Raw genomic sequence first — 54450 nt, forward strand, 5'->3', positions numbered from 1 at the left:
GCTGTCGGAGCTCATGATCCGCAACCCGATCACCGTCCCGGTCGACTCCGACCAGGAGGAAGCAGCCAGGCGGATCGCGCGATACGACTTCATCGCCCTGCCGGTGGTGGACGGTGACGGACGCATCGTCGGCATCGTCACCGCCGACGACGCGATGGACGTCGCCGCAGCGGAGGCAACCGAGGACTTCCACAAGGCCGGTGGCTCACTGGGTAGTCTGACCGTCAGCATGAAGAATGCCAGCGTGGGCCTGCTCTACCGGCAGCGCGTGCACTGGCTGGTGATCCTGGTCTTCGCGAACCTGTTCTCAGGCGCGGGGATTGCCCATTTCGAGGACCTGATCGCCACCAACATGGCCCTGGTGTTCTTCCTGCCACTGCTGATCGCCAGCGGCGGCAACGCCGGCGCACAATCGGCCACGCTCATGGTGCGCGCACTTGCCACCGGGGACGTCGCGCTGCGCGACTGGAGCGCGATGCTGGGACGCGAGGTAGCCGTGGCGCTGCTGCTGGGCCTGACCATGGCCCTGGCGGTGAGCGCGATCGGGATTTTCCGCGGCGGCCCTCCGATCGCCCTCGTGGTGGCGATTGCGATGCTGCTGATCGTGATGGTCGGCAGCGTCATGGGGATGTCTTTGCCGTTCCTTCTCAGCCGTTTCCGCGCCGATCCGGCCTCGGCCAGCTCGCCATTGATCACCTCGCTGGCCGACGGCATCGGCATCCTGATCTACTTCGGGATCGCGACCTGGCTGCTGGGGATGCTTGGGAGCGGATGAAGTGACAGCGCGAATCCGGATACGCGTCGACGCACAGTTGACGCCGGCTTCGTCCGACACAGTGCCGGCGTACCATGGAGCTCCACACTGATTGGAACCCACCATGGCCGAATCCCTCACCCAGCAACTGTTCGCCCAGCTTCAGGGCGCTCCGATGCAGCAGATGTCCAACCAGCTCGGCGTGGATGAGCAGCAAACCAGCCAGGCGGTCGGCGCGGCGCTACCGCTGCTGATGGGCGCGCTGGGCAGGAACGCCAGCCAGCCCCAGGGCGCGCAGGCGCTGCTGGGCGCGCTGCAGAAGGACCACGCGGGCGGCGCAGGCAATATCGCCGGCCTGCTTGGCTCGGTGCTTGGCGGCGGCGGCGGGCGCCAGACCGATGGCGCCGGCATCCTCGGCCACATCCTTGGCGGCAACCAGTCGCGCGCCGAATCCGGGCTGGCCCAGGTGGCCGGACTGGACAGCAACAAGGCTGGCCAGCTCATGAAAATACTCGCCCCCGTGGTGATGGCCTTTCTGGCCAGGCAGACCACGCAGCAGGGCAACGCCAGCGCGCAGGGACTCGGCGCGCTGCTGGGTCAGGAACAGCAGCAGATCCAGCAGCAGGACAGCGGCGTGGCCGGCCTGCTCGGTGCGGTGCTTGACCAGGACGGCGACGGCAAGCTGGGCCTGGGCGACGCGCTCAAGATCGGTGGCAGCCTGTTCGGCAAGCGCTGATACACGTGATTTCGCGAAAACCGGCGCAGCGATAGCCGGGCGCTATCGCTGCGTTGCCTTCTATCGAATTCACCTTCTCGCGCCCCCGCGCTAAGGTGATCACCTCATCTACCGGGAGTGTCAGCCATGAGCAAGCCGTCGGACGAAAAGAAGTGTCCTGTCACCCATCTCACCACCCAGTTCGGCGCTCCGGTGCCCGACAACCAGAACAGCCTGACCGCCGGTCCGCGCGGGCCACTGCTGTCGCAGGACGTGTGGCTGCACGAGAAGCTGGGCAACTTCGTGCGCGAGGTGATTCCGGAGCGGCGCATGCACGCCAAGGGCTCGGGCGCCTTCGGCACGTTCACCGTCACCAATGACATCACCAAATATACCCGCGCGAAGATCTTTGAATCGGTTGGCAAGCAGACCGAGATGTTTGCCCGCTTCACCACCGTGGCTGGCGAGCGCGGCGCGGCCGACGCCGAGCGCGACATCCGTGGCTTCGCGCTGAAGTTCTACACCGAGGAAGGCAACTGGGACATGGTGGGCAACAACACCCCCGTGTTCTTCATCCGCGATCCGCGCAAGTTCCCGGACCTCAACAAGGCCGTGAAGCGCGACCCGCGCACCAACATGCGCTCGGCCACCAACAACTGGGACTGGTGGACGCTGCTGCCCGAGGCGCTGCACCAAGTGACCATCGTGATGAGCGACCGTGGCATCCCGGCCACCTACCGCCACATGCACGGCTTCGGCTCGCATACCTACAGCTTCTGGAACAACCAGGGCGAACGCTACTGGGTGAAGTTCCACTTCCGCACCCAGCAGGGCATCAAGAACCTGAGCGATGCCGAGGCGGCCGAGATCACGGGCAATGACCGCGAGAGCCACCAGCGCGACCTCTACGAGTCCATCGAACGCGGCGACTTCCCGAAGTGGAAGATGTACATTCAGGTCATGCCGGAGGTGGAAGCGGAGCAGGTGCCCTACCACCCCTTCGACCTGACCAAGGTGTGGCCGAAGGGCGACTACCCGCTGATCGAGGTGGGCGAATTCGAGCTCAACCGCAACTCCGAGAACTTCTTCGCCGACGTCGAGCAGGCCGCGTTCGCGCCCAGCAACCTGGTGCCGGGCATCGCGCCCTCGCCGGACAAGATGCTGCAGTCGCGCCTGTTCAACTACGCCGACGCGCAGCGCTACCGGCTGGGGGTGAACTACCACCAGATCCCGGTCAACGCCGCGCGCTGCCCGGTCAACAGCAACCACCGCGACGGCCAGGGCCGGATGGACGGCAACTACGGCAGCCTGCCCCACTACGAGCCCAACAGCTTCAACCAGTGGCAGGAGCAGCCCCAGTTCCGCGAGCCGCCATTGAAGATCAACGGCAACGTCGCCGACTGGTTCAACTTCCGCGAGGACGACGCCGACTACTACAAGCAGCCCGGCGACCTGTTCCGGCTGATGAGCCCGGAGCAGCAGCAGGTGCTGTTCGACAACACCGCCCGCGCGATGGGCGACGCGCCGGACTTCATCAAGCGCCGCCACGTGGACAACTGCACCAAGGCCGATCCGGCCTACGGAGCGGGGGTTGAAGCGGCGCTGCGAAAGCTCGGAGCGTTTGCGGGTGAGGAGTCGCCCAACAGCCACGACTGATCACGCCTGATGTCGAAAAGGCCGCGCCCCCCCCCCGGGGTCGCGGCCTTTTTTTGACCTACGAAGCGTCGATGTCGCCCAGGGCGCGGATCAGGCGTCGGGCACGCTTGTCAGGGCGCTGTTCCGGAGGGCGGTAGCCGGCACGTTCGGCGCGAAGCTGGGCCAGGCGTTCAATCCGGGTCCGGCACGATTCCTCGGACTCGACATACAGCGTCTGCGCAATCTTCGCCGGCCCCCGGGTGTCGGACAGGTCGGCCACCTGGATCTGGAAGACTTCCTCGCCCCGCTCGACCTGCAGCATGTCTCCCACGCGCACCGGGCGCGCGGGCTTGTTGGCACGCTGGCCGGCGATCTCCACCTTGCCGGTTTCGATCGCCTGCTTGGCTAGCGCCCGGGTCTTGAAGAACCGCGCCGCCCACAGCCAGATATCCAGGCGCACGGATTGCAGGGGCTCACTCACGGGAGCGGTATCGGGTTACGCGGCCGGTTCAGCGGCACCCGCACCTCGTTCGCCTCGCGCCAGGCGCGGGCGCACCGCTGGCTCACGTGCTGGCCACGCAGGGCTCGCGCCTCATTCCCCGGAGCTCCCGCGGCAATGGGCTGCTCGCGCGCTGCGCGGTATTCCCGTTCACACAGGAAATCGATGTTGTCAGCATCCTGCATCGCCATCTCATCTCCCGTCGCGCAACCTGCTGCAAGCAGCACGGCCAGCATCGGAATGGAAATTCGCGGGACAATCATCAGGCTCTCTCCTGCCCGCCGGGGGATCCGGCTGCGGGTCCATGGTAAGGGACCAACGCCAAAAGGCCCGCTTGCGCGGGCCTCTGGCTATTCCCGATCCGCCGTTTCCGGCGGTGGGAGCACTTACTCTGCGGCGGTTTCCGCGGCAGCGGCTTCAGCAGCTGCTGCATCGGCGCTGGCCTTCTCGGCAGCGGCCTTGGCAGCCTTGACGTCCTCGCGTGCGCGCTCGTTACGGGCGCGGGCACGGGCGGACAGGTCTTCCTTGATGCGTGCCTTGCGGCCTTCCAGGCCACGCAGGTAGTACAGCTTGCTGGCGCGGACGGCGCCGCGGCGCTTGACTTCAAGCGAGTCGATCAGGGCGCTGTGGCTCTGGAAGACGCGCTCCACGCCGAAGCCGTGGGAGATCTTGCGCACGGTGAACGAGGAGTTCAGGCCGGCATGCTTGCGGGCAATGACCACGCCTTCATAGGCCTGGATGCGCTCGCGGTTGCCTTCCTTGACCTTGACGTTGACCACGACGGTGTCGCCGGGGCCGAATTCGGGGAGCTGACCCTGGACCTGCGCGGTCTCGAAGTCCTGCAGGAGGGTGCTGATGGACGATTTGGTGTTCATGGCAATGGCCTGTTGGTGTAGTTGTAGGCGTGGTGCACGTGGACGCACGCTCTTGGCTTGGATTGCAAAACAAAACAGCCCGCTATTATAACCTGGATCTTGCTTGACAGATCAAGCCCGGTATTCAGGCGCTGCCGGATGCATCAGTCGCCACCCGGGCGGCGAGGAAACGACGGTCCGCGTCGTCGAGGCTGGCCGATTCAAGCAGGTCCGGACGTCGCTCCAGGGTGCGCAACAGCGCCTGCTGACGCCGCCATTTGTCAATTTCCGCATGATTTCCCGACAACAGCACTGGCGGCACCTCGCCGAGCTCATGCGTGACAGGCTTGGTGAAGTGCGGCCAATCCAGCAGGCCGCTCTCGAAGCTGTCCTGCTCGGCGGAGTCCGCATCGCTGAGCGCACCCGGCTGCAACCGGGCCACGACGTCCACTACGACCGCAGCGGCCAGCTCGCCACCGGACAACACGTAGTCGCCGATCGAGAGTTCTTCATCCACTTCGGCCCGCACCAGACGTTCATCGACGCCTTCATAGCGGCCACACAGCAGCATCAGGCGCTTGCGCCCGGCCAGCTCGCGCACGCCGGCCTGGTCCAGGCGGCGTCCCTGGGGGCTGAGGTAAACCAGTGAGACCGGCTCCGGATCCGCGGCGCGAGCGGCGGCGATCGCCGCACGCAGCGGGTCGATCATCATCACCATGCCCGGCCCGCCGCCAAACGGACGGTCGTCCACCCGGCGATAGTTGCCTTCGGCATAGTCGCGGGGATTCCAGCCATGCAGCGTCAGCAGCGCCCGCTCCACCGCCCGACCGGTCACGCCAAAGCCGGCGCAGGTCTGGATGAAGTCGGGAAACAGGCTGATGACGTCGACGCGCATGTTCAGAAGTCCGGGTCCCAATCGACCACCATGCGCCTGGCATCCATATCGATGCTGGTGACGAAATCCGGGCGCACGAACGGAATCATGCGTTCGCGCCCATCGGCGCCATCGCGCACCACCACCACGTCGTTGGCGCCGGTGGCAAACAGGTGCGAAACCACGCCAAGGGCCACGCCATCGACGGTTTCCACCGCCATGCCTTCAAGGTCGACCCAGTAGAACTCGCCTTCGGTAGGCGGCGGCAGCACCGAGCGCGGCACATGGACTTCGCTGTCGCGCAGGGCCTGTGCGGCATCCCTGTCGTCCACCCCGGGGATCCTGATCACCAGGCCTTTCGCGGTCTCTCGGCCACGCACGCCGGACAGTTCGCGCTCATTGCCCTGCGCATCGCGCAGGATCCAGGGCTGGTAACGGAGCACCTGCGTCAGCGGTTCGGTGTGCGACTCGAACTTGAGTTCTCCGCGCACGCCAAAAGCGCCGATCACCCTGCCCAGCAGGATTCGACGTTCGGAATCATTCATAGGGAAAGACGGCCGCGCACGTGGCGCGGCCGGAGGAGTCAGGCCGCGGCCTGCTCGGTCTGCGGAGCCTTTTTGGCTTCCTTGTACAGCGAGCGCACCTTGTCGCTCATCTGCGCACCCTGGCCAACCCAGTGCTCGACGCGGCCGGTGTCCAGCACCACGCGCTGTTCGGCGCCGGCGGCGACGGGGTTGTAGTAACCCAGGCGTTCGATGTTGCGGCCGTCGCGCGCGCTGCGCGAGTCGGTGACGATGATGTGGTAGAACGGACGCTTCTTGGCGCCGCCACGGGTCAGTCGGATCTTGACCATTTCGGGATTTTCCTGTGTTGCCCAGTCGCCAGGACGGCGAGGTAAGCGGGCAAGTGTAATCCATCCCCTGCCCGTGGGAAAGTGCCCGCAGCGAAAATTCCTGTGGTTCAGAGCAGGTCGCGGGGAACGGCCACAAGCAGGCGGCGCAGCGTAGCCCCTGTCAGGGCATCGCCGGGGAACACATGGGCATCGATGGCGGCGATATCGCCAATACCCGATGAGTTGAGCGCAAAGGCCGCGCTGAACCGGTCCAGCGAAGCCATGTTCACCGCTTCGCACCGCTGCGGCATTCCAGCCTGATCCAATGCCGCGCCCAGGAGCTGCCGGGTGACCCCGGTCAGCGCTGGAGCGTCGGGCCAGACCAGGGATTCGCCGTCCCAGAAGGCGACGTTCCAGAACGTGCCCTCGCTGATGCGGCCGTCGGGCGCCAGCAGCAGGGCGTCGTCGAACCCGGCCTCCCGCGCCTGCGCACGCGCTTCAAGCTGGAAATCAAGCGCCAGGTGCTTCACGGAAGGGACGGAACGCAGGCCCGGATGCGTGCGCACCCGCAGCGGCGAAGAAGGCGGCTCGCGCGGCGGCTCGATGTCCACTTCGATGCGATGCGGCGGCAGCACCCGGACCCTGACGGTGCAGTCGCCCGTCTCCAGCGAAGCGGCCGCAAGCGCCTCGCGGATACGCTTTTTCAACACAGGCCCGTCAACAGACCTGTCGGAGTTGGCGCCGTACAGATTGCGCGAAGCCGTCCGCAGCCGGGCCAGGTGCAGCTCCAGCCCCTGAACGCCACCAGCCCTGACCTGCATGGTGGTGAAGTGGCCGGCTTTGGCCGCCTCCCCGTCCATCAGCGGAACGGCATGCCCCCGCGCCCGCCCATCATGCCCTGCAGGCCGCGCATCATGCCCTTCATGCCGCCGCGGGCCATCTTGCCCATCATTTTTTCCATCTGCTGGTACTGCTTCATCATCCGGTTCACATCGGCCGGGGTCACCCCGGCACCGGCGGCGATGCGCTTGCGGCGCGAGCCGTTGAGCAGGGTCGGATTGCGCCGCTCCTTCTTCGTCATCGAATTGATGATGGCGATCATCTGCGGAACTTCCTTGCCCTGTTGCACCTGCTGCTTGACGTGGTCCGGGATGTTGCCCATGCCCGGCAGCTTGTCCATCAGGCCGGAAATGCCGCCCATGTTCTGCATCTGGCCGAGCTGTTCGCGCATGTCGTTGAGGTCGAACTTGCGACCCTTGGCGACTTTCTCCGCCAGTCGCGTAGCGGCGTCCTTGTCGACCTGCTGCTCGACCTGTTCGACCAGGCTGAGCACGTCGCCCATGTCGAGGATGCGGCTGGCCACGCGCTCGGGGTGGAACACGTCCAGGCCGTCGGTCTTCTCGCCGGTACCGATGAACTTGATTGGCTTGCCGGTGATGTAGCGAACGGACAGCGCCGCGCCGCCGCGGGCGTCACCGTCGGTCTTGGTCAGCACCACGCCGGTCAGCGGCAGCGCTTCGCTGAACGCCTTGGCCGTGTTGGCCGCGTCCTGACCGGTCATGGCGTCGACCACGAACAGGGTTTCGACCGGATCAACCGCGGCGTGCAGCACCTTGATCTCGGCCATCATGGCTTCGTCGATCGCCAGGCGGCCGGCGGTATCGACGATCAGCACGTCCACGTAGGATTTGCGCGCATCGTCGATGGCCGCGCGGACGATGGCTTCCGGCTTCTGCCCGGCATCGGACGGGAAGAACTGCACGTCCACCTGTTCGGCCAGGGTCTTGAGCTGCTCGATGGCGGCCGGACGGTACACGTCGGCGCTGACCACCATCACCTTCTTTTTGTGGCGTTCCTTGAGGTGTTTTGCGAGCTTGCCGACGGTGGTGGTCTTGCCCGCGCCCTGCAGGCCGGCCATCAGGATCACCGCCGGCGGCTGCACGCTCAGGTCCAGCCCGCTGGCCTGCGAGCCCATCACCGCGGTCAGCTCATCGCGCACCACCTTGATCAGGGCCTGGCCCGGGGTCAGCGACTTGAGCACCTCCTGGCCGACCGCACGCACCTTGATCCGCTCGATCAGGGCCTGCACCACCGGCAGGGCCACGTCGGCCTCCAGCAGGGCAATGCGGACCTCGCGGGTGGCCTCGCGGATGTTCTCCTCGGTCAGCCGGCCGCGCCCGCGCAGGCGCTCCATGGTGCCGGACAGGCGCTGGGTCAGGGATTCGAACATCGGGAATCAGCTCTCGGAACGGGCCGGAGATTATAGCCCGCCACCCTCGCCGTCCCATGCCTGCGCACCCCCGACCGGTCCGGCATGTGAGAAACTGCCCTGATGACATCCGTTCTCATTGCCGTAGCGCTGTACCTGCTCGCTGCCGGACTGCTGGTCCGCAGGGTGGCGCATGGACGCCAGCCGGGGACTTCCGGCTGGGGCCCGCCGGCAGTGGCCGCCGTGGTGATGCACGCCTTCTACCACGTGCTCACGTGGCGCGAAGTCGGCGGCGCGGACCTGCATTTCTTCTCGGCCATGTCCCTGGTGTGGCTGGGCATGGCGGCCCTGACCGTAATGGTGGGCCTGCGCGGACGGCTCGGCGCCTTGGGTGTGATCGTGTTTCCGCTGTCCGCAGTGGCGGTGACCCTCTATGCCAATACGCCCCATGTCGGCCACCCGGCGCTGGACTGGCGGCTGCAGCTGCATGCCTGGTTTGCGCTGCTGGCCTACGCCACCCTGGCGGTGGCGGCGCTGCTGGCCGTGCTGCTGTGGGCCCAGGAGCGCGGGCTGCGCCTGCGTGAATTCCGCAACTGGCTGCGCGCCCTGCCGCCGCTGACCGCGCTTGAGTTCCTGCTGTTTCGCACCATCACTGCGGGCTTCGTGTTGCTCAGCGCCACGCTGCTCACCGGCATCCTGTTCGTGCACGACTTTTTCGCCCAGCACCTGATCCACAAGAGCGTGCTGAGCATCCTGTCGTGGCTGGTATTCGGCGCACTGCTGCTCGGCCGCTGGCGCTACGGCTGGCGCGGTGCACGGGCGGTCAGCTGGACGCTGACCGCGATGGCGCTGCTGGTGCTGGCGTTTTTCGGCAGCAAGTTCGTGCTGGAGCTGGTACTCCAGCGCTGAAGCGCCTTACCAGCCGTTGACGCGCGGCCAGACGGCCTCGATCGCGGTACCACCGTTGACCACGTGGTAGCAGTCGTACGCGGCGGCGGTGATGCAGGCGTGGTTGGGCAGGATCAGCAGGCGGCGCCCAATGGGAAAGCCCGCGTGCTCAATGGCGTCGACGCTGCGGATGATGCCGTGCTCCTGGGAAACGCCGTGCACGTACAGGCCGTCCATGACGATGCCGCTTTCCGCATCCGCAACCAGGCCGTACCCGCAGTCTCCAGCCGCACCCAGGGCCTGGGTGCTGGTGTCCTTGCTCAGCGCCAGCGCGCCGGCGTCGATCACGATCTGGCCGCGCTCGGGGTGGTTGCCGATTACCGTGGCCAGCACGCCAAGGGCGATGTCATCGCGGCGGCAGCTGCCGATGCCGGCCTGGTACAGGTCGAAAAACACGTACACGCCTGCGCGCACTTCAGTCACGCCCTGCAGGTCACGGGCGTGCACCACTGAAGGCGTGGAACCCAGGCTGACACTGGGACAATCGTGCCCCGCTTCGCGCAGCCGGGTCGCGGCCGCCGTCACTGCCGTGCGCTCCTGCTCCGCCACGTCGGCGTGCTGGTCCGCGCTGCGCCCGGCGTAGGAGTGACCGCCGTGGGTGAACACACCGGCCAAACCGCTGCCGTTGGCGACCGCTGCCGCGATGTCATCGAGCTGCGGGGCGTCCGGCGCGATGCCCGAGCGCCCGTCACCACTGTCGATTTCAATCAGCGCCTGGAACCGCACGCCAAGGCGTTCGCCCGCCAGGCCGATCTCCCGGGCGGCTTCGAACGAGTCCACAGCCAGCAGGATGCGCACGCCGCGCTGCTGCAGCGCGGCCACCCTGTCCAGCTTCTGCGGTGCGATCGCCACGGCGTAGAAGATGTCGGTGAAGCCGGCTTCGGCGAAATACTCCGCCTCGCGCAACGTCGATACGGTCACCGGATCGGCAGGGTCGACCATCCGCGTGGCCACTTCGACACTTTTGCAGGTTTTCAGATGCGGTCGCAGGGTGACGCCAAGCTGCGCGGCGCGATCCCGCATGCTGCGGATGTTGGCTTCCATGCGTGCGCGATCGAGCACCAGCGCCGGCGTATCAAGCTGTTCGAGTGTGTCTGCCTGCATTTTTCCCACGCGTGTGCCTACGGAACAGCGAGCATAGCGCGCATCCGGGTTCGCTCCGGGCAGGGTCGATCACGCGACTTCCAACGCCTCAGACAGCCGCTCCACTGCGATCACCTCCAGACCCTTGAAGGCACCCGACTTCGGCGCATTGCCCTTCGGCACGATGGCGCGCTTGAAGCCGTGGGTCGCCGCCTCGCGCAGCCGCTCCTCGCCGTTGGGCACCGGGCGGATTTCCCCGGACAGCCCCACCTCGCCGAACGCGACGGTCTTGTCGGCCAGCGGCTGGTCGCGCAGCGAGGACAGCACCGCCAGCAGCACCGGCAGATCCACTGCGGTTTCCTGCACGCGGATGCCACCGACCACGTTGACGAATACGTCCTGGTCGCCCACCGACACGCCGCCGTGCCGGTGCAGCACCGCCAGCAGCATGGCCATGCGGTTCTGCTCCATGCCCACCGCCACCCGGCGCGGATTGGACAGCGGCGAGGAATCCACCAGCGCCTGCACCTCCACCAGCAGCGGCCGGGTGCCCTCGCGGGTCACCATCACGCAGCTGCCGGGCTGCTTCGACGCCCCGGACAGGAAGATCGCCGAAGGGTTGGACACCTCTTTCAGCCCCTTGTCCCCCATGGCGAACACGCCCAGCTCGTTGACTGCCCCGAAGCGGTTCTTGAACGCGCGCAGCAGCCGGAAGCGGCTGCCGCTCTCGCCTTCGAAGTACAGCACCGCGTCGACCATGTGCTCGAGCACGCGCGGCCCGGCGATCCCGCCCTCCTTGGTCACATGGCCGACCAGGAACACAACCGTGCCCGTCTCCTTGGCATAGCGCACCAGCCGCGCCGCGGATTCGCGCACCTGGCTGACCGAGCCCGGCGCTGCGGTGAGCGACTCCGTCCACAGGGTCTGCACCGAATCGGCCACCAGCAGCTTTGGCTTCAGCTCCACCGCGTGGCGCAGGATCGATTCAATCCCGGTCTCGGCAAGTGCCATCACCCCGTCCAGCTCCAGGTCCAGGCGCGCTCCGCGTCCGGCCACCTGGGCCAGCGACTCCTCACCGGTGACATACAGCGGCGGCAGCACCGGGGCCAGCCGGGTCACCGCCTGCAGCAACAGCGTTGACTTGCCAATGCCCGGATCGCCGCCCACCAGGATCACCGCCCCTTCCACCAGGCCCCCACCCAGCACCCGGTCCAACTCGCCGATGCCGGTGGATATCCGCGCATCCTCGCTGTGGCGCACGTCCTTGAGCGCAGTGACCTTGGGCGCATCCGCCTTGCCGGCCCAGCCCGCGCGGCGCGTGGCCGGCCCACTGGCGCCCTTGCCGGCGGCCGGCTCCACCACGAATTCGCTCAGCGTGTTCCAGGCGCTACATTCCCCGCACTGGCCCTGCCACTTGGAGTGGTCAGCGCCGCACTCGGTGCAGACATAGGCGATCTTGGCCTTGGAGGCGGAACGCACGGATTTGGCGGCAGGCTGGGACATGGACGACACCGGATTGGACTGGCAGTCACTCTAGCTGCCCCCGGTCGCACACGGGGAGACCCTGCAAGAACAAAAAACCCGCGCCGGTGAGGGCGCGGGCCTGAAAAATGGTGCCGTTGAGAGGAGTCGAACCTCCGACCTACTGATTACGAATCAGTTGCTCTACCAACTGAGCTACAACGGCGTTGGGGATGCGATTCTATCCCGTGTCCGCTCAGTCCACCAGCTGTACGCGCAGTTCCCTGGGCAGCGCGAACACCATGTTCTCCGGTTCGCCGTCCAGCTCGCGCACGCTGGTGGCGCCCAGCTCGCGCAGACGGTTGAGCACGCCCTGCACCAGCACGTCCGGAGCCGAGGCGCCGGCGGTGACCCCGATGTGGCTGCGCCCGTCCACCCAGCCCGGATCGATCTCGTCCGCGCCATCAATCAGGTACGACTCCACGCCGTCGCGCTCGGCCAGTTCGCGCAGGCGGTTGGAGTTGGAACTGTTGGGCGAGCCCACCACCAGCACCAGGTCACAGACCCGGGCCAGCTCGCGCACCGCATCCTGGCGGTTCTGGGTGGCGTAGCAGATGTCGTCCTTCTTCGGCCCCTGGATGGTCGGGAAGCGCACCTGCAGGGCTTCGATGATTCCGCGGGTATCGTCCACCGAGAGCGTGGTCTGGGTGGTGTAGGCCAGGTTATCGGGCTGGTTCGGCTCCAGCAGGGCCACGTCAGCCAGCTCCTCGACCAGGTAGATCTCACCGGTGCCGGCTTCACGCTGCCACTGGCCCATGGTGCCTTCCACTTCCGGATGGCCGGCGTGGCCGATCAGCACCACGTCACGGCCGGCGCGGCAGTTGCGCGCCACTTCGAAGTGGACTTTGGTGACCAGCGGGCAGGTGGCGTCGAACACCTTCAGACCCCGGCGGTCGGCCTCGGCGCGTACCGCCTGGGGCACCCCGTGGGCGCTGAAGATCACCGTGTTGCCGTCCGGCACCTCGTCAAGCTCCTCGACGAAGATCGCGCCGCGCTGCTTGAGGTCATCGACCACGTAGCGGTTGTGCACGACCTCGTGGCGCACGTAGATCGGCGCGCCCAGGGTCTCGATGGCGCGCTTGACGATCTCGATGGCGCGGTCGACGCCCGCGCAGAAGCCGCGGGGGTTGGCAAGGACAATATCCATGCGGCCAATTCTACCCTTCGCGGTTCCCGGTTACCTGACGGAAGCCGGGCGCTGTTACTTGGGATCGGGCTTTTTGGCGCCGATGATGCCGAACAGGGCGATGCCGATTGCACCGCCCACAATGGCCGCATCGGCCACGTTGAACGCCGGCCAGTAGTAGTCCTGCCAGTGCCACTGGATGAAATCCACCACGTGGCCGTGCAGCTGGCGGTCGATGACGTTGCCGATCGCGCCGCCGATCACCAGCGCGAACGGCAGCGCGGTCTTCCAGTCGCTGCGCGGGGTGCGGGCCATCCACCAGGCCAGCACGGCGCTGATGCCGAAGGCCAACACGGTGAAGAACCACTTCTGCCAGCCGCCCTGCCCCGCCAGGAAGCTGAACGCCGCCCCGGTGTTGTAGGTGCGGTACCAGTTCCAGAAACCCTCGATCACCGGCACCGCGGTGTATTCGGGCAGGCTGGTGAGCACCCACCACTTGGTCAGCTGGTCGATCACCAGCACCAGCACCGACACCAGCAGCCACGGCAGCGCATTGGGTTTGACGGCGGGCGTTGGCGTCAGAACCATTGGCGATCCTCGCCCGGGCCTTCGATATTGGACACGCAGCGGCCGCAGATCTGCGGGTGCTCTTCGTGGCTGCCGACGTCGGCGCGGTAGTGCCAGCAGCGTCCGCACTTGGGCTTGCCAGACGGTTTGGCAACAATGCCCGGCTCAGCCGCTCCCCCACCGCCCTCGATCGAAACGTCACCGCTGATCAGCAGGAAACGCAGTTCATCGGCCAGCGGCGCCAGCCAGTCGCCGGTGGCGTCATCGCAGCGCAGGGTGATCTCTGCCTGCAGCGCGGCGCCGATTTCCCCGCTGGCGCGCATCGGCTCGAGCACCCCCGCGACCCGCTCGCGCAGGTCCAGCAACCGGTCGAAATCCTGCGCCGACAGGGCGGCGTCGGCCGGCATCGGTGCCAGGCCTTCGTACCAAGTGGCGAACAGCACGTTTTCCGCACGCGGGCCGGTGTCGGTCTGCGCCGGCATGTGCTGCCACATTTCTTCGGCGGTGAAGGCCAGGATCGGCGCGATCCAGCGCACGAAGGCCTCGGTAATCCGGTACATGGCGCTCTGCGCGCTGCGCCGACCGCGCGAGTCTTCGCCCATGGTGTACAGGCGGTCCTTGGTCACGTCCAGGTACAGCGAGCCCAGGTCCACGCTGCAGAAGTTCGACAGCGTCTGCACGATTTCGGGGAAGTCGTAGCGCGCGTAGGCGGCGGTGATCTTCTCCTGCAGCAGGTGGGCGCGGTGCACGATCCAGCGGTCCAGCGCGACCATGTCGTCCAGCGGGCGCAGGTGGGCGGTGGGGTCGAAGCCGTTGAGGTTGCCCAGCAGGAAGCGCGCGGTGTTGCGGATCCGGCGATAGGCATCGGAACCGCGCTTGAGGATCTCGTCGGACACCGACATCTCGTGGCGGTAGTCGGCCGCGGCGATCCACAGGCGCAGCACATCCGCGCCCATCGCATCCATCACTTTCTGCGGGGCGATCACGTTGCCCAGCGACTTGGACATCTTGCGCCCGGCTGCGTCCACCGTGAAACCGTGGGTGAGCACCTGGCGGTACGGCGCCACCCCGTCCATGGCCACGCCGCTGAGCAGCGAGGACTGGAACCAGCCGCGGTGCTGGTCGGAGCCTTCCAGGTACAGGTCCGCCGGCTTGCGCAGGCCGTCTTCCGGACGCTGGGCCAGCACGCAGGCATGGCTGACGCCGGAATCGAACCACACGTCGAGGATGTCGGTGACCTTCTCGTAGCGGGCGCCCTCCTCCGCGCCCAGCAGTTCAACCGGATCCAGCGCGTACCAGGCGTCCACGCCCTCGCGCTCGACCCGTTCGGCCACCTTGCGCATCAGCTCGGCCGAATCCGGATGCGGCTCGCTGGTGTCGCGGTCCACGAACAGGGCAATCGGCACGCCCCAGTAGCGCTGGCGCGAGATGGTCCAGTCCGGGCGATCGCCCACCATGCCGGCGATGCGCGCGCGGCCCCAGTCGGGGACCCACTGCACGTTCTCGATTGCGGCCAGCGCGTCGCGGCGCAGATGGGCGTGGTCCATGGAAATGAACCACTGCGGGGTGGCCCGGAACGCCACCGGCGTCTTGTGCCGCCAGCAGTGCGGGTAGCTGTGCTTGAGGTCCTGGTGGACCAGCAGGCTGCCGCCCTCGCGCAGGGCCTCGACAATCAGCGGGTTGGCCTTCCAGATGTGCAGGCCGGCGATAACCGTGTCGGCAACAGGCGCGGTCGCGTCCAGGTACACGCCGCGGGCGTCCACCGGGTTGAGTTCGGCAGCAGCGTAGCGGCCGTTGATGCCGTACTGCTGGCCCACCGCGAAGTCTTCCTGGCCGTGGCCGGGGGCGGTGTGCACGGCGCCGGTACCATCCTCGGCCGAGACGTGATCGCCCAGGATCAGCGGAATATCGCGCTGCGCATAGAACGGATGCTGCAGCAGCATGTTTTCCAGCGCCTGGCCCTTGGCATGGCCAAGCACCTGCAGCGTTTCCACGCCATAGCGCTTCAGCGCGCCCTCGGCCAGCGCTTCCGCCAGTACCAGCAGCTGCGGCTGGCCGTCACGCGCCGGGCCTTCCACCAGCACATAGTCCAGCTCCGCACCCAGGGAGACCGCCAGCGAGGCCGGCAGGGTCCAGGGCGTGGTGGTCCAGATCGGCACGGCCACCCGGGTGTCCGCAGCGATGACGGCGCCAAAGGCCGCGGCCATGGCCTGGGGGTCCTGGGCCAGGTAGGCCACGTCGATCGCCGGCGAAGTGCGGTCGGCGTATTCGATTTCCGCCTCGGCCAGCGCCGACTGGCAATCGAAGCACCAGTGCACCGGCTTGAAGCCGCGCACCACGTGGCCGCGCTCATGGATCCGCGCCAGCGCGCGCAGCATGTCCGCCTCGTAGCGGAAATCCATGCTGCGGTAGGGGTTGTCCCAGTCGCCGATCACGCCCAGGCGCTTGAAGTCCTGACGCTGCAGTTCGATCTGCTCGCCGGCGTATTCGCGGCACTTCTGGCGGAAGGCGGCGGCGTCGAGCTTCTGCCCAACCTTGCCGAACTTCTTTTCCACCGCGTGCTCGATCGGCAGGCCGTGGCAGTCCCAGCCGGGCACGTACGGCGCGTCGAAGCCGGACAGCAGCTTCGACTTCACGATCATGTCCTTGAGCACCTTGTTGACCGCGTGGCCAATATGGATCACGCCGTTGGCATACGGCGGGCCGTCGTGCAGGACCCACGTGGGCCGGCCCTTGGCGTGACTGCGGATCTGGCCGTACAGACCCTCTTCTTCCCAGCGCGCCAGGGTCTGCGGCTCGCGCCTGGGCAGGTCCCCGCGCATCGGGAATTCCGTGGCCGGGAGCAGGATGGTGGACTTGTAGCGATTGGGATCGGGACTCACGCGCAGGCCTGTCGGGAAGGTGTGGATTGCAGGATCTGGCGCGCCTGGACGGCGTCGCGATCCATCTGCGCGACCAGGGTCGGCAGGTCGGGGTATGTTTCCTCGTCGCGCAGCCTGGCGACGAATTCAACTTCAATGCGACGACCGTACAGGTCGCCTTCGAAATCAAAAAGATGGGCTTCCAGCAGCGGCTCCACACCGCCCACGGTGGGCCGGGTACCGAAGCTGGAGACCGCAGGCCAGCAGCGGCCGTCATCCGTCGCCCCGTGGACCCGGGTGGCATAGATGCCGCCCAGCGCCGGCACCTTGCCGCCGAAACGCAGGTTGGCGGTGGGAAAGCCCAGCGTGCGCCCCAGCTGGCGCCCGCGCACCACCCGCCCGGAAATGGCATAGGGCCGGCCGAGCATGCGCGATGTCGTATCAAAATCACCCGCCGCCAGGCAGGCGCGGATGCGGGTGCTGGAAATCCGCTCGCCATCCAGCAGTACCGGCGCGATTTCACCGGCCTGGAAACCGTGTTCGGCACCTTCGCGACGCAGTGAATCCAGATCGCCGCTGCGGCGGTGGCCAAAGCGGAAGTCCGGCCCCACCCACACTTCGGATACGCGCAGCCGCTCAACCAGCACGCGGCGCACGAAATCCGCCGCGGACATGGCCGTGAACGGCGCGTTGAAGCGCAGCAGTCCCACCAGGTCCACGCCAAGGTCGTCGAGCCCTTCCACCTTGGCGCGCGGCAGCATCACCCGCGCGGGCGGCTCGGCCGGGGCGAAGTACTCACGCGGCAGCGGCTCAAAGCCCAGCGCCACCGCCGGCACCCCGAGCACGCGCGCACGCGCCACCGCATGGCCCACCAGCGCACGATGGCCAAGATGCAGCCCGTCGAAAGCACCAATGCAGACCACGCTGCCGTGCGGGCACAGGAGCCCGCCGTCGACGTCGCGAAAGAGCCTGATCATATGAACCGCCCAGTATACCGGTGCACCCGCTACAACCGCAGATGCCGGGGCCGCAGGCCGCAGGCGAACATCGCCACCCCATAGGTGACCCCGCCGGCCGCCACGATCAGCAGCAGCCAGCCCACCCGCAGCTGCCACGCATCCATCGCCACCCACTCGCCCACCCAGCCGCGCAGCGCCAGCACCGCTGCCGCCATGGCAATGCACGCCAGCAGCAGCCGCAGTGCGAACGCACCCCAGCCCGGCAGCGGCCGGTACAGTCCCGCCCGGCGCAGGTAGCGCCACAGCAGCAGCGCGTTGATGATTCCCGCCAATCCCGTGGCCAGCGCGATTCCACCGTGCGCCCCCTGCACGCCGTTCAGCCACAGCGGCGTGGTGATGACCACCGTCAAGCCGACGTTGGCAACCACCGTCCAGATGGCCGCGCGCATCGGCGTCCTGGTGTCCTGGCGCGAGAAGAACGCCGGCGCGAGCACCTTGCTGAGCATGAATGCCGGCACGCCCAGGCTCATCGCCGACAGGCTGATCGCAGCCATCCGCGCATCGAACGGGCTGAACTGACCGTAGTTGTAGACCGTGGCCACGATGGGCTCGGCCAACAGCAGCAGTCCCAGCCCCGCCGGCACACCGGCCAGCAGCGCCATCCGCAGCCCCCAGTCCAGCGACTGGTTGTAGCCCTCCGGATCTCCCGCCGCATGGCGTCGCGACAGGTGCGGCAGGATCACCGTGCCCAGCGCGACTCCAAACAGACCCAGCGGAAATTCCACCAGCCGGTCGGAGTAGTACAGCCACTCCACGCTGCCGGCAGCCAGCAGCGAGGCGAAGGCGGTGCCCACGATCAGGTTCACCTGGGCCACCGAGGAGGAGAACAGCGTCGGCAGCATCAGCCGCCCCACCTTGCGCACCTCGGGATGGCGGAAACCCATCCGCAGCCGCGGTCGCAGTCCCAACCGCCCCAGCGCCGGCCACAGCAGGGCCAGCTGCAGGAAACCCGCGATCAGCACGCCCCAGGCCAGCCCCTGCGGCGGCACGTTGAACCTGGGCGCCAGCCACAGCATCGCGGCGATCATGGTCAGGTTGTGCAGTACCGGAGTGAACGCCGGCAGCGCGAAACGGCCAAACGTGTTCAGCACCGACGCCGCCAGCGACATCATCGAGATGAACAGCAGGTACGGGAACGTGATGCGCAGCATCTGCCCGGTCTGGTGCAACAGCTCCGGATCGTCCAGCCAGCCCGGCGCAAACAGCCGCGCCAGCCACGGGGCCAGCATCACCCCGATTCCGCAGACCACCAGCACCACGGCACACAGGGCACCCGCCATGTGGTCGATGAAATCCTTCAGCGCCGCACGGTCACCCTTCTCACGGATCTCGTTGAGCACCGGCACGAAGGCCATCGCCATCGACCCTTCCGCGAAAATCCGGCGCAGGAAGTTGGGAATCCGGTAGGCCACGATGAATGCGCCAATCGCGCCACCGGTGCCGAACAGGGTGGCCTGGAGCATGTCGCGGGCGAAGCCGGCAATCCGCGACAGCAGGGTCATCGCGCTGAACACCGCGGTCGAGCGCAACAGGCCCGCGCCCCTGGATTTACCTGCCGGCGCGGCCGGCGCCGGGTCGGGCGCGCTCATGCCAGCACCCCGCCTAAACGGGCGGTGTTGACCCAAGCCACTGAATCCCCCATAATTTCCTGCTCGCTTGTCTTTTCAATCGGGTCGTCAATCACGGCCCCGCCTTCGGGCTGCGTCATTGGACGCGCCTGACCACCCAAAGTTTTCAGGATTCCACCGTGGCCAACATCAAATCTTCCAAGAAGCGCGCCAAGCAGGCCGTCGGGCGCAATCAGCGCAACAGCAGCCAGCGCTCGCAGCTCCGCACCGCCGTGAAGAAGGTCATCAAGGCGCTTGACGCCAATGACGCCGCGGCCGCACAGGACGCCTTCAAGTCCGCCCAGCCGCTGCTTGACCGCTTCGGCGCCCGCGGCCTGATTCACCGTAACAAGGCGGCCCGTCACAAGAGCCGTCTGAGTGCCCGCATCAAGGCGCTGCAGAGCGCTGCTTGAGGCAACGCGCACCGCATGACTGAAAAGCCCGGCTCCGGCCGGGCTTTTTCGTGCGTGCCCTTCTTGAGTACGACACTCCTGGTTGCGAGGCGCCTGATTGCGAGACGCCCGGCCGCCATGGGCGGCAGGCATCTCAGTCGGCATCCTGCTGCGCATCGATCCGCGCCTGCTCATCCAGCCGGTCCAACTCGGTCTGGACCTTGAGCATCACCTCGCGGGTGCCCTCGTGCGCCAGCCCGGACACCAGGAACCACGGCTGATCCCAGCCGAGCTCGGAAATCATGCGGGCCGCTTCTGCCTGGGCGTCGGCCGGATCCATCAGATCGGCCTTGTTGATCAGCAGCCAGCGCGGCTTGTCCAGCAGTCCGGCGTCGAACTTCTCCAGCTCGTGCTCGATCGCCCGCACCTGATCGACCGGATCGCCACCGTCCAGCGGCTGGATCTCTACCAGGTGCAGCAGCAGCCTGGTGCGCTGGATATGGCGCAGGAACAGCGCCCCCAGTCCGGCACCATCGGCGGCGCCCTCGATCAGTCCCGGAATATCCGCCACCACGAAGCTGCGGTGCGGCTCAACGCTGACCACGCCCAGGTTTGGATACAGGGTGGTGAACGGGTAGTCCGCCACCTTGGGCGTGGCTGCGGAAACGGCGCGGACCAGAGTGCTCTTGCCCGCATTGGGGAAGCCCAGCAGGCCGACATCGGCCAGCAGCTTCAACTCCAGCTTCAGCACCCGCTCCTCGCCCGGCTCACCCAGCGTGGACTGGCGCGGCGCACGGTTGATAGAAGTTTTGAAATGGATGTTGCCCAGCCCGCCCTTGCCGCCGCGGGCCACCAGCAGGCGCTCCTGATCGGCGGTCATATCACCGATCACTTCGTCGGTATCCACGTTGGTGACCACGGTGCCCACCGGCACGGTGATGACGAGATCCTCGCCCCCCTTCCCGTACTTCTGCTGACCCATGCCGCCTTCGCCCTTGCGCGCCTGGAAGCGGGTCTGGTGACGGAAGTCGACCAGGGTGTTGAGGCTTTCATCAGCGACCAGCCACACGCTGCCGCCGTTGCCGCCGTCACCACCATCAGGCCCACCCTTGGGAATGAATTTCTCGCGCCGGAAGCTCACGCAGCCGTTGCCGCCCTTGCCGGCCAACACGGTGATTTCAACTTCGTCGACGAGTTTCATTGGATGGATTCGTGGTTATGGGTGCGGGAAAACTGAGCCTGGCGTGCCTGGACAAGTTTAACTGTTTGCCGCCGGGGAAAAGAAAAGCCCCGCAAGGTGCGGGGCTTTCGCTTGCACGATTGACGCAGCGCCTCAGGCGTCTGCGACCACGCTCACCGTGCGGCGCTTGTTGGCGCCCTTGGTCGTGAACTCCACCTTGCCGTCTACCAGCGCAAACAGGGTGTGGTCACGGCCGAGGCCAACGCCGCTGCCCGGATGGAACTTCGTGCCGCGCTGGCGGACGATGATGTTGCCGGCCTCGATGGCCTGGCCGCCATACATCTTCACGCCGAGGAACTTCGGATTCGAGTCGCGGCCGTTGCGCGAGGAACCTACGCCTTTTTTCTGTGCCATGGCTGCTTCTCCTTACTTGCTGTCGCCACCGGCAATGCCGGTGATCTCGATTTCGGTGTAGTACTGGCGATGCCCCTTGCGCTTCATGCTGTGCTTGCGGCGGCGGAACTTGATGATCCGGACCTTGTCGCCGCGACCGTGGGACACAACCTTTGCGGTGACGGTTGCGCCGTTCAGCGCATCGCCAACCTTGATGCCATCGCTGTCGCCCAGCATCAGGACGTTGTCGAAGGTGATCTCGTTGCCCTCTTCGACTTCCAGCTTTTCAACGCGGAGCGTTTCGCCCTGCGCCACGCGGTACTGCTTACCGCCGGTGACCATGACTGCGTACATGTGGAGCCTCTCGTAGATGTTCGATTCTGTAGTTATTATTTGATCTGCCGGCCTCTTTCTGACAGACAGGAGCGGAATTGTAGGGGATCCGGTGATTTCGGGTCAACTGGCCGCAACCACGCCGCAGTCCGTGGGACAGCCCCGCGTCAGGCTTGCACAGGGGTGGGCATTCCGCCGTTTGCCCCCATATCCATGGCTCGGTAGGCTGATTGATTGCCTGATCGCCCCTCCCCCACCCGCCCGGCCCACCTGCCGGGACAACTCCGGATCTTCCCGATGGCGTTGGACTACATCCGCATCCGCGGTGCCCGTACCCACAATCTCAAGAACATCGACATCGAGCTGCCGCGCGACAAGCTGATCGTGATCACCGGCCTGTCCGGTTCAGGCAAGTCGTCGCTGGCGTTCGACACAATTTACGCCGAAGGCCAGCGCCGGTACGTCGAGTCGTTATCCGCCTATGCCCGGCAGTTCCTGAGCGTGATGGAAAAGCCGGACATCGATCATATCGAAGGCCTGAGCCCGGCGATCTCGATCGAGCAGAAATCGACCTCGCACAATCCGCGCTCCACCGTCGGCACGATCACCGAAATCTACGACTACCTGCGCCTGCTGTACGCGCGGGTGGGCCTGCCGCGCTGCCCGGACCACCACTATCCGCTGGAAGCGCAGACCGTCAGCCAGATGGTTGACCAGGTGATGGCGCTGGGCCAGACCGCGGAAGGCGCTGAACGGCGCTGGATGCTGCTCGCCCCGGTGGTACGCGGGCGCAAGGGCGAACACGCCCAGGTGTTTGAACAGCTTCGTGCCCAGGGTTACGTGCGCGTGCGGGTGGACGGCGTGGTGTACGAGATCGATGCGGTGCCCACGCTGGCACTGCGCCAGAAGCACACCATCGAGGCGGTGATCGACCGGTTCCGCGTACGCGAGGACATCCAGCAGCGCCTGGCCGAATCGTTCGAAACCGCGCTCAAGCTCGGCGACGGCATGGCCGAGGTGCGCCCGCTGGATGACGACGGCGCCGAACCCCTGCTGTTTTCATCGCGCTACAGCTGCCCTGTGTGCGATTACGCCCTGCCGGAGCTGGAACCCCGGCTGTTTTCGTTCAACTCGCCCGTGGGCGCCTGCCCCGGCTGCGATGGCCTGGGCATGAGCGAATTCTTCGACCCGGACCGCGTGGTGGTGCATCCGGAGCTGGGCCTGGCAGCCGGTGCGGTGCGCGGCTGGGACCGGCGCAACCACTATTACTTCCAGCTCATCGCCTCGCTGGCCAAGCACTACGGTTTCAGCGTGGACACGCCGTGGAACGAGCTCACCGAAGAAGCGCGGCAGGCGGTGCTGCACGGCAGCGGTGAAGAGAAGATCAGCTTCACCTACATCACCGAAGGCGGCAGCCGCAGCCAGCGCAGCCACCGTTTCGAAGGAATCCTGCCGAACCTGGAGCGCCGTTACCGCGAAACCGAATCGGCGGCGGTGCGGGAAGAGCTGGCCAAATACATCAGCGAGCGCGCCTGTCCCGAGTGCGAAGGCGCGCGCCTGAACCGCTCGGCCCGCAACGTACTGGTGGCCGAGCGCCCGCTGTCGGACCTGGTGGTGCTGCCGATCGGCGATGCGCTGGCGTTCTTCAGCACGCTGAGCCTGCCCGGCTGGCGCGGCGAAGTGGCCGACAAGATCCTCAAGGAAATCCGCGAGCGGCTGAACTTCCTGGTCGACGTAGGCCTGGATTACCTGAGTCTGGAGCGCAAGGCGGACACCCTGTCCGGCGGCGAGGCCCAGCGGATTCGCCTGGCCTCGCAGATCGGCGCCGGCCTGGTAGGGGTGATGTACGTGCTCGACGAGCCTTCCATCGGCCTGCACCAGCGCGACAACGCGCGCCTGCTCGACACCCTGGTGCGCCTGCGCGACCTGGGCAACACGGTAATCGTGGTGGAGCACGATGAGGACGCCATCCGCCAGGCCGACCACATCGTCGATATCGGTCCCGGCGCCGGCGTGCACGGCGGCGAGGTGGTGGCCCAGGGAAGCTTCGAGGACATCCTGGCCGAGCCGCGTTCGCTGACCGGGCAATACCTCTCCGGCGCGCGCAGCATCCGGATCCCCGAGCGCCGTCACAAGGCGAACCCGAAGATGCAGCTGCACCTGCGCGGTGCCACCGGCAACAACCTCAAAGGCGTGGACCTGAGCATCGCTTCGGGGCTGTTCACCGCCATCACCGGCGTGTCGGGATCGGGCAAATCGACCCTGATCAACGACACCCTGTACAAACTGGCCGCCAACGAAATCAACGGCGCATCGCACAAGCCGTCGCCCTACCGGGAAGTCGAGAACCTGGACCTGTTCGACAAGGTCGTGGACATCGACCAGTCGCCGATCGGGCGCACCCCGCGCTCCAACCCGGCCACCTATACCGGCCTGTTCACCCCGCTGCGCGAGCTGTTTGCCCAGGTGCCGGAGTCGCGCGCGCGCGGCTATTCGCCCGGGCGGTTCTCGTTCAACGTGCGCGGCGGGCGCTGCGAGGCCTGCCAGGGCGATGGTTTGATCAAGGTGGAGATGCACTTCCTGCCCGACGTCTACGTGCCCTGCGACGTGTGCGAAGGCAAGCGCTACAACCGCGAGACGCTGGACATCCTCTACAAGGGCCACAGCATCCACGACGTGCTGGAGCTGACCATCGAGGCTGCGCTGGAACTGTTCACTCCGGTGCCCACGATCGCCCGCAGGCTGGAAACCCTGATGGACGTCGGCCTGGGCTATATCCGCCTGGGCCAGCCGGCGACCACGCTGTCCGGCGGCGAGGCGCAGCGTGTGAAGCTGTCCAAGGAGCTCTCGCGCCGTGATACCGGCCGCACCCTGTATATCCTCGATGAGCCCACCACCGGTCTGCACTTCCACGACATCGAGCACCTGCTGGCGGTGCTGCACAAGCTCCGCGACGACGGCAACACGGTGGTGGTGATCGAACACAACCTTGACGTGATCAAGACCGCTGACCGGGTGATCGACCTGGGTCCGCAGGGCGGACACCGCGGCGGAATGATCATCGCCCAGGGCACGCCGGAAGAAGTGGCCGTGGTGCCGGAGTCTTACACCGGCCACTTCCTGGCCAGGATGCTGGGCGACGCGACACCGGGCACCACGCCCGCCGCCCAGCCCGATCCCGCCCGCTTTGCCAGGCCGGTGAGCAAGAAAAGCGCCGCCCGCAAAAAAAGCGCGACCAGCAAGCGCGCCAGCAGCTGAGGACCCACATGAGCAACGTTTCCCAGGACCCTTCACAAGCCCCACTGTTCCAGATGCCGCTGAGCGTGCGCTGGCGCGACCTGGACGCTTTCAACCACGTCAACAACTCCAACTTCCTCACCTATCTGGAAGAGGCCCGGATCCGCTGGTTCGAGTCCCTGGATGAGGAGTGGGTCACCGAGGCCACCGCACCGCTGCTGGCCGCCGTGCAGATCAACTACCGCATGCCGATCCCGTACCCGTCCGAGCCGCTGGTGCAGCTGTACTGCGAGCGCCTGGGCAACAGCAGCGTCACCATCAGCCACCGCATTGTCAGCCCGGACGGCGCCACCCTGTATGCCGACGGCCACGTGGTGATGGTGTGGGTGGAACGCGCCTCGGGCCGCCCCACCCCGCTTCCCGACGCGGTGCGCCGCGCTGCCGCAGGGCCCGGCCCTGCCCACAACGAGGCATCCGCATGAGCGATCTGGTCCAGACCATCCACCACGGCCGCGTCCACGAGCTGCGGCTGGCCCGGCCGCCGGTCAACGCCATCAATCCGGCGCTGTGCCGGGCCCTGCGCGAGGCCATGGATAAGGCGATCGACAACGGCGCCGAAGGCCTGGTGCTCTCGGGCGGCCCGAAGGTCTTTTCCGCCGGTCTGGACGTACCGCTGCTGCTGTCGATCCAGGAAGACGGCGCCGCGCTGCATGACGCGTGGAATGATTTCTTTGACGCCGCTCGTGCGCTGGCCTCGTGCCCGGTACCAGTTGCGGCAGCTATCGCGGGCCATGCCCCGGCCGGCGGCTGCGTGCTGGCGCTGTGCTGCGACTGGCGGGTGATGGCCGAAGGCCCGTTCGCCATCGGTCTGAATGAAACCCAGGTGGGGATCGCCATTCCGCCGGGGATCATGCGCCTGATGCAGCGCACCGTAGGCATGCGCCAGGCAGAAGCCCTGCTGCTGGCAGGCGCGATGGTGCAGTCCACCCGGGCGCTTCAGATCGGCCTGGTCGATGAGCTGGCCGAAGTGGACAGCGTGGTGGCCCGCGCCGTCGAACGCATCGAGGGACTGCTCAGCCTGCCGCGGCAACCGATGCTGGCCACCCGCAAGCTGCTGCGGGCCGACCTGGTCGAAGCGGTGTCGCCGCAAAGCATGCAGCTGGAACAGTGCCTGCAATCCTGGCGCTCAGCCGACACCCAGCAGGCGCTGCGGGCAATGGTGGCGCGGATCGGAAAAGGCTGAGCCCGGTCCCGCCGAGCCTGTTGCAAGCGGGCCTGACATGGACCAATTACGGGCCGACGGCCACCGGGCGGGCACCGTCTTCGCTCCACCCGCTCCACGATCCGGTGTACAGCCGTGCACCGGGCAGGTCCGCATGGGCCATGGCCAGCAGGTGGTGGCAGGCGCTGACCCCGGAACCGCACATCACCGCCACCTGTTCCGCCTCGCGCCCGTCCATGAGCGCCAGGAAGTCCGCGCGCAGCTGCGCAGGCTCGCGCAGGCGTCCGTCAGCCCCCATGTTTTCATTGAACGGCCGGCTGGTGGCCCCGGGCACGTGTCCGGCTACCGGATCCATGGGCTCGACTTCACCGCGGAAGCGTTCGCCAGCGCGCGCATCCAGCAGCAACCCGCCTTCCTGCAGATGCGACTGGACCATGCCTGCATCCAGCAGCAGCGACGCATCGAACCCCGCCACATAGCGCGCCGGCGCAGGTACGCGCACCGCAGTCTCCACCGGCAGGCCCAATCCGTGCCAGCGCGTCCAGCCGCCATCCAGCACCGCCACCCGCGTATGACCCAGCGCGCGCAGCAGGAACCACAGCCGCGCCGCGAACGCCCCGTCGCCGCCGTCGTAGGCCACCACCTGGTGATGGGGAGTGATGCCCCAGGCGCCCAGACGGTTACACAGCTGCGCGGCAGCCGGCCACGGATGCCTGCCCGCACCGGTCCCGGGGGCCAGCGGGCCGGACAGGTCGCGATCCATATGGGCATGGACAGCGCCGGGCACGTGGCCCCGGGCAAATTCCGTGACGCCCAGCTCCGGATCGGCCAACGAGTGCCGGCAATCGACGACTATCAGGTCCTCATCGCCCAGCGCGGCGGCGAGGGCTTCGACCTGTATGAGGGTGGTGCATTGCAGATTCATGCGTCTTCTTCCTTCGCCACGCGCGCCAACCGCTCGCGCAGGTTGTAGAGGATAGACGCGGTCACCCCCCAGATGCGGTGTGGGGCATGGCCCACCCCGTGGCGGAACTCCAGCAGCGGGCGCCGGCGCCCGGCATATTCGATCTCGATCCGGCGCAGATTGCCCGGAGCAAGCAGGAAACCGAGTTCAACCTCGAACACTTCGGCCACCTCGCCCGGATCCGGCACCGGCACAAACGCGGCATCGATGGTGGCCACGGCAGGCATCACCCGGTAGCCGCTGATGGTGACGACCGGATCCAGCCAGCCCAGCGGTTGCGCCTGACCGGGGTCCAGGCCGATTTCCTCGCGCGCTTCACGCAGCGCGGCAGCCAGTGCATTTTGATCCACCGGCTCAATGCCGCCACCGGGGAAACTGACCTGGCCGGGGTGGTGCCGGAGCATTTCGGTACGCCGGGTCAGCAGCACCCGGGGACCCTCCGCACGCAGCACCAGCCCCACCAGTACCGCCGCCTCGCGGTGCACGTGGCCAGCGGGCAGCAGGTCCGCCACTTCGTCGCTGTTCCAGGCTTCGCTGGCGGGGGGCGACTGCAGCGGGTGCAGCGCCCGGGCCAGGACTGGCAGCGACGGATACGGGGTCACGTTCGCTGTGCTTCCCTTTCCGGGAGCACGGTTTCCATCAGATAAAGGCGCTCGTCATCACCCAGCTGGCTCCACAGGGCGATTTCACCGGCCGTGCGATGACAGCCCAGGCAGCTCCCCTCTTCATCAAGCGTGCAGACGCCGATGCAGGGGCTGAGGACAGCGCGGAAAGGGACATTCATGATGCTTGCACGACACCGGCGGAGCGCAAGCTCCACATTGAAAAAAAGCCGTGCCGGATTGCGCCGGCACGGCTGATTGCCTATCGCGCCGCATCCATCCACGCCAATCAGGCGCGGACGGCGGCGGCCGCAGCTTGGATCAGTTGATGCTGACCAGCTGTACTTCGAACACCACGGCCTGGTTCGGGCCGATCGGGGACTGCGGGGTGTCGCCGTAAGCCAGGCTCGAGGGCATCACCACTTCCCAGCGCGCGCCCGCCTGCATCAGGCCAACCGCTTCACGCAGACCGGCCAGGGGGATTTCGCTCACCCGGGTGTTGATCGGCCCACTCTCGCCATCCGGCCGCGGAGCGGTGGTGTCGATGAAGGTCTGGCCTTCCGGCAGGCTGGCCTTGTAGTGCACCTGCACCTGGCTGTCGGCCGACGGCGTGGCGCCGCTGCCGTTCTCGATCACCCGGTACTGCAGGCCGCTGGGCAGCGCCTGCACGCCGGACTGGCTGCGGTGCTGGGCCAGGAAGGCATCGCTCTTCGTCTTGTTCTCGGCCGAAGCCTGGTTGAAGGCCTCCTGGGCACGCGTCATCTGCCGCTGCTGCATGTTCTCGACGGCGGTACGCAGCTGCTCCACGGAAACCGTGGGATCGCGGCGTGCGTAGCCATCGCGCAGCGCCTGGATGACGGTGTCGACATCGATCTGCTCGCCGCTCTCAACCAGGTTCCGTCCAAGGTCGTAACCCAGCGCGTAGCTGAGCTGGCCCTGTTCGGTAGAGGTGTTCTGTGCCGCGGCAGTGCCAGCGGCAAAAGTCAGGGCCGCAACGGTGACGGCCAGAAAGCGCAACTTCATGCAGTGGTTCTCCAGAGTTTCCGGTGTTTCATGGGTGGGATCCAACCCGCGCCGGCGGCGGACCACCTGCGGTCGAACGCGTTAGGATAACGGCCCCGGGACTTAACTGTCACTGAGGGACAGCCACTGGGACTGGCCGAAAGCCGTGAAGTTCCCTGTCTTCGGCCTTGTTTAACAATTTTCGAACCAGAGTACTCATGAGCCATTCACCATTGCAGATCGAAGACCACGACGGCATCCGCGTGGTCACCGTCAACCGTCCCGACCGACTCAACGCGCTGAACGCGGCCACTCTGGACGCACTCCACGACGCGTTCGAGGACATTGCCAATGATCCCGCCGTGCGCGTTGCGGTGCTGACCGGCGCGGGCCCCAAGGCGTTCGTCGCCGGTGCCGATATTGCCGAAATGTCGGAATTCACCCCGATCCAGGCACGGGATTTCTCCCAGCGCGGCCAGCGCACCATGCGCCGGATCGAAACCCTCCCCAAGCCTGTGATCGCGATGATCAACGGCTTCGCCCTGGGCGGCGGCCTGGAGCTGGCCATGGCCTGCCATCTGCGGGTGGCCGCCGATACGGCAAAGATGGGCCAGCCGGAGATCAATCTCGGACTGGTACCGGGATTTGGCGGCACCCAGCGCCTGCTGCGCCTGGCCGGACGGGCCGCCACGCTGGAGCTGTGCCTGGTCGGCGCCCCGGTGGATGCAGCGCGCGCGATGCAGCTGGGCGTGGTCAACCGCGTGCTGCCTGCCGCGGAGCTGGAAGACGGCACCATGGCCATGGCCCGCCAGCTGGCCAAGGCGGCACCACTGGCCCTGCGCGGCATCCTCGATTGCGTGAATACCGGTGCGGAATGCGGGATCACCGAAGGGCTGGAATTTGAAACCGCCCAGTTCGGCCTGGTGTTCTCCACCGACGACATGCGCGAAGGCACTGGCGCATTCCTGGCCAAGCGCAAGCCGGAATTCAGCGGCAAGTGAGCAGCCAGGCCCAGGCCCGGCGACTGCTGGACCTGCTTGACCACGACCAGCTGGATGCGGCCATTGATGCCGGCCTGGCCGAGTTCGACCCTGCGGAGGGCCCACTGCCGGTCGGGGACCGCGAACGGCTGCAGGCGGCACGCGAAGGGCTGCTGCAGGCCTGGGCCGCGCGCAAGCGCCACCAGGCCCGCAACGCAAGGCTGGCCCGGCGGGCCGAAACCCTGCGTCGGCGCCGCGAAGCTGCGGCCCCGGCGCCCGACGGGCCCGGCCTGCCGGCGGCGGCGGCCGCCGCGCTGGAACGGGCACGCCAGCGTGCGCGGGGCGCCAGCAAGTGAGCACCACGCAGGATCCGCCGCGTCGACGCCGCGGCCGGCAGATGACCCGCATCGAAATCGGGGAGATGTTCTCCCGACTGCGTGAGCTCAATCCAAATCCCGAGACCGAGCTGGAATATTCCACGCCGTTCGAGCTGCTGATCGCGGTGCTGCTGTCCGCCCAGGCCACCGACGTGGGCGTCAACAAGGCCACCCGGCGCCTGTACCCGGTCGCCAACACGGCCCAGGCCATCCTGGATCTGGGTGAGGAAGAGGTGCGGCGCTACATCTCCACCATCGGTCTGTTCAACACCAAGGCCAAAAACGTGATGGCCACGTGCCGGATCCTGGTCGATCAGCACGGCGGCGAGGTGCCACGCGACCGCGACGCACTGGAAGCCCTGCCCGGTGTGGGTCGCAAGACCGCCAACGTGGTGCTCAACACCGCCTTCGGTGAGCCCACCATGGCAGTGGACACGCACATCTTCCGGGTCTCCAACCGCACCGGCCTGGCGCCCGGCAAGGACGTGCGTGCGGTCGAAGATGCGCTGCTGAAGCGAGTGCCGGCCGAATACCTGCTGGACGCGCACCACTGGCTGATCCTGCACGGCCGCTACGTGTGCAAGGCCCGCAAACCCGAGTGCCCGGCCTGCGTCATCCGCGACCTGTGCCGCTATCCGGACAAGACCCCCGGTGACGCTGACTGACACCGGAACGCTGCGGTCAACGCATCGACCCACAACACAGCGTCCGATGGATATGACGGGCTTTTGTCACAAAAGCGTCAGGCCGGCTTAATACAATGGTGATCTTTCCAAGCTAGGCCCTCCCCATGCCCCTCCCCCGCCCCCTGTTTGCGTTCATCAGCCTTGCGTTGCTGGTTTCCGCCGCCCCCCGCGCAGAAGCGGTCGACCTCGGCACCGTCGGCCCGTTCGAACTCGCGTTTGAAGGCATGCTGCAGGTAGACGGCTACCGCTACCGCGGAGACTGGAGCAGTGACAGCGACGACACCGATTTCCGCCGCGCCGAACTGGTGCTCAAGGGCCAGGGGCCGGGCGGGTTCGATTGGACCGTTGGTTATGACGCCCACGGGGACAATTGGCTCGACGTGAACGGCCGGCTCCGCTTTGCCGAAAACAGCCAATACGTGCGCGCGGGCCAGTTCAAGCAGCCGGTGGGCCTGGAGGAGCTGAGTTCCGCCAGCACCAACGACTTCATTTCCAAGGCCGCCGCCACCAATGTGTTCGCCGTCTCCCGGCGGCTGGGTGTGGGCTGGGGCCTGGACCGTGGCAACTGGAGCGTTGCCGGCAGCTGGTTTGATCGTGAAATGAGCCGTGGCGGGACGACAGGCCCAGGCCTGGCCGCCCGCGGCACCTGGGCACCTCTGCTTGGCGATGGCGAGGCCCTGCACCTGGGTCTGTCAGCAGCCCGGTTCGATGCACCGGACAGCGGAAGCAGGCTGCGGGCGCGGCCCCAGGCTGATCTGGCTGACCAGCGGCTGATTGATACCGGCCTGATGGGGGATGCCCAGCGGCAGCTGACGGTTGGCGCCGAAGCCGCGTGGTTCCGCGGCCCTGTGAAATTGCAGGCGGAGTGGTTCGAATCGCGCGTGGAACGTGCCATCGAACCCGATTTCGACGCCAGCGGCGGCTACGTCTCGGCGCTGTGGAATGTGTCCGGCGAGGGTTGGACCTATCGCGACGGCGTCATCCGCACCCCGACCGACGGCGATGGCAACGCCGGCCTGTGGCAGCTGGGGCTGCGCTGGGACCGCGTTGATCTGGACGACTATCGCGTCCTGTCCGGATCGACCGGAGTCGACGGAATCGCGGGCGGCAGCATGGACGCCCTGACCGTCGGCGTGAACTGGTACTGGAGCGAACGACTGAAGGTCGCGTTCAACTATGTGTTGGCCGATACCAGCCGCCGTGACGCGGCAACCGGAAGCATCCTTGACGTGGAGCCGGAGATTGCCAGCGCACGGGTGCAGCTGAACTGGTAGTCCCCGTACCGGGCAACGCCATCAATCAGGAACCGGCGTCATCTGGCGGTCACCTGACTGCAATACAGGCGACACCGCGCACGGACACTCTGGGCATAACTGGAGAGTCCGATGCACTACGCGATCGTTACCGAAACCTGGCCTCCCGAAATCAACGGGGTGGCCCTGACCGTTCGCGGCCTGCAGCAGGGTCTTCGCCGTCGTGGCCATCGCGTGGATGTGGTGCGCCCGCGCCAACATCCCGGGCACACGCCCGACGCGCATGAGCTGTTGGTCCGCGGGGTGCCCCTGCCCCACTATCCCGGGCTGAAATTCGGCCTGGCATCGGCACGCCGGCTGCGCCAGACCTGGTCCGAAGACCGCCCCGACGCCATCTACATTGCCACCGAAGGACCGCTGGGCTGGAGCGCACTGCGCGCAGCGCGGCGCCTGTCCATCCCGGTGGCCTCTGCGGTGCACACCCGCTTTGACCTGTACATGCGCGATTACGGATTGAGCTGGCTGGAGCGTCCGGCGCTGGGATGGATGCGGCGTTTCCACAACCGCTGCGATGCCACCCTGGTCCCGACCCGGGAACTGGAGCAGTTCCTGCAGCAGGTGGGCTTTGAACGGGTGCACAGGCTTGCACGGGCGGTGGACAGCACCCACTTCGACCCGGAACTGCGCGACCAGTCGCTGCGCCAGGCATGGGGCGTCGGCCACGAAGAAGCCGCGGTGATCCACGTGGGCCGGATCGCTGCGGAGAAAAACCTTGAGCTGGCCGTGCGGGCCTTCCGCGAGCTGCAGTCCCATCGGCCGCTGGCGCGCATGGTGTGGGTGGGCGATGGCCCGCAGCGGGCATCCATCCAGCGCGACAACCCCGACTTCATCTTCTGTGGGATCCAGCGCGGGGCCGATCTGGCACGCCATTTCGCCAGCGCCGACCTGTTCCTGTTTCCCAGCGTCTCGGAAACATTCGGCAACGTCACCCTGGAAGCCATGGCCAGCGGAATTCCCACCGTGGCTTTCAATTACGGCGCAGCAGGAGAGCACCTTGCCAATGGCGTCCACGGCGCCTGCGTGGACACTGAAACGCAGTTCATCCAGGCCGCCGCGCGCATCGGCAGCGACCGCCCGCTGCGTGAGGCCATGGGCCTGCGGGCACGGCAATCGGTCGCAGCCCTGCGTCCGCAGCGGGTGGCTGCGGAGTTTGATGCGCTGCTGCGCTCGATCGCCATGAAGGAGCGTGAAGATGCAACCGTTGCCACTGCGTAGCCGGCTGCTGGCCAGCGATTCGGGATGGTGCCTGGCCGCCAACCGCATGGCCGCCCGCCGGGCGGTGCGGGCATATTTCTGCACTGTCAGCCGCCTGGGCGATGGAGTGTTCTGGTACGTGCTGCTGGCCGCCATGATCCTGGTCGATGGCTTGGAAGGCCTGCGCGCATCGCTGCATCTTGCGGCAACGGGAGTGGTGGCCCTGAGCCTGTACAAGTGGCTCAAGCGTTGTACCCGGCGTCCCAGGCCATTCGCCTGCGACGTGCGCATCCGCGCCTGGACAGCGCCACTGGACGAGTTCAGCTTCCCCTCCGGGCATACCCTGCACGCAGTCACCTTCACCCTGGTGGCGTTGGCCCACTACCCGGCGCTGGGCTGGCTGCTGCTGCCGTTTACGGTCAGCGTGGCGGCTTCCCGGGTGTTCCTGGGCCTGCATTACCCCAGCGATGTGCTCGCCGCCACGGCCATCGCCTGCGCCCTGGCCGGCCTTTCGATCCGGCTTGCGCCGGGAGTGAGCCTGCTGGGCTGGGGATGAGCACAGCGATGCCCGTGCGCCGGTCGCAAATCGATACCATGGGCGGATGAATTACCGCCACGCTTTCCATGCCGGCAACCATGCCGATGTACTCAAGCACGTCGTGCTGCTTGCGCTGTGCGATGCGCTGACCGTGAAGCCCGCGCCCTGCTTCGCCCTGGACACCCACGCCGGCCGCGGCCTGTATCGGCTCGACGGCGCCCAGGCGGTCCGCACCGGCGAAGCCGAGGCAGGCGTGGCGAGACTCGGCGACGGAGCCGATGCGCCGGCACCCGTGCGCCGCTACCTGGACGCGATACAGGCCTGCCGCCAGCAACATGGTCCATCGGCGTACCCGGGCTCCCCGTGGCTGCTGGCGCACGCCCTGCGCGAACAGGACGCCATCGCCGGCTGCGAACTCCACCCGGAAGAGGCCCAGGCCCTGCGCGATGTGTTCCGCAACGAGCCGCGCATGTCGGTGCACGAGCGCGATGGCTATGCGGCCATGGGCGCGCTGCTGCCGCCGCGCATTGACGATGTCCGCTTTGCCCGCGGCCTGGTGCTGATCGACCCCCCTTACGAGCGCCAGCAGGTTGAATTCGACATTGCGCTGGCTGCGCTTGCCGAGGGTCTGCGGCGCTGGCCGCAGGCCTGCTACGCGCTGTGGTATCCGATCAAGCTGCGCCGCAGCCTGAACCCGTTCCTGCGCGCGGCGACAGCGCTCGACGCAAAATCCGTACTGACCTGCGAGCTACTGGTGCGCAGCGACGACTCGCCGCTGCGCATGAACGGCAGCGGCATGCTGTTGTTCAACCCGCCCTGGCAGCTGGACCGGACCCTGACGCCGGCCCTGTCGCATCTGCGATCGCACCTGGGCGAAGCCGGCGCCAACCATTCGGTCCGCTGGCTGCGCTCGCCACCGTGACAGGCATGCCATCGCGCCATCTCCACACGCGATCGCGTAGATATCGAGACGCTGTTCAGACAGCACCAGCCACACTGAACCCTTCACCCATGGCAGCAATGGATGCATATGGCCGCCAGAAATCGACTCCCCCCTTGGCACGATGAAGTCCGGCTCGCGAATGGCCGCGAGCTGCTGATTCGCCCCATCCGGCCCGACGATGCGGTGCCGATCCGGGCCGGATTCAGCCTGCTCCAGCCCGACCGCATCCGCCACCGTTTCCTGCAGGAAATGCGTGAGCTGACGCCGGACCTTGCCGACCGCCTGACCCGCCCCGATCCCCGCCACGCATTCGTCCTGGTGGCCGCCGAGAACCTGCCCCCGGGCGAAGCCCTGGTGGGCGCGGTGGCCCGCGTGGCAGCCGAGCCCGGCAGCGGTGACGCTGAATTCGAGATCCTGGTGGCGCAGTACATCGCCGGCATGGGCATTGGCCGCCAGCTGATGCTGCGCCTGGTGCGCTGGGCCAAGGGCAAGAAGCTGCAGCGCCTGTACGGCAGGGTGCCCGAAGAGAACGAACCGATGCTGTCACTGGCCGAATCACTCGGGTTCCAGCGCGAAGGCGCGGCCCAGGGCGGTCTGGTGCGGGTGGTGCTGGATCTGGAAGCCGAATCCTGAGGCGGTGTCCGGCCCCGGGCCGCTGACCCCCCGCAGTCGGGCGGTCTACAATAGGCGGTTCGATGAAATCCCCTACTCTTTCCGCCCCGCCGCTGCCACGCCGCGGCCAGCAGCGCGCCTGGTGGCGCGCGCCGGCCTCGCCCTCCGCCCTGGCCTGGGCGCTGTCCAGCGCTGCGCGCGCCCACGACCGGCCGCTGCTGGTGGTGGCCCGCGACAACCAGCACGCCCACCAGCTGGAAGGCGATCTGCGCACCCTGCTGGGCGAAGACGACACGCTGCCGCTGCTGCCGTTCCCCGACTGGGAAACGCTGCCCTACGACCAGTTCAGCCCGCACCCGGACATCATCAGCCAGCGCCTGGCCGCGCTGCACCGGTTGCCCACGCTGGAGCGCGGCATCGTGGTGGTGACCGTCTCCACGCTGATGCAGCGCCTGCCACCGCTGGGCTACGTGATTGGTCAGACCTTCGACCTCAAGGTCGGCGACGAGCTGGACCTGGACGCGGAAAAACGGCGTCTGGAATCGGCCGGCTACCGACACGTGCCCCAGGTGCTGGATCCGGGTGAATTCTCGGTGCGCGGCGGCCTGCTGGACGTCTTCCCCATGGGCGCGGCCACGCCGTTCCGGATCGAGCTGCTGGACACCGAGATCGAGTCGATCCGCTGCTTCGAACCCGAGAGCCAGCGCTCACTGGACAAGGTGGACGCGATTCACATGCTGCCTGGCCGCGAGGTGCCGCTGGACGACGCTTCGCGCGGGCTTGCCATGGATGCGCTGGTCGACCGCTTCGATCTGGACCAGCGCCGCAGCGCCCTGTTCCAGGACCTGAAAGCCGGGGTGGTTCCGGCCGGGGTTGAGTACTACCTGCCGCTGTTCTTCGCCGCGCCGCGCGAGCGGTTCGGCGCGGAGTCCACGCAGCCATCGACCGCGACCCTGTTCGACTATCTGGCTGCGGACGCGATCCCGGTGATCGCCCAGGGTGCGCTCGAAGCCGCCGACCGCTTCCACGAGCAGGTGGCGGAGCGCTACGAACAGCGCCGCCACGATGTGGAGCGTCCGCTGCTGCCGCCGGATGAGCTGTGGCTGTCGGCCGACGCCCTGCGCGAACGCCTCAATCGCGGCGAACGGGTGGAGATCGCCGATCAGGCCCATCCGCGCCATGCCGATGCCACCGCGCTGGGCGACCAGCCCGCGCCGGACCTTCCGCTGACCGTCCGCAATCAGGAACCGGCCGCTGCCCTCAAGTCGTTTTTGGCCAGCTATCCCGGCGCCGTGCTGATTGCCGCCGACAGCGCCGGGCGGCGCGAAGCGCTGCTTGAAATGCTGCAGCCGGCGGACCTCTCGCCGGTGGTGCTGACCGATTTCCCTGCTTTCCTGCAGCAGCCCACGGCGCCGGGCACGCCCGCGATCGCGGTGGCAGCGCTGGAGAATGGGTTCGCGCTGGATGAGCCGCGTTTGACCGTGCTCACCGAGCGCCAGCTGTTCCCGGAACGGGCCACGCAGCCGCGCCGCACCCGCCGCGCCGGGCGTGACCCGGAATCGATCGTGCGCGAGCTGGGCGAGCTGAACGAAGGCGCGCCCATCGTCCACGAGGACCACGGCGTGGGCCGCTACCGCGGCTTGGTGGTGCTGGAAGCCGGCGGCAGTCCCGCCGAATTTCTGGAGATCGAATACGCCAAGGGCGACCGCCTGTACGTGCCGGTTGCCCAGCTGCACCTGATCAACCGCTATTCCGGCGCCTCGCCGGAGACCGCCCCGCTGCATTCGCTGGGCGGCGAAGCGTGGACAAAAGCCAAGAAGAAGGCCGCCGAGAAGGTCCGCGACGTGGCCGCCGAGCTGCTGGAGATCCAGGCCAAGCGCATGGCCCGCCGCGGCCTGGCGCTGGATCTGGACCGGGCCGAGTACGAGCCGTTCGCGGCCGCGTTCCCTTTCGAGGAAACCCCGGACCAGCACGCCGCCATCGAAGCGGTGATCCGCGACCTGGCCTCCAGCCAGCCGATGGATCGCGTGGTCTGCGGTGACGTCGGCTTCGGCAAGACCGAGGTCGCGGTGCGCGCCGCGTTCGTGGCCGCCAACGCCGGCAAACAGGTGGCGGTGCTGGTGCCCACCACCCTGCTGGCCGAGCAGCACTACCGCAACTTCGCCGACCGCTTCGCCGACTGGCCGATCCGGGTGGAGGTGCTGTCACGATTCAAGAGCCCCAAGCAGATCAAGGCCGAGCTGGAGAAGCTGGAGCGCGGCGAAATCGACATCATCGTCGGCACCCACCGGCTGCTGCAGAAGGACGTGACGTTCAAGGATCTCGGCCTGGTGATCGTGGACGAGGAGCAGCGCTTCGGCGTGCGCCAGAAGGAGGCCCTGAAGGCCCTGCGCGCCAACGTGCACCTGCTCACCCTCACCGCCACCCCGATCCCGCGCACGCTCAACATGGCCATGGCCGGCATGCGTGACCTGTCGATCATTGCCACGCCGCCGGCGCATCGCATGGCGGTGCAGACATTCCTTGGCGAGTGGGACGGCGCGCTGTTGCGCGAGGCGTTCCAGCGCGAGCTGTCGCGCGGTGGCCAGGTGTACTTCCTGCACAACGACGTGGAAAGTATCGGCCGCATGCAGCGCGAGCTGCAGGAGCTGGTGCCTGATGCGCGGATCGGCATTGCCCACGGCCAGATGCCCGAGCGCGAGCTGGAAAAGGTGATGCTGGATTTCAACCGGCAGCGCTTCAACGTGCTGCTGTGCACGACCATCATCGAATCGGGCATCGATATTCCCAACGCCAACACCATCATCATCAACCGCGCCGACCGCTTCGGACTGGCCCAGCTGCACCAGCTGCGCGGACGCGTGGGCCGATCCCACCACCGCTCCTACGCGTATCTGCTGGTGCCGGACAAGCGCTCGATCACCGCGGATGCGAAAAAGCGTCTGGACGCGATTGCATCGATGGGCGAACTCGGCGCCGGCTTCACCCTGGCCACCCACGATCTTGAGATCCGCGGCGCCGGCGAACTGCTGGGCGAGGACCAGAGCGGTCAGATGGCCGAAGTCGGCTTCAGCCTGTACACCGAGCTGCTGGAGCGCGCGGTGCGCTCGATCAGGCAGGGCAAGCTGCCCGACGCCGACGAGCCGCCTGATCGCGGCGCCGAGGTGGAGCTGCACTCGCCCGCACTGATCCCCGAGGACTACCTGCCCGATGTGCACACCCGGCTGACGCTGTACAAGCGCATCAGCAGCGCCGCCGACCCCGGGGCCCTGCGCGAGCTGCAGGTGGAGATGATCGACCGCTTCGGGCTGCTGCCCGTGCAGGCCAAGACCCTGTTCACCGTGGCCGAGCTGAAGCTGCAGGCCACCGCGCTCGGCATCCGCAAGCTGGACCTGGGTGCCGGCGGCGGTCGGGTGGAGTTCGTGGAGAAGCCGAAGGTCGACCCGATGGCAGTGATCCGCCTGATCCAGGGCCAGCCCAAGCACTACCGCATGGACGGGCCGGACAAGCTGCGCATCAAGCTGGAGTTGCCTGAGGCCGAAGACCGGCTCAAGGCTGCGTGCGGGCTGCTGATCGCGCTGTCACCTTCGGGCTGATCCACTCCGCGGGCTCGCCCGTTCGGCAGACTCACGCCGCCGCTTCAAGCGCCAGCAGGTAGTCGCCGAACCCGTGCCGCGCGCGGGCGTCGCGCCGTGCGCTGGTCACCACCGCCGGCGTCGCCTGGCGCGCGATGCTGAAGCCGCTGCGCTGCAGCGCTTTGATCAGGGCGTGATCCTCGTGGGCGGTCAGCGGCGGGAATCCGCCCACGGCCCGGTACGCCCCAGCCGATATCCCGAGGTTGGCCCCGTGCACATGCGCGTGCCCGTCAACGTAATGCTCGCCGGCCAGGAAGGCGGCGCGCACGCAGGGGGCGAAATCAAGCCAGTCGGTGATGCGCACCGTGCCGCAGAACGCATCCGCGCCCGGGGCCAGCTGTGCCGAGAGCCAGTCGCGGGGCACACGGCTGTCGGCGTCGGTGGAGGCGATCCAGCGCGCTCCGGCATTGAGAAGTGCATCGGCCGCCACTGCGCGCGCGTGACCGACGCAGCGCGCACTGACCTGCACGGTGCTGACACCGAGGGCAGCGCAGACATGGGCGGTGGCGTCAGTGCAGGCGTCCAGCGCAACCAGCACTTCCACTTGCTCACCGGCCAAGGCCGGACACCTCGCCGCGGCCAGGATGGAGCGCAGGCAGTCGCCGATCAAGGCTTCCTCGTTGTGCGCAGGCACCAGCACGCCGATCATCGCAGGCCCTCGCGCTCGGCCAGCGAACGGGGCTCGCTGCTCCAGCAGTCCAGCACCACGTCCGCATCGTGGTAGCGGCTTGCTTCCACCAGACCGGGGATTGCCGCCAGTCGCGCGTGCACCGCCTGCGTGCTGCTTTGCCGCCCTTCGAACCCATGCCGCCAGTGGCAGGCAATCAGCACCGCCGCCGGCGCCAGGCTGGCTTGAAGCTTGCCGGAAAACGCATCCAACGCGGCGGCATCAAGGTAGTAGCCCACTTCACCCACCACCACCAGATCGAACTGTTCGTCCGGCCAGTCGCGCGGATGCTCCATCTGCCGGATCTGGACATGACCCATCCCGCCGCAACAGCGGCGTGCCTCCGCAACCGCCCGCGGATGCAGATCGGTGCCGAGCAGCGCATCGCAGCGTGCTGCCAGCGCCTGCGTCAGCTCACCATTGGCGCAGCCGATTTCCCAACCGCGCGCAAATGACGGCCGCGGCAAGGTGGCCAGCAGCAGCTCGCGCTTGCGCGCCTCATACCAGCGCGTGCGATAGCCGAAGGGATCGTCGCCCTCCTGCCAGACCCGGTCGAAATAGTGCGCCAGAGTCATGACAGGTAGACCTCGAACGGCCGCTGGAAGCGCTCGACGACGTGGGCAGGCAGGATCGGCGCGGACGGCGACGATCCACCCGGGTCCAGCTGCGTCGTGAAGCAGTCGATGGCGCGGCGCTTGAGGGCCAGCGTTTCCCGCTCCAGCGGCACACGGAACGCCTGGAAAGGCGGCTGGATCGCGTCCGGCTGCAGCCAGTGCCAGGCCCACACGGGATACCGCAGCAGGCGCGCGCCTGTTTGCCGCACCGAGGCCAGCGCAGCGCGCCCGACCGCGTCGTGGTCGGGATGGCCATCCCTTTCCCATGGCGCCAGCACGAGGTCATGAGGCTGCACGAAATCGCGCAGAGTTTGTTCAAGCTCGGCGCGCCGGCGGTCGATGCCGCCATCCGGAATACCCAGGCGCTGCACCTGCGCGCGGATGCCCAGCACGGCGAGTGCGCGCTCCACCTCCCGCGGACGCTCCTGCCGCAGCTGTTCCACCGGCCACGACGCGTCATCCGGGTAGCAGGCTTCGCCGTCGGTCACCGCCACCAAGTGCACCTCGAGCCCTGCACCGGTCGCAGCACGCATCAGGCCACCGCAGGCCAGCGTCTCGTCGTCGGGGTGAGGCGATATCACTACCAACCGGCGATGGCCGCGCAGTAATGTCGCGGCTGGCCGCTCCTGCAACTCGGCCAGCCAGGCCGATGTCCTCCAACCGGCCTCGTACTGGCCCGCGCCGACAATGCGCGGCAGTGCTACAGCGCCCATCGCGTCGTGGCCTCCATGTCTGCCACCTCGGTCCCCAGCGCAGCCCAGTCACGGTCCGCATGGCTCTGGCGGACGAACACGGTCAGGTCCGCGCAGCGCTGTGCATGTGCGCCATCGCGGCACAGCGGACCCGGCCCAAGGCTGCGGCCCGCCGCATCGAGCACTTCATGACAGACGCGCTCCACCGCCGAACGCACGCGCACCACCTCGCGCCGATGTGGCTGCGCCGGGGCGTCGTCGATCCGGGCCGCCAGCTCCCGCAGCAGCGCGCCCGCGCCGCCCAATGCCATGTCGCAGCGACCCAACGCTGCCGCCAGATGGGGATCGCGGGCGACACGCTCCGGGTCAGCCATGCGCTGCGCGATGGTCACGGCGGCTCCGTACCAGCAGGCCGCGATTCCGGCGCCGCCGTGCCAGAAGCCAGGACGCGCTACATAGCCGCCGGGCTCGCCGATACGTCGACAGGGAACGGCCTTGAACTCCACCGGGCCGCTCTCGATGGCGGCCATGCCGACCGCCTCCCAGCCCGTCTCCAGACAGGTCACCCCGGCATCGCGCATCTGCACCAGCACCAGCTGGCGCCCATCGCCCTCGCCAGCCGTGAGCAGCGCCGCATCGACAAAGCGCGCACCCGAACACCAGGGCTTGCGTCCGGTCAGGCGCGGGCCGTCAGAACCTTCTTCAATCCGCACCGTGACTTCAGGGCCTTCCGCCGCCCACACCGCCAGCAGGGTCGAATCATCCAGCTTCAAATCATCTACCGCCGCGGCACCCAGCTCGGCCAGGATCGCGAGTGCGTCATGATGTGCTTCGAGCACTTTGGCCAGCGCCAGGTCTTCCGCGCCCAGCGCGGCAAGTGCACGCCAGCGTGCCAGGGTCGCGCCGCCGCCAGGCAGGGACAACGCTCCCTCCGCACGCAGGCGATCGCGTGCGCGGCCTTCAAGCGGCGCATGGCTCGCGGGTGCTGGGATCGCTGGTGCAGGCTGGGAGGTCCACATGGACCCGAAGTTGATCAGTCCAACCGTGGTTGCCGCGTGAGTCGGGTGCCTGGGGCCACCAGCGTCCGCACCCAGGCCCGTGGCTCACTCTGCCCTTCCGTGTGCAGCACGAACTCCTGCCCCTTGGGCACGCTGCGCAATAGACAACGGCCGGGCTCCCGGCTCCAGCGGGCCGGATTGGCGTGATAGGTCAGCGGGTTGATTCCGGGCCCGGGATGGAACCATTCCGGCAGCGCCCACACGCTGCGGCTGGCACCGGTGGCCGTCAGCCGCAGCGCATCGGCGTAGTGGCTGAAGAAACCACCGCCGTGCCCCTGCGCTGCAAAAGCGGAGCGTTCGGGAGCGATATACAGCACGTTGTCAGCGCCGTGGTAATGCAGCGGATTTGCGACATGCGGGTGATCGGCAATCCACGGATGCCGATGCAGGCACTCGTCGCGCTCGCGCACGATCGGCAGCACTTCCGCCACCTCCAGCCAGCCGTGGAGCAGATGAAGATCCGGCGCGCCCGGCACGTACCTCCAGCGGCCTGCGTGCCGCTCTGTCTGCCGGAACCAGCCGAAAAACAGGAACACGGCGCCAGGCCCCACCCCCTGCCGCGCAAGATGCGACTGTGCCGCCCCGTTCTGTCCCAGCGCCGGACGCCAGCCCGGCAGCCGCAGGTCCGGGCGACGGTCAAGATCAGGATCCAGATGCACCCGCGTGCGGCGCGAATGGCGCCCGCCGGACAGGTCCCGCAGCAGCGGGCCCAGCGCGATGCCTTCGGCATTCAGGTCGCCGAGACGGAACGTATCCTGCGCGGCCGGGATCGGCAGCGGCAGCAGCCGCCCGTCCGGCAGGATCGGGCTGGCCATGCCGCCGTAACCCGAGTCGAAGCCCTTGCGCGACAGGATCAGCCTGCGCATGTCAGGCACGCATGGCACTGCGCTTCAGGGCGAGCCTGGACTCAGGCGAACGGATCCTGCAGCACCATGGTGTGGGCGCGATCCGGACCGGTGCTGACGATGGAGATCGGGCAGCCGGCCAGCTCTTCCAGCGCGCGCAGGTAGGCGCGGGCGGCGGGCGGCAGATCATCCCATTCGGTGATTCCGTGGGTGTTCTCGGTCCAGCCCGGGAACTCCAGATACACCGGCTCGCACTCTTCCCAGCCCTGGCCGTCGAGCGGGGCGTATTCGGTTTCCTTGCCGCGGTAGCGGTAGGCGATGCACATCTTCAGGCGCTCGAAGCCGTCCAGCACGTCGAGCTTGGTGATGCACAGGCCGGTGATGCCGTTGATCGCCACGGCGCGCTTGAGCGCGACGATATCGATCCAGCCGCAGCGGCGCGGGCGGCCGGTGGTGGCACCGTACTCCTGGCCGCGGTCGCGCAGGCGCTGGCCGTCTTCATCGTCCAGTTCGGTCGGGAACGGACCACCGCCGACGCGGGTGGCGTAGGCCTTGCAGATGCCCAGCACGTAATCGATCGAATCCGCACCCACGCCGGTGCCGGCAAGCGCACCGCCAACGGTGGTGTTGGAACTGGTGACGTAGGGATAGGTGCCGTGGTCGATATCCAGCAGCGAGCCCTGCGCGCCTTCAAACAGCACCCGCTTGCCCTGCTTGCGCAGGTCGTGAAGGATCCCGGCCACGTCGGACTTCATCGGCTCCACGTACTCGCCGAAAGCCAGCGCTTCGTCGTAGGTCTGCTGGAAGTCGATGGCGTCCTGACCCAGGTATTTGGTCAGCACGAAGTTGTGGTAATCCAGCGCGCTGCGCAGCAGCTCCGCCAGCTGGCCCGGATAGTGCAGGTCGGCCACGCGGATACCGCGGCGGGCCACCTTGTCTTCATAGGCCGGGCCGATGCCGCGACCGGTGGTGCCAATCGCCTTGCCGCCGGCTGCCTTTTCGCGAGCCTGGTCCAGGGCAATGTGGTACGGCATGATCAGCGGCGTGGCCGGGCTGATCTTCAGTCGCGAGCGCACTTCCACGCCCGCCTCTTCCAGCTCGCCGATCTCCTTCATCAGCGCGGCCGGGCTGAGCACCACGCCGTTGCCGATCAGGCACAGCGCGTCGTCGCGCAGGATGCCGGAGGGAATCAGGTGCAGCACCGTCTTTTTGCCGCCGATCACCAGCGTGTGGCCGGCATTGTGGCCGCCCTGGAAGCGCACCACCCCGCCGATGCCCTGCGTCAGCAGGTCGACGATCTTGCCCTTGCCCTCATCGCCCCACTGGGCGCCCAGAACCACAACTGACTGACCCACGGCATTGCTCCTGCAGACACGGAAAAAGCCGGCAGGCGAAGTGCCCGACCGGCTTTAAGGGATTATCCGCGAATCAGCTGCCCCCCGCCAGTGGGAGCGCGCCATGTGCGCTACTACGGGGAGCCGCGGAGCAGATAGAGGGCGAGCAGGCCGGCCGCCAGCAGCACGCCGCCGATGGTCCGGATCTGCCGGTCCGGCATCATCAGAAGCTGATGCGCGGCCCGCTTCCAGCTGCCCGGGGCGGCGAACAGCAACAGTCCTTCAAGCACCGCCACCAGGCACAGCGCCGCCCACAGCTCGCTCATCTGTCGCTGCGCATGTACTGCAGGAACGGATCATCACGCTCCAGCACGATCACCGCGTTGCCGTCCGAGAACGCGGCCCGGTACGCTTCCAGGCTGCGCTGGAAGGCATAGAAGGACGGATCGCGATTGGCGGCCTGGCCGAAGATACGGGTCGCTTCCGCATCGCCTTCACCACGCAGTGTCTGGGCGTCACGCTCGGCCTCGGCCAGGATCACCGCCTGGTCGCGATCGGCCTGGGCTCGGATCGTGCGGGCCTGCTCCTCACCCTCGGCGCGGAGCCTGGAAGCCACCTGTTTGCGCTCGGCGCTCATGCGGTTGTAGACCTGCTGGATCACATCGCTGTCGGTCGGCAGGTCGATCCGCTTGAGGCGGATATCGATGATCTGCATGCCCAGGGTGCTCGCACCGTCGTTGATCGCGGTCAGCTGCTTGGCAATGACCTCCGCGCGATCGCCGGACACCAGCTGGGTCAGCGTGCGCGCGTTGATCTCGTTACGCAGCGAATCCTTGATGATCGGCGCCAGGCGGTCCTCTGCCACAGCCATTTCGCCGTTGGTGGCGCGGTAGAAATCGGCCACGTCGGAGATGTAGCCGATGGCCACGAAGTCCACCTCCACGTCCTTGCGCTCCGATGTCAGGTAGCGCTCGGGCGAGAAGTCGACCGCGTTGAAACGGCGGTCGAACACGTGCGCCGACTGCATCAGCGGGATCTTGAAGTGCAGGCCCGGACCGATGTCCGTGCGCACTACGCGACCCAGCTGCAGCACCAGGCCCACCTGGCCTTCGCGAACGACGTAAACCGACCCCATCAGGCCGACCACCAGCAGTGCGGCCAGCACCGGAATCAATGCCTTGAACCTCATCGCGAGCCTCCTTCACGGGTCGGGCGGGGCGTGCGCGAACTGCGCGTGGGCTGATCCTGGACCGAACCTCCGGCGCTCGCCGGCGGCATTTCGATCGGCACCACTGACGGCGAAGAGCCACTGCGGGCTTCGCCATCCATCGGCACGTAGATCAGCTGACGGCCATCACCGCCGACCACGGTACGGTTTTCAGCCAGCACTTCCTGCACCGTTTCCAGCCACAGGCGCTTGCGGGTGACTTCCTGCGCGTTTGCATACTCGTCGCGCAGCAGGGTGAAGCGGGTGGCGTCACCAGTGGCACGGGCGATCGAGGCGGTCTTGTAACCCTCCGCCACGGTGCGGGTGCGCGCTGCGGCGCCTCGCGCCTCCGGCACCACCTTGGCCGCGTAGGCCCGGGCCTCGTTGATCAGGCTTTCCTGCTCCTGCTGGGCGCTGTTGACCTCGTCGAACGCGGGCTTGACCTGGTCCGGCGGACGCGCGTCCTGCAGGTTCAGCTCGGTCACGATCAGGCCGGTGCGGTAGATATCCAGCGAATCCTGCAGCTGCTTGGCAGCCACGGCGGAAAGCGGACCACGCGCACCCAGTACGGTATCCAGATCGGCGCGGCCGACCTGCTCGCGCACCACGCCCTGTGCCACCTGTTCCAGGACCCGGGTCGCATCCCTGGTACCGAACAGGAACAGCTCCGGATCGCCGACCCGGTACTGCACGTTCAAGGACACCACCACGATGTTCTCGTCGCGGGTCAGCACCGGCACGGTGTTGGTGAACGTCCGGATACCGGTGGCATCAACCTTGATCACGCGCTCGATCGGCCACGGCAGCTTCAGGCTCGGGCCCGGCTGGATAATCCGCACTGCCTGGCCAAAGCGCAGCACCACACCGCGCTGGCGTTCAGCCACCAGCACCACCGAGGTGAACACCAGCAGTGCGGCCAGGGCAAGCACGATCCAGCGCACCGGATTGCCGCCACCACGGCCGCCAAACAGATTGCGCAGCTGATCGATCAGGCCGTCAAGGCCGCCACCACCACCGCGTCCGCCGCCACTGGGCTTCCAGGGACTGCGGCCATTGCCGCCGCTCCCACCGCTGCGGTTGTTATTGCCGGGAATGTTCCAGGGCATGCCTGCTCCAGTAAAGAAAATTCGCGCCGCCACGGAAGGGACCGCCGGCGCGGGACCGCACATTCTACAAGGATGGGATCACTCTGCCCCACCCCATGTTGATTTATCCCGCCCGCTCGACCAGCGCCTGCAGCGGCGCGCCTTCGGCCTCGGCCGCCAGACGCGCGGCATCGGCGTGCGGCAGGTCCACCTGCAGCCGCCAGCCCTGCTCGTCATGGACCTCGCCGCGCACCGCGTCCAGCGCATGCAGACGGGCGCGCAGGCGTCCGGCACTGGAGGGCAGTTCCAGCTCACCCATGATCCGGCGCAGCCCCAGATTGCCGGCCATGGCAGCGCGCAGCAGGTCCAGCCCGTGGTGATCACGCGACGAAATCCACACCCGCTCGCGCTGCGGCTGGTCGGTGCCTGCCGCCGCATGCGGCCGGTCATGGCGCGGCACCGCGCCGTCGATGCGATCGATCTTGTTGAATACCAGCAGCTGCGGAATGTCGCCGGCGCCAATCTCTTCCAGCACCGCATCCACCTGGCGGATGCGCTCGTCGCGCAGCGGATCGGCGGCGTCCACCAGATGCAGCAGCAGGTCGGCCTCGCGCGCCTCGTCCAGGGTCGAGCGGAACGCCGCCACCAGTTCATGCGGCAGGTCGCTCACGAAGCCGACGGTATCGGCCAGCACCACGTTGCCGCCCGGCAGGGTGATCCTGCGCACGGTCGGATCCAGGGTGGCGAAGAGTTTGTCCGCAGCGTAGGCCTCGGCGCCGCTCAGGGCGTTGAACAGGGTGGATTTTCCAGCGTTGGTATAGCCCACCAGGGCCACCCTCGGCAGCTCGCTGCGCAGGCGTGCGCGGCGCATCTGGGCGCGCTGCACCTGCACCTTTTCCAGTCGCTTCTGCAGCGAGATTACGCGCTGCTGCAGCATCCGGCGGTCCAATTCCAGCTGGGTCTCACCCGGTCCGCGCAGGCCGATCGCGCCGCCGCGCAGGCTGTCCAGGTGGCTCCAGCCACGCACCAGGCGGGTGGCCATGTGCCGCAGCTGGGCCAGCTCCACCTGCAGCTTGCCCTCATGGCTGTGGGCGCGCTGGGCGAAGATATCCAGGATCAGGCCGGTCCGATCAACCACCCGGCACTGCAGGGCTTTTTCCAGGTTGCGCTCCTGGATCGGGGTAAGCGGATGGTTGACCAGGATCAGATCGGCACCGGTGGCGGCCACGGCAGCCTTCATTTCTTCCAGCTTGCCACTGCCGATGAGCGTGGCGGGATTGGGCCGTTCGACACGTGCGGGCAGCACTGCGGCCACGCTGGCGCCCGCAGAGCGGGCCAGTTCGGTAAATTCTTCCAGCGCTGCCTCGGTGGCCGAACCACCGATGTGCGGTTGGATCAACAGGGCGTGTTCGCCCTTGTGATTGCGTTCAAACAAGCGGCCTGCGCTCCTGACGGGTATGCCAGCAGATGTGGGGCCGCGGACGCCGCATGTCAAGCACGGCGCCGCTTTGGGGGTTACTGCTCGGCTTCCCCGCGCTCGGCCGTCATCTCGACGCCGCCAGCTTCCGTCGCAGCCTGCACATGCCCACCGCCCGGTCCCACGCGCACGTTGCGCGCCGGCACCACGGTGGAAATGGCGTGCTTGTAGACCATCTGGCTGACCGTATTGCGCAGCAACACCACGAATTGATCGAACGATTCAATCGTTCCCTGCAATTTGATGCCGTTGACCAGATAGATCGAAACCGGCACACGTTCGCGCCGCAAGGCATTCAGGAAAGGATCCTGCAAAGACTGTCCCTTGGACATGGAATATCCCCAGCTTGGTTATTGTTGTAAGCGGCCGTGGCCGCGCACCGCCGCGATCCCCTTGGCGGTGACGGCCGATGGTACACAAATCACCGACCCAGAAACCGGGACACGGTGCCACGCAGCGCCACCTGCTGTGATTGCGGATCGAACCACAGCGCGTCCAATTCGCCACGCAGCCAGGTCAGCTGGCGCTTGGCCAGCTGGCGGGTGGCGGCAATGGCGCGGTCGCGGAAGCCATTCGCATCCACCGCGCCATCCAGGTGTTCCCATGCCTGGCGATAGCCCACCGCACGCAGCGCCGGCAGATCCAGCGGCGCCGGGTGATCGCGCAGTCCAGGCAGGGCGCGCAGCGCCAGGACCTCTTCAATAAACCCGGCTTCCAGCATGGCGTCGAAGCGCCGGGCGATGCGCTGATGCAGTACGGCACGATCATCCGGGGCCAGTACCAGCTTCAGGACCCGGAACGGCAGGCGCGCCGAAGGTGGTGCGTTCTGAAGTTCGCTGATCGTGCGTCCGGTCAGCTCATATACCTCCAGCGCCCGCTGGATGCGCTGCGGATCGGTGGCGTGAATACGGCGTGCCGCCTCCGGATCCAGCCGCGCAAGCTCGGCATGCAGGGTCGCCCAACCTTCTGCTTCGCCGCGCGCCGCCAGCCGTGCCCGCGTATCCGGATCGGCCGGCGGCATGGCCGACAGGCCGCGCAGCAGGGAACGGAAATACAGTCCGGTGCCGCCGGCAAGGATCGGAAGCCGTCCGCGGCCGGCAATATCGTCGAGCGCCTCGCGGGCGTCGGTGGCAAATTCCGCGGCCGAATACGGCTGCCATGGATCGCGGACATCGATCAGGTGATGCGGCACCTGCGCGCGCTCGGCAGCGCTGGGCTTGGCCGCGCCGATATCCAGGCCGCGATACACCAGCGCCGAATCCACGCTGATGATTTCCCCGCCCAGCGCGCTCGCGCATTCAAGCGCGAACGCGGTTTTCCCCGAAGCGGTCGGGCCCATGATGGCGATGGCTGCCGGGCGATGGTGGATCGACATGCCCGGATTATCCGCCACCTGGCCCGGTCAGTAGCCGGTTTCGCGCAGCGACTGCCTCACCTGCTGGTGCCGGCTATGGATTTCCGGCGAAGGCGCCCGCCCCATCAGGCTGACCACCACAATCGCCAGCGTGGCCATCAGGAAACCGGGCACCATTTCATACAGCGCGAACCCCAGCTGCTTCCAGGCAATCACAACGACAGCGCCGGTGATCATTCCAGCCAGCGCACCGTTGCGGGTCATGCGGCCCCAGAACAACGACAGGATCAGCACCGGCCCGAACGCGGCGCCGAAGCCCGCCCAGGCATAGGCCACCAGCCCCAGCACGCGGCTTTCAGGGTCGCGCGCAAGCCACAGCGCCACCAGCGACACCAGCAGCACGCTGGCACGCCCGACCCAGACCAGCTCGCGCTGGCTGGCATCCTTGCGCAGGAAGCCGCGGTAGAAGTCCTCCGACAGCACGCTGGAACACACGATCAGCTGGCTGGACAGGGTGCTCATCACCGCGGCCAGGATTGCCGACAGGATGATACCCGCGATCCAGGGATTGAACAGCAGCTCCACCGCGACGATGAAGACCCGCTCCGGATTGGCTTCCACCGGGCCCGCGACTTCCGGATTGAGCGCGAAGTAGGCGATGCCGAAGAAGCCCACCGCCAGCGCGCCCACCATGCACAGGATCATCCAGGTCATGCCGATCCGGCGTGCTTTCGGGATCGAGTGGATGCTGTCGATAGCCATGAATCGCGCCAGGATATGCGGCTGGCCGGCGTAGCCCAGTCCCCACCCCAGCGCGGACACGATCGCGACCAGTCCACCGGCACCGATCCAGTTGAGGTTGGTTGGATCCAGCTCGCGGATCAGCTCCAAGCCATCACCCAGCCCGCCGCTGTGCGTCACCACCAGGATCGGCGTAATCAACAGTGCAAACAGCATCATCGTGCCCTGTGCCACGTCGGTCCAGCTCACCGCCAGGAATCCGCCGACCAGGCTGTAGAGCACGGTGACCGCCGCTCCCCAGAAGATCGCCTGCGTATAGGTCAGCCCGAATACGCTCTCGAACAACCGTCCTCCGGCCACCACGCCCGACGCGCAGTACACGGCAAAAAACACCAGAATCACCACCGCCGCCAGCACTCGCAGCACCTTGCTGTCGTCCTGGAACCGGTTGGTCATGAAATCCGGCAGGGTCAGCGCATTGCCGGTGCGTTCGGTATAGACCCGCAGCGGGCCGGCCACGTAATGCCAGTTGAGCCACGCACCGGTAACCAGGCCAAGCCCGATCCAGGCTTCCGACAGACCGTTGAGGTACATCGCCCCGGGCAGGCCCATCATCAGCCAGCCGCTCATGTCCGATGCGCCGGCCGACAGCGCCGCGGCAGTGGGGCTGAGCCGGCGGCCACCCAGGATGTAATCGTCGAAGTTCTTGGTCGAGCGCCAGGCGTAGAAACCGATCAGCACCATTCCGGCGAGATAGGCAAGGAAAGTAACGACAAGTGGCGTGCTGGTCTCAAGCATTGGTAGCGCGTTCCCCATCAGATCCGGCCGCCGGCACGGCGGCGACAAGGGCGCAGCCTAACGCAGCCAGCAGTTGCCGTCAGCCCATCATGACCAACGGCAGGGGGCCGCGGACCGACCCGTCAGTCGTCGGGCCAGAGGGATTGCAATGACGCTTCACTGCGGCGTGGCATGGCAACGGCATCCACCGCTTCCCACACCCTGAGCGCATCCACGGTGGCGGCAACATCATGCACACGCAGGATCTTCGCCCCGCGCTGGGCCGCCAGCAGATGCGCCGCGACCGAGCCGTATACGCGTTGCTGCGGCATATCGCGGCCAGTGATTTCACCGATGCTGCGCTTGCGGGACAGGCCCGCCAGCACCGGCACGCCCAGTTCGCCGAATCGCTCCAGCTGCGCGAGCAGGGTCATGTTGTGCGCGGTGGTCTTGCCGAAGCCGAACCCCGGATCCGCCACGATCCGCGAACGGGGAATCCCCGCCACTTCGGCGGCGAAGATGCGCTCGGCCAGAAATCGGTGCACTTCGCCCACCACGTCATCGTAGGACGGCGCATCCTGCATCGAGCGCGGCTCGCCCAGCATGTGCATCAGCACAACCGGCACGCCCAGCTCGGCGGCGGCTTCCAGCGCTCCTTCGCTGCGCAGGCCGCAGATGTCGTTGATCATGCCGGCGCCCGCTGCGACGGCGGCACGCATTACTTCCGGCTTGAAGGTGTCGATCGACAGCGGCACGCGGGTTTCGCTGGCCAGCCGCTCAATGACCGGCACCGTGCGGCGCAGCTCTTCTTCCAGCGGGACGGCATCAGCGCCGGGGCGGGTGGATTCACCGCCGATATCCAGGATATCCGCCCCTTCGGCCACCAGCGCCAGGCCATGGGCCACTGCGGCCTCAACGTCGAAGTGCGCACCACCGTCGGAAAACGAGTCCGGGGTGATGTTGACGATGCCCATGACCCGCGGGCGATCAAGCGCCAACGGGCGGCCGGCGCAGTCAAGCGTTGGCGTGGTATCAAACATCGGCCGCAACCGGCGTCAGGTCTGTTCCGCAGGGCCGCCGATCGGCAGGGCCTTGCCGTCATCGCCGCCATCACCGCCGTCGCTGCCCTTGCGCGACTTGTCCCAGCCCATGGGCGGCGGCGGATCGCGGCCCTCCATGATCGCGTCGATCTGCGGCACATCGATGGTTTCGTATTCCAGCAGCAGCTTGGCCATGGCGTGCAGCTTGTCCATGTTGCCGCTCAGGATCTCCCGGGTGCGCTCGTAGGCACGGTCCAGGATCAGGCGCACCACCTCGTCGATCTTGCGTGCCGTGTCGTCGGACACGCTCTTGTGCTGGGTGACCGAGCGGCCAAGGAACACCTCGTCCTCGTCATCGCTGTAGGCGATCGGCCCCATCTCGTCGGAGAGGCCCCACTTGGTAACCATGTTGCGGGCGATCTTGGTGGCCCGTTCGATGTCGTTGGACGCGCCGGTGGTGACCTTGTCCTCACCGAAGATCAGCTCCTCGGCCACGCGTCCGCCGTACAGCGAGCACAGCTGGGATTCGATCGCCACCCGGTTCATCGAGTACTTGTCGCCTTCGGGCAGGTACATCGTGACGCCCAGTGCGCGCCCACGGGGAATGATCGTCACCTTGTAGACCGGGTCGTGCTCGGGCACCAGGCGGCCAACGATGGCGTGACCGGCCTCGTGATAGGCGGTCAGCGCCTTCTCGTCCTCGCTCATTGCCATCGAACGGCGCTCGGCGCCCATCAGGATCTTGTCGCGGGCACGGTCGAAATGGTCCATGCGCACTTCGGTGGCGTTTTCGCGGGCGGCGAACAGCGCCGCCTCGTTGACCAGGTTGGCCAGGTCCGCGCCGGAGAAACCGGGCGTCCCACGGGCCACGATCATCGCGTCCACGTCCTCGTCCAGCGGCACCTTGCGCATGTGCACCTTGAGGATCTGCTCGCGGCCCTTCACGTCCGGCAAGCCAACCACCACCTGGCGGTCGAAGCGGCCCGGACGCAGCAGCGCCGGATCCAGCACGTCGGGACGGTTGGTGGCGGCGATCACGATCACGCCCTCACCGCCCTCGAAGCCGTCCATCTCCACCAGCAGCTGGTTGAGGGTCTGCTCGCGCTCGTCGTGACCGCCACCCAGGCCCGCCCCACGGTGACGGCCAACGGCGTCGATCTCGTCAATGAAGATGATGCACGGCGAGTGCTTCTTGGCCTGCTCGAACATGTCGCGCACGCGGCTGGCGCCCACGCCGACGAACATTTCCACGAAATCCGAACCGGAGATCGAGAAGAACGGCACCTTGGCCTCGCCGGCGATCGCACGCGCCAGCAGGGTCTTGCCGGTACCGGGCGGACCGACCATCAGCACGCCGCGCGGGATCTTGCCGCCGAGCTTCTGGAACTTGGACGGATCGCGCAGGAACTCGACCAGCTCGCCAACCTCCTCCTTGGCCTCGTCGCAGCCGGCCACATCGCTGAAATTGACCTTGGTCTGCTCCTCGTTGAGCATCTTGGCGCGCGACTTGCCGAACGACATCGCGCCCTTCCCGCCACCCTGCTGCATCTGCCGCATCATGAAGAAGAAGAACCCGATGATCAGCAGCACTGGCAGGAAATTGATCAGGATGTAGGCCAGCGAAGGTCCGGTGGACGGCGGCGCCTGCTTGATCTCGACGTTGTTGTTGATCAGGTCGTCGATCATGCGCTCGTCGCGGCGCGGCGCAATCACCGTGCCACGGGCGCCGTCAGCGCGCTCGAACGAGATCGTGCGCTCGTCCTCGGCGATGTCCACCCGCTTGATCCGGCTGTTGCGCACTTCCTCCATGAATTGGGAGTACTGCACTTCCTGCGGACCGGCGGTGTTGGGGCTGAAGCTCTGGAACACCATCATCAATACGACGGCGACAACCACCCAGAGCAACAGATTTTTGACCAGATCATTCATTAGAAATTCTTTCCCAGGCGCTCGGGCGCCATGCTACTTCATCTGTAAACGCTTGCCCTGTGCGAGCGCATAGACTTCCGGCGAACGCTGCCGCGATGCCGACGGTTTGCGGATCACCACCCGGTCGTAGCGGCGGCGCAGTTCCCGCACGTAGTCATCGAAACCCACGCCGTGGAACAGCTTGATCAGGAAGGCGCCGCCGGGCCTCAAGTGGCCGTCGGCGAAATCCATCGCCAGTTCGGCCAGGTACATCACCCGCGGCTGATCCACCGAATCCATACCACTCTTGTTTGGGGCCATATCCGACAACACAAGGTCTACGGACTTTCCATCGAGCGCAGTCTCAAGACTCGATAGGACCTCATCTTCCCTGAAGTCGCCATGAAGAAACTCCACCCCCGCCAGCGGCGGCATCTCCAGGATGTCCAGGGCGATCACCCGCCCCGGCCTGGACGCATCGATGCGGTCCAGCTCCTGGCGGATCCACTGTGACCAGCCTCCCGGGGCCGCGCCCAGGTCCACCACGGTCATGCCCGGTTTAAGCAGGCGGTCGCGGGCGACCAGCTCTTCCAGTTTGTAGACCGCGCGCGAGCGCATGCCCTCCGCCTTCGCCTTCTTCACGAAAGGATCGGAAAAGTGTTCTTTCAGCCAGCGTTGGCTGCTCTTGCTGCGGGCCATGGGGAGGTTTCGGGAGCGACGGGGACGGCGGAGGATCGCCGCGGTCATGATACCCTGCCGCTCCATCCCCTTTGACGCGAACCCGTATGCCAGCCGCCCTGACCGCCGCACAGATCCGTTTCCTCCGCGGCAAGGCCCACGATCTCAATGCCATCCTGCAGATCGGTGGAAAGGGGGTCAGCGACCCGGTGATTGCCGAGCTGGACGGAGCGCTTGAGCACCACGAGCTGGTCAAGGTGAAGATC

56 protein-coding genes, 1 tRNA gene and 1 pseudogene (2 of these 58 running past the window's edge) are annotated in these 54450 nt (G+C 67.1%); 19 read left to right on the forward strand and 39 right to left on the reverse strand.

From position 1 onward, the window contains the following. The 3 genes from mgtE to WCE59_RS04275 all read left to right on the forward strand — a co-directional run. A protein-coding gene (mgtE, locus tag WCE59_RS04265) for a magnesium transporter (RefSeq protein ID WP_343257476.1) crosses the window boundary here: on the forward strand, positions 1 to 775 show its 3' portion. It extends 641 nt beyond the left edge of the window; only the last 775 of its 1416 coding nucleotides appear in the window; its start codon lies beyond the left edge, outside the window; its stop codon occupies positions 773 to 775. A 103-nt stretch (positions 776 to 878) separates the two neighbouring features. After that, positions 879 to 1490, forward strand: coding sequence for a DUF937 domain-containing protein (locus WCE59_RS04270; RefSeq protein ID WP_343257477.1), 612 nt, complete (start codon positions 879 to 881; stop codon positions 1488 to 1490). Positions 1491 to 1616: 126 nt separating this feature from the next. Next, a complete protein-coding gene (locus WCE59_RS04275) occupies positions 1617 to 3125 on the forward strand; it encodes a catalase (protein WP_343257478.1) in 1509 nt (502 codons plus the stop codon). Positions 3126 to 3183: 58 nt separating this feature from the next. On the opposite strand, the gene WCE59_RS04280 is transcribed toward WCE59_RS04275, so the two are convergent. The 8 genes from WCE59_RS04280 to ffh all read right to left on the reverse strand — a co-directional run bounded on the left by WCE59_RS04280 (position 3184) and on the right by ffh (position 8393). Continuing rightward, entirely contained in the window at positions 3184 to 3585 is a 402-nt protein-coding gene (locus tag WCE59_RS04280) for an RNA-binding S4 domain-containing protein (RefSeq protein ID WP_343257479.1), read from the reverse strand. Beyond that, entirely contained in the window at positions 3582 to 3866 is a 285-nt protein-coding gene (locus WCE59_RS04285; RefSeq protein WP_343257480.1) for a hypothetical protein, read from the reverse strand. The genes WCE59_RS04280 and WCE59_RS04285 overlap by 4 nt, the downstream gene beginning before the upstream one ends. Before the next feature lie 123 nt (positions 3867 to 3989). Further along, entirely contained in the window at positions 3990 to 4478 is a 489-nt protein-coding gene (rplS, locus tag WCE59_RS04290) for a 50S ribosomal protein L19 (RefSeq protein ID WP_343257481.1), read from the reverse strand. A gap of 124 nt (positions 4479 to 4602) precedes the next feature. Continuing rightward, a complete protein-coding gene (gene trmD / locus WCE59_RS04295; protein ID WP_343257482.1) occupies positions 4603 to 5352 on the reverse strand; it encodes a tRNA (guanosine(37)-N1)-methyltransferase TrmD in 750 nt (249 codons plus the stop codon). Between the two features lie 2 nt (positions 5353 to 5354). After that, positions 5355 to 5876, reverse strand: coding sequence for a ribosome maturation factor RimM (gene rimM / locus WCE59_RS04300; RefSeq protein WP_343257483.1), 522 nt, complete (start codon positions 5874 to 5876; stop codon positions 5355 to 5357). 38 nt (positions 5877 to 5914) lie between these two features. After that, a complete protein-coding gene (gene rpsP, locus WCE59_RS04305) occupies positions 5915 to 6184 on the reverse strand; it encodes a 30S ribosomal protein S16 (RefSeq protein ID WP_343257484.1) in 270 nt (89 codons plus the stop codon). 107 nt (positions 6185 to 6291) lie between these two features. Further along, positions 6292 to 7023, reverse strand: coding sequence for an aminotransferase class IV (locus WCE59_RS04310; protein WP_343257485.1), 732 nt, complete (start codon positions 7021 to 7023; stop codon positions 6292 to 6294). Next, the gene (gene ffh / locus WCE59_RS04315) at positions 7023 to 8393 is read right to left on the reverse strand and encodes a signal recognition particle protein (RefSeq protein WP_343257486.1); all 1371 of its coding nucleotides are present in this window, start codon (positions 8391 to 8393) and stop codon (positions 7023 to 7025) included. Before ffh ends, WCE59_RS04310 begins: the two co-directional genes overlap by 1 nt. Before the next feature lie 102 nt (positions 8394 to 8495). On the opposite strand from ffh, the gene WCE59_RS04320 reads away from it, so the two are divergent. Next, positions 8496 to 9281 carry a cytochrome C assembly family protein gene (locus WCE59_RS04320; protein ID WP_343257487.1) on the forward strand — a complete coding sequence of 262 codons (786 nt, stop codon included), beginning with the start codon at positions 8496 to 8498 and terminating at the stop codon, positions 9279 to 9281. Positions 9282 to 9287: 6 nt separating this feature from the next. On the opposite strand, the gene WCE59_RS04325 is transcribed toward WCE59_RS04320, so the two are convergent. From WCE59_RS04325 to WCE59_RS04365, 9 genes are all read right to left on the reverse strand, one after another. Next, positions 9288 to 10424 carry an alanine racemase gene (locus WCE59_RS04325; RefSeq protein WP_343257488.1) on the reverse strand — a complete coding sequence of 379 codons (1137 nt, stop codon included), beginning with the start codon at positions 10422 to 10424 and terminating at the stop codon, positions 9288 to 9290. Between the two features lie 69 nt (positions 10425 to 10493). After that, positions 10494 to 11906 (reverse strand): DNA repair protein RadA, encoded by a 1413-nt coding sequence (gene radA / locus WCE59_RS04330; RefSeq protein ID WP_343257489.1) that lies wholly within the window; start codon positions 11904 to 11906, stop codon positions 10494 to 10496. 108 nt (positions 11907 to 12014) lie between these two features. Continuing rightward, positions 12015 to 12090: transfer RNA gene (locus WCE59_RS04335), tRNA-Thr, on the reverse strand. Positions 12091 to 12120: 30 nt separating this feature from the next. Further along, on the reverse strand, positions 12121 to 13071 hold the full coding sequence (gene ispH / locus WCE59_RS04340) for a 4-hydroxy-3-methylbut-2-enyl diphosphate reductase (protein ID WP_343257490.1): 951 nt from the start codon (positions 13069 to 13071) through the stop codon (positions 12121 to 12123). A gap of 54 nt (positions 13072 to 13125) precedes the next feature. Continuing rightward, the gene (lspA, locus tag WCE59_RS04345) at positions 13126 to 13638 is read right to left on the reverse strand and encodes a signal peptidase II (RefSeq protein ID WP_343257491.1); all 513 of its coding nucleotides are present in this window, start codon (positions 13636 to 13638) and stop codon (positions 13126 to 13128) included. After that, complete coding sequence (gene ileS, locus WCE59_RS04350; protein WP_343257680.1) at positions 13629 to 16439, reverse strand: isoleucine--tRNA ligase; 2811 nt, start codon at positions 16437 to 16439, stop codon at positions 13629 to 13631. The genes lspA and ileS overlap by 10 nt, the downstream gene beginning before the upstream one ends. Before the next feature lie 56 nt (positions 16440 to 16495). Next, positions 16496 to 17455, reverse strand: coding sequence for a bifunctional riboflavin kinase/FAD synthetase (locus tag WCE59_RS04355; RefSeq protein WP_343257492.1), 960 nt, complete (start codon positions 17453 to 17455; stop codon positions 16496 to 16498). Positions 17456 to 17484: 29 nt separating this feature from the next. Then, positions 17485 to 19029, reverse strand: a complete 1545-nt coding sequence (murJ, locus tag WCE59_RS04360) for a murein biosynthesis integral membrane protein MurJ (protein ID WP_449284110.1) — start codon at positions 19027 to 19029, stop codon at positions 17485 to 17487. Positions 19030 to 19082: 53 nt separating this feature from the next. Then, complete coding sequence (locus WCE59_RS04365; protein WP_343257494.1) at positions 19083 to 19205, reverse strand: hypothetical protein; 123 nt, start codon at positions 19203 to 19205, stop codon at positions 19083 to 19085. Positions 19206 to 19244: 39 nt separating this feature from the next. Here WCE59_RS04365 and rpsT point away from each other — a divergent pair, with 39 nt between their 5' ends. Further along, on the forward strand, positions 19245 to 19517 hold the full coding sequence (gene rpsT, locus WCE59_RS04370; protein ID WP_343257495.1) for a 30S ribosomal protein S20: 273 nt from the start codon (positions 19245 to 19247) through the stop codon (positions 19515 to 19517). 133 nt (positions 19518 to 19650) lie between these two features. On the opposite strand, the gene cgtA is transcribed toward rpsT, so the two are convergent. The 3 genes from cgtA to rplU form a co-directional block, all read right to left on the reverse strand. After that, positions 19651 to 20697, reverse strand: a complete 1047-nt coding sequence (cgtA, locus tag WCE59_RS04375) for an Obg family GTPase CgtA (RefSeq protein ID WP_343257496.1) — start codon at positions 20695 to 20697, stop codon at positions 19651 to 19653. Between the two features lie 132 nt (positions 20698 to 20829). Next, complete coding sequence (rpmA, locus tag WCE59_RS04380) at positions 20830 to 21090, reverse strand: 50S ribosomal protein L27 (RefSeq protein WP_343257497.1); 261 nt, start codon at positions 21088 to 21090, stop codon at positions 20830 to 20832. Between the two features lie 12 nt (positions 21091 to 21102). Beyond that, a complete protein-coding gene (gene rplU / locus WCE59_RS04385; RefSeq protein WP_343257498.1) occupies positions 21103 to 21423 on the reverse strand; it encodes a 50S ribosomal protein L21 in 321 nt (106 codons plus the stop codon). Between the two features lie 276 nt (positions 21424 to 21699). Here rplU and uvrA point away from each other — a divergent pair, with 276 nt between their 5' ends. From uvrA to WCE59_RS04400, 3 genes are read left to right on the forward strand one after another with little or no spacing between them, the layout of a single operon-like run. Then, complete coding sequence (uvrA, locus tag WCE59_RS04390; protein ID WP_343257499.1) at positions 21700 to 24660, forward strand: excinuclease ABC subunit UvrA; 2961 nt, start codon at positions 21700 to 21702, stop codon at positions 24658 to 24660. Positions 24661 to 24668: 8 nt separating this feature from the next. Beyond that, entirely contained in the window at positions 24669 to 25121 is a 453-nt protein-coding gene (locus WCE59_RS04395; RefSeq protein WP_343257500.1) for an acyl-CoA thioesterase, read from the forward strand. Beyond that, positions 25118 to 25882: an enoyl-CoA hydratase/isomerase family protein gene (locus tag WCE59_RS04400; protein WP_343257501.1), complete on the forward strand. Its 765-nt coding sequence runs from the start codon at positions 25118 to 25120 to the stop codon at positions 25880 to 25882. Before WCE59_RS04395 ends, WCE59_RS04400 begins: the two co-directional genes overlap by 4 nt. A 46-nt stretch (positions 25883 to 25928) precedes the next feature. On the opposite strand, the gene WCE59_RS04405 is transcribed toward WCE59_RS04400, so the two are convergent. Together WCE59_RS04405 and WCE59_RS04410 are read right to left on the reverse strand one after the other, a co-directional pair. Continuing rightward, positions 25929 to 26786: a sulfurtransferase gene (locus WCE59_RS04405; protein WP_343257502.1), complete on the reverse strand. Its 858-nt coding sequence runs from the start codon at positions 26784 to 26786 to the stop codon at positions 25929 to 25931. Then, positions 26783 to 27609, reverse strand: a pseudogene (locus WCE59_RS04410) (NUDIX hydrolase). The gene WCE59_RS04405 and the pseudogene WCE59_RS04410 overlap by 4 nt, the downstream one beginning before the upstream one ends. Here WCE59_RS04410 and WCE59_RS04415 point away from each other — a divergent pair. Then, entirely contained in the window at positions 27526 to 27756 is a 231-nt protein-coding gene (locus WCE59_RS04415) for a hypothetical protein (protein WP_343257690.1), read from the forward strand. The pseudogene WCE59_RS04410 and the gene WCE59_RS04415 overlap by 84 nt on opposite strands. Here the strand turns inward: WCE59_RS04415 and WCE59_RS04420 are convergent. Next, positions 27749 to 28450, reverse strand: a complete 702-nt coding sequence (locus tag WCE59_RS04420) for an FKBP-type peptidyl-prolyl cis-trans isomerase N-terminal domain-containing protein (RefSeq protein WP_343257503.1) — start codon at positions 28448 to 28450, stop codon at positions 27749 to 27751. The two genes, WCE59_RS04415 and WCE59_RS04420, sit on opposite strands and share 8 nt — an antisense overlap. 197 nt (positions 28451 to 28647) lie before the next feature. On the opposite strand from WCE59_RS04420, the gene WCE59_RS04425 reads away from it, so the two are divergent. The 9 genes from WCE59_RS04425 (at position 28648) to mfd (ending at position 38668) form a co-directional block, all read left to right on the forward strand. Beyond that, positions 28648 to 29430: an enoyl-CoA hydratase/isomerase family protein gene (locus tag WCE59_RS04425; protein ID WP_343257504.1), complete on the forward strand. Its 783-nt coding sequence runs from the start codon at positions 28648 to 28650 to the stop codon at positions 29428 to 29430. Further along, on the forward strand, positions 29427 to 29765 hold the full coding sequence (locus tag WCE59_RS04430; RefSeq protein ID WP_343257505.1) for a hypothetical protein: 339 nt from the start codon (positions 29427 to 29429) through the stop codon (positions 29763 to 29765). Before WCE59_RS04425 ends, WCE59_RS04430 begins: the two co-directional genes overlap by 4 nt. A 41-nt stretch (positions 29766 to 29806) precedes the next feature. Further along, the gene (nth, locus tag WCE59_RS04435; protein WP_343257681.1) at positions 29807 to 30451 is read left to right on the forward strand and encodes an endonuclease III; all 645 of its coding nucleotides are present in this window, start codon (positions 29807 to 29809) and stop codon (positions 30449 to 30451) included. A gap of 125 nt (positions 30452 to 30576) precedes the next feature. Next, the gene (locus WCE59_RS04440) at positions 30577 to 31746 is read left to right on the forward strand and encodes an OprO/OprP family phosphate-selective porin (protein ID WP_343257506.1); all 1170 of its coding nucleotides are present in this window, start codon (positions 30577 to 30579) and stop codon (positions 31744 to 31746) included. Positions 31747 to 31857: 111 nt separating this feature from the next. Next, positions 31858 to 33000, forward strand: a complete 1143-nt coding sequence (locus tag WCE59_RS04445) for a glycosyltransferase family 4 protein (RefSeq protein WP_343257507.1) — start codon at positions 31858 to 31860, stop codon at positions 32998 to 33000. Beyond that, positions 32978 to 33535: a phosphatase PAP2 family protein gene (locus WCE59_RS04450; RefSeq protein ID WP_343257508.1), complete on the forward strand. Its 558-nt coding sequence runs from the start codon at positions 32978 to 32980 to the stop codon at positions 33533 to 33535. The genes WCE59_RS04445 and WCE59_RS04450 overlap by 23 nt, the downstream gene beginning before the upstream one ends. Positions 33536 to 33581: 46 nt before the next feature. Beyond that, entirely contained in the window at positions 33582 to 34439 is an 858-nt protein-coding gene (locus WCE59_RS04455; protein WP_343257509.1) for a 23S rRNA (adenine(2030)-N(6))-methyltransferase RlmJ, read from the forward strand. 108 nt (positions 34440 to 34547) lie between these two features. Continuing rightward, positions 34548 to 35093: a GNAT family N-acetyltransferase gene (locus WCE59_RS04460; RefSeq protein WP_343257510.1), complete on the forward strand. Its 546-nt coding sequence runs from the start codon at positions 34548 to 34550 to the stop codon at positions 35091 to 35093. Positions 35094 to 35155: 62 nt separating this feature from the next. Further along, positions 35156 to 38668 (forward strand): transcription-repair coupling factor, encoded by a 3513-nt coding sequence (mfd, locus tag WCE59_RS04465; RefSeq protein ID WP_343257511.1) that lies wholly within the window; start codon positions 35156 to 35158, stop codon positions 38666 to 38668. Between the two features lie 31 nt (positions 38669 to 38699). Here the strand turns inward: mfd and WCE59_RS04470 are convergent, their stop codons facing one another. The 16 genes from WCE59_RS04470 to rlmE all read right to left on the reverse strand — a co-directional run bounded on the left by WCE59_RS04470 (position 38700) and on the right by rlmE (position 54205). Then, complete coding sequence (locus WCE59_RS04470) at positions 38700 to 39356, reverse strand: glycosyltransferase (protein ID WP_343257512.1); 657 nt, start codon at positions 39354 to 39356, stop codon at positions 38700 to 38702. Beyond that, the gene (locus WCE59_RS04475; protein WP_343257513.1) at positions 39353 to 39949 is read right to left on the reverse strand and encodes a class I SAM-dependent DNA methyltransferase; all 597 of its coding nucleotides are present in this window, start codon (positions 39947 to 39949) and stop codon (positions 39353 to 39355) included. Before WCE59_RS04475 ends, WCE59_RS04470 begins: the two co-directional genes overlap by 4 nt. Then, complete coding sequence (locus WCE59_RS04480; protein ID WP_343257514.1) at positions 39946 to 40701, reverse strand: PIG-L deacetylase family protein; 756 nt, start codon at positions 40699 to 40701, stop codon at positions 39946 to 39948. Before WCE59_RS04480 ends, WCE59_RS04475 begins: the two co-directional genes overlap by 4 nt. Beyond that, a complete protein-coding gene (locus tag WCE59_RS04485) occupies positions 40689 to 41699 on the reverse strand; it encodes an acyl-CoA dehydrogenase (protein WP_449284104.1) in 1011 nt (336 codons plus the stop codon). Before WCE59_RS04485 ends, WCE59_RS04480 begins: the two co-directional genes overlap by 13 nt. 14 nt (positions 41700 to 41713) lie before the next feature. Further along, positions 41714 to 42604, reverse strand: a complete 891-nt coding sequence (locus WCE59_RS04490) for an Nmad3 family putative nucleotide modification protein (RefSeq protein ID WP_343257517.1) — start codon at positions 42602 to 42604, stop codon at positions 41714 to 41716. Between the two features lie 41 nt (positions 42605 to 42645). After that, the gene (locus WCE59_RS04495) at positions 42646 to 43938 is read right to left on the reverse strand and encodes an adenylosuccinate synthase (protein WP_343257518.1); all 1293 of its coding nucleotides are present in this window, start codon (positions 43936 to 43938) and stop codon (positions 42646 to 42648) included. 113 nt (positions 43939 to 44051) lie between these two features. Further along, positions 44052 to 44243 carry a DUF2065 domain-containing protein gene (locus WCE59_RS04500; protein WP_343257519.1) on the reverse strand — a complete coding sequence of 64 codons (192 nt, stop codon included), beginning with the start codon at positions 44241 to 44243 and terminating at the stop codon, positions 44052 to 44054. Further along, positions 44240 to 45106, reverse strand: a complete 867-nt coding sequence (gene hflC / locus WCE59_RS04505) for a protease modulator HflC (protein WP_343257520.1) — start codon at positions 45104 to 45106, stop codon at positions 44240 to 44242. Before hflC ends, WCE59_RS04500 begins: the two co-directional genes overlap by 4 nt. Continuing rightward, on the reverse strand, positions 45103 to 46230 hold the full coding sequence (hflK, locus tag WCE59_RS04510) for an FtsH protease activity modulator HflK (protein WP_343257521.1): 1128 nt from the start codon (positions 46228 to 46230) through the stop codon (positions 45103 to 45105). The genes hflC and hflK overlap by 4 nt, the downstream gene beginning before the upstream one ends. A 103-nt stretch (positions 46231 to 46333) precedes the next feature. Continuing rightward, positions 46334 to 47644, reverse strand: coding sequence for a ribosome rescue GTPase HflX (gene hflX / locus WCE59_RS04515; RefSeq protein WP_343257522.1), 1311 nt, complete (start codon positions 47642 to 47644; stop codon positions 46334 to 46336). Positions 47645 to 47724: 80 nt separating this feature from the next. Further along, positions 47725 to 48018, reverse strand: coding sequence for an RNA chaperone Hfq (gene hfq, locus WCE59_RS04520; protein WP_343257523.1), 294 nt, complete (start codon positions 48016 to 48018; stop codon positions 47725 to 47727). 89 nt (positions 48019 to 48107) lie between these two features. Beyond that, on the reverse strand, positions 48108 to 49061 hold the full coding sequence (miaA, locus tag WCE59_RS04525; RefSeq protein WP_343257524.1) for a tRNA (adenosine(37)-N6)-dimethylallyltransferase MiaA: 954 nt from the start codon (positions 49059 to 49061) through the stop codon (positions 48108 to 48110). A gap of 27 nt (positions 49062 to 49088) precedes the next feature. Continuing rightward, positions 49089 to 50579, reverse strand: coding sequence for a sodium/proline symporter PutP (gene putP, locus WCE59_RS04530; protein WP_343257525.1), 1491 nt, complete (start codon positions 50577 to 50579; stop codon positions 49089 to 49091). 122 nt (positions 50580 to 50701) lie between these two features. Then, positions 50702 to 51598: a dihydropteroate synthase gene (gene folP, locus WCE59_RS04535; RefSeq protein ID WP_343257526.1), complete on the reverse strand. Its 897-nt coding sequence runs from the start codon at positions 51596 to 51598 to the stop codon at positions 50702 to 50704. Between the two features lie 15 nt (positions 51599 to 51613). Beyond that, the gene (gene ftsH, locus WCE59_RS04540; RefSeq protein ID WP_343257527.1) at positions 51614 to 53527 is read right to left on the reverse strand and encodes an ATP-dependent zinc metalloprotease FtsH; all 1914 of its coding nucleotides are present in this window, start codon (positions 53525 to 53527) and stop codon (positions 51614 to 51616) included. A 33-nt stretch (positions 53528 to 53560) separates the two neighbouring features. Continuing rightward, positions 53561 to 54205 (reverse strand): 23S rRNA (uridine(2552)-2'-O)-methyltransferase RlmE, encoded by a 645-nt coding sequence (gene rlmE, locus WCE59_RS04545; protein ID WP_343257528.1) that lies wholly within the window; start codon positions 54203 to 54205, stop codon positions 53561 to 53563. Between the two features lie 86 nt (positions 54206 to 54291). Between rlmE and yhbY the strand changes: the two genes are divergently transcribed. Continuing rightward, positions 54292 to 54450, forward strand: the 5' portion of a protein-coding gene (gene yhbY, locus WCE59_RS04550; RefSeq protein WP_343257529.1) for a ribosome assembly RNA-binding protein YhbY. It continues 147 nt past the right edge of the window; the window shows 159 of its 306 coding nt (coding positions 1-159); it begins with the start codon at positions 54292 to 54294; its stop codon lies off the right edge, out of view.

This window comes from Luteimonas qiangzhengi (assembly GCF_039548515.1).
Taxonomy (GTDB): Bacteria; Pseudomonadota; Gammaproteobacteria; order Xanthomonadales; family Xanthomonadaceae; genus Luteimonas.

Excerpts from the sequence above, each read along its gene's own strand:
- WCE59_RS04270 (WP_343257477.1), top strand. The coding sequence starts at position 879 with ATGGCCGAATCCCTCACCCAGCAACTGTTCGCCCAGCTTCAGGGCGCT.
- WCE59_RS04275 (WP_343257478.1), top strand. The coding sequence starts at position 1,617 with ATGAGCAAGCCGTCGGACGAAAAGAAGTGTCCTGTCACCCATCTCACC.
- WCE59_RS04285 (WP_343257480.1), bottom strand. The coding sequence starts at position 3,866 with ATGATTGTCCCGCGAATTTCCATTCCGATGCTGGCCGTGCTGCTTGCA.
- rplS (WP_343257481.1), bottom strand. The coding sequence starts at position 4,478 with ATGAACACCAAATCGTCCATCAGCACCCTCCTGCAGGACTTCGAGACC.
- trmD (WP_343257482.1), bottom strand. The coding sequence starts at position 5,352 with ATGCGCGTCGACGTCATCAGCCTGTTTCCCGACTTCATCCAGACCTGC.
- rimM (WP_343257483.1), bottom strand. The coding sequence starts at position 5,876 with ATGAATGATTCCGAACGTCGAATCCTGCTGGGCAGGGTGATCGGCGCT.
- rpsP (WP_343257484.1), bottom strand. The coding sequence starts at position 6,184 with ATGGTCAAGATCCGACTGACCCGTGGCGGCGCCAAGAAGCGTCCGTTC.
- WCE59_RS04310 (WP_343257485.1), bottom strand. The coding sequence starts at position 7,023 with ATGGACGGGGAGGCGGCCAAAGCCGGCCACTTCACCACCATGCAGGTC.
- ffh (WP_343257486.1), bottom strand. The coding sequence starts at position 8,393 with ATGTTCGAATCCCTGACCCAGCGCCTGTCCGGCACCATGGAGCGCCTG.
- WCE59_RS04320 (WP_343257487.1), top strand. The coding sequence starts at position 8,496 with ATGACATCCGTTCTCATTGCCGTAGCGCTGTACCTGCTCGCTGCCGGA.
- WCE59_RS04325 (WP_343257488.1), bottom strand. The coding sequence starts at position 10,424 with ATGCAGGCAGACACACTCGAACAGCTTGATACGCCGGCGCTGGTGCTC.
- radA (WP_343257489.1), bottom strand. The coding sequence starts at position 11,906 with ATGTCCCAGCCTGCCGCCAAATCCGTGCGTTCCGCCTCCAAGGCCAAG.
- ispH (WP_343257490.1), bottom strand. The coding sequence starts at position 13,071 with ATGGATATTGTCCTTGCCAACCCCCGCGGCTTCTGCGCGGGCGTCGAC.
- lspA (WP_343257491.1), bottom strand. The coding sequence starts at position 13,638 with ATGGTTCTGACGCCAACGCCCGCCGTCAAACCCAATGCGCTGCCGTGG.
- ileS (WP_343257680.1), bottom strand. The coding sequence starts at position 16,439 with ATGCGCGGGGACCTGCCCAGGCGCGAGCCGCAGACCCTGGCGCGCTGG.
- WCE59_RS04355 (WP_343257492.1), bottom strand. The coding sequence starts at position 17,455 with ATGATCAGGCTCTTTCGCGACGTCGACGGCGGGCTCCTGTGCCCGCAC.
- WCE59_RS04365 (WP_343257494.1), bottom strand. The coding sequence starts at position 19,205 with ATGACGCAGCCCGAAGGCGGGGCCGTGATTGACGACCCGATTGAAAAG.
- cgtA (WP_343257496.1), bottom strand. The coding sequence starts at position 20,697 with ATGAAACTCGTCGACGAAGTTGAAATCACCGTGTTGGCCGGCAAGGGC.
- rpmA (WP_343257497.1), bottom strand. The coding sequence starts at position 21,090 with ATGGCACAGAAAAAAGGCGTAGGTTCCTCGCGCAACGGCCGCGACTCG.
- rplU (WP_343257498.1), bottom strand. The coding sequence starts at position 21,423 with ATGTACGCAGTCATGGTCACCGGCGGTAAGCAGTACCGCGTGGCGCAG.
- uvrA (WP_343257499.1), top strand. The coding sequence starts at position 21,700 with ATGGCGTTGGACTACATCCGCATCCGCGGTGCCCGTACCCACAATCTC.
- WCE59_RS04395 (WP_343257500.1), top strand. The coding sequence starts at position 24,669 with ATGAGCAACGTTTCCCAGGACCCTTCACAAGCCCCACTGTTCCAGATG.
- WCE59_RS04400 (WP_343257501.1), top strand. The coding sequence starts at position 25,118 with ATGAGCGATCTGGTCCAGACCATCCACCACGGCCGCGTCCACGAGCTG.
- WCE59_RS04405 (WP_343257502.1), bottom strand. The coding sequence starts at position 26,786 with ATGAATCTGCAATGCACCACCCTCATACAGGTCGAAGCCCTCGCCGCC.
- WCE59_RS04415 (WP_343257690.1), top strand. The coding sequence starts at position 27,526 with ATGACAGCCCAGGCAGCTCCCCTCTTCATCAAGCGTGCAGACGCCGAT.
- WCE59_RS04420 (WP_343257503.1), bottom strand. The coding sequence starts at position 28,450 with ATGAAGTTGCGCTTTCTGGCCGTCACCGTTGCGGCCCTGACTTTTGCC.
- WCE59_RS04425 (WP_343257504.1), top strand. The coding sequence starts at position 28,648 with ATGAGCCATTCACCATTGCAGATCGAAGACCACGACGGCATCCGCGTG.
- nth (WP_343257681.1), top strand. The coding sequence starts at position 29,807 with ATGACCCGCATCGAAATCGGGGAGATGTTCTCCCGACTGCGTGAGCTC.
- WCE59_RS04440 (WP_343257506.1), top strand. The coding sequence starts at position 30,577 with ATGCCCCTCCCCCGCCCCCTGTTTGCGTTCATCAGCCTTGCGTTGCTG.
- WCE59_RS04445 (WP_343257507.1), top strand. The coding sequence starts at position 31,858 with ATGCACTACGCGATCGTTACCGAAACCTGGCCTCCCGAAATCAACGGG.
- WCE59_RS04450 (WP_343257508.1), top strand. The coding sequence starts at position 32,978 with ATGCAACCGTTGCCACTGCGTAGCCGGCTGCTGGCCAGCGATTCGGGA.
- WCE59_RS04455 (WP_343257509.1), top strand. The coding sequence starts at position 33,582 with ATGAATTACCGCCACGCTTTCCATGCCGGCAACCATGCCGATGTACTC.
- WCE59_RS04460 (WP_343257510.1), top strand. The coding sequence starts at position 34,548 with ATGGCCGCCAGAAATCGACTCCCCCCTTGGCACGATGAAGTCCGGCTC.
- mfd (WP_343257511.1), top strand. The coding sequence starts at position 35,156 with ATGAAATCCCCTACTCTTTCCGCCCCGCCGCTGCCACGCCGCGGCCAG.
- WCE59_RS04470 (WP_343257512.1), bottom strand. The coding sequence starts at position 39,356 with ATGATCGGCGTGCTGGTGCCTGCGCACAACGAGGAAGCCTTGATCGGC.
- WCE59_RS04475 (WP_343257513.1), bottom strand. The coding sequence starts at position 39,949 with ATGACTCTGGCGCACTATTTCGACCGGGTCTGGCAGGAGGGCGACGAT.
- WCE59_RS04480 (WP_343257514.1), bottom strand. The coding sequence starts at position 40,701 with ATGGGCGCTGTAGCACTGCCGCGCATTGTCGGCGCGGGCCAGTACGAG.
- WCE59_RS04485 (WP_449284104.1), bottom strand. The coding sequence starts at position 41,699 with ATGTGGACCTCCCAGCCTGCACCAGCGATCCCAGCACCCGCGAGCCAT.
- WCE59_RS04490 (WP_343257517.1), bottom strand. The coding sequence starts at position 42,604 with ATGCGCAGGCTGATCCTGTCGCGCAAGGGCTTCGACTCGGGTTACGGC.
- WCE59_RS04500 (WP_343257519.1), bottom strand. The coding sequence starts at position 44,243 with ATGAGCGAGCTGTGGGCGGCGCTGTGCCTGGTGGCGGTGCTTGAAGGA.
- hflC (WP_343257520.1), bottom strand. The coding sequence starts at position 45,106 with ATGAGGTTCAAGGCATTGATTCCGGTGCTGGCCGCACTGCTGGTGGTC.
- hflK (WP_343257521.1), bottom strand. The coding sequence starts at position 46,230 with ATGCCCTGGAACATTCCCGGCAATAACAACCGCAGCGGTGGGAGCGGC.
- hfq (WP_343257523.1), bottom strand. The coding sequence starts at position 48,018 with ATGTCCAAGGGACAGTCTTTGCAGGATCCTTTCCTGAATGCCTTGCGG.
- miaA (WP_343257524.1), bottom strand. The coding sequence starts at position 49,061 with ATGTCGATCCACCATCGCCCGGCAGCCATCGCCATCATGGGCCCGACC.
- putP (WP_343257525.1), bottom strand. The coding sequence starts at position 50,579 with ATGCTTGAGACCAGCACGCCACTTGTCGTTACTTTCCTTGCCTATCTC.
- folP (WP_343257526.1), bottom strand. The coding sequence starts at position 51,598 with ATGTTTGATACCACGCCAACGCTTGACTGCGCCGGCCGCCCGTTGGCG.
- ftsH (WP_343257527.1), bottom strand. The coding sequence starts at position 53,527 with ATGAATGATCTGGTCAAAAATCTGTTGCTCTGGGTGGTTGTCGCCGTC.
- rlmE (WP_343257528.1), bottom strand. The coding sequence starts at position 54,205 with ATGGCCCGCAGCAAGAGCAGCCAACGCTGGCTGAAAGAACACTTTTCC.